Raw genomic sequence first — 56,894 nt, forward strand, 5'->3', positions numbered from 1 at the left:
GATTTTATCCGCCAGAGCCTGCACCAGAAAGCCGAGAATACCCTGGTGTACGCGCTTGAGACCCGCAGTGGGCCGCGTACCTTCGAGAGCCGGGCCCAGGCCCTGGACGGCAAGCCGGCGGTGGTGGTGCTGACCAGGGACATCAGCGCCCGGGTCAGGCATGAAACCGAGCTGCGCATTGCGGCCGTGGCCTTCGAGAGCTTCCAGGGCATGCTGGTGACCGATGCCCGCAACCGTATTCTGAGAGTGAATCGGGCCTTTACCGAAATCACCGGCTACCGTCCCGACGAGGTGATAGGCCGGACGCCCAGCCTCTTCAGCTCCGGCAAGCACGGGCCCGAATTCTACCGGCAGATGTGGCAGAGCATCGAGCAGCTGGGGCACTGGCAGGGGGAGATCCACAACAAGCGCAAGTCCGGCCATCTCTACCCCCAGTGGTTGTCCATCAGTGCGGTAAGGGATGCCGAGGGCAGGGTGAGCCATTACGTGGCCGCCCTCAGCGACATCACCGAGCGCAAGCGGGACGCCGAGAGGATCAATCACCTCGCCTTCTACGATGCCCTGACCGGCCTGCCCAACCGGCGCCTGCTGGCGGAGCGGATCAAGCAGGCCCAGGCGGTGAGCAGCCGTGGCGGCAAGCTCGGTGCCCTCATCTTCATCGATCTGGACAATTTCAAGGACATCAACGATCTCTGGGGACACCAGGTGGGGGATCAGCTGCTGCAGCAGGCGGCGCAACGGCTCAACAAGGTGGTCAGGGAAACGGACACCGTGGCCCGCATCGGGGGCGATGAGTTCGTGGTACTGCTGGGCGATCTGTCCGAAGAGTCGGCGCAGGCCGCGGCCCGGCTGGAGCAAATCGGCCATAAACTGCTGGAAGTGCTGGAGCAGCCCTATGTGCATGAGGTCCATATACTGCGAGGCAGTGCCTGCCTGGGTCTGGTGACCCTGGACGATCACCGCCAGTCCGCCGATGAGTTGCTGCAACAGGCGGAACTGGCCATGTATGAGGCCAAGGCGGACGGCAAGGGCAGGTTGCGCTTCTTCGATCCCGTCATGCAGGAAGCGATTACCCGCCGGCTGAGATTGGAGGAGGAGATTCTCCAGGGGTTGGAGGCGCACCAGTTCTGTGTGTATTTCCAGCCCCAGTTCAACGATCGGCAGGAGATGGTGGGCGCCGAGGCCCTGGTGCGCTGGTGCCATCCGGAGCGGGGGGTGCTGGCCCCGGGCGCTTTTATCGAGGTAGCCGATGCTGCCGGCCTGATGGACCGCATCGATCGCATCGTACTGCTGCGGGCCTGCGAACAGATGGCGCTGTGGGCCCGGCTGCCGGCGCTGAGCGAGATAACGGTATCGGTCAATATCAGCGCCGCCCAGCTGTATCAGGACAGCTTTATCGACGATGTGCTGCAGGTGCTGGCGCAGACCGGGGCCGAGCCAGCCAGACTCAAACTGGAACTGACCGAATCGATGTTGATCACCGACATGCCGAGGGCGACCGCGCGGATGCGGACTCTCAAGCAGCATGGTATCCGTTTTGCCATCGACGATTTCGGCACCGGCTATTCTTCGCTGCATTACCTGCAGCAACTGCCCCTGGACCAGTTGAAGATTGATCAATCCTTCGTCCGGGCCTTGCCCGGCGACGCCAACAGCCTCGGCATTATCCGGGCGATCACCGCCATGGCCGGCAGCCTGGGTCTGGAAGTCATCGCCGAAGGGGTGGAGAACGAAGCCCAGCGTGAGCTGCTGCAGCAGAACGGCTGCCATCTCTATCAGGGTTATCTCTTCGCCCGCCCGACGCCGGCGGGAGAGATAGAGGCGAGGATCGTTGAACGGAACGGTACCATCGCCAACCCAGTGCGAGAGGGATCTTGAGGAAACTGAACCGGGTGGCTGAATCAGTCTTTTAACTAACTGATTTTTTAAATAAAAAAACCGCCTTTCGGCGGTTTTCTAATCGATTGGTGGAGCTGGCGGGAGTTGAACCCGCGTCCGAAAAACCTACGTCGTCGGTACTACATGCTTAGTCAGTCATTAATTTCGCCACCTGCTGCGGACAGACACGCCACAGAATGACTATCCTGAATTGGATTTAACGCTTCAACCGTCAGGCACGGCATCCACGCGATCCTGTGAAGGATGACCTTCCGATTCCCTAAGTCACAGGCAAGCTAGGGTAGAAGGGCTCAGCGCAGGTTATTAAGCTGCGAGTGCGTAGTTTTCGTCGTTTGCGACTATTTTTTTGCGATTTTTTAACGAGGCCTATCGCACCTCGGCATGCACCTTGGAGTTCGAGAATCTCGTCGAATCCTGAATCAGCCCCAAGTTGTGGAACCATGATATTTCAATGGTTGCTAAATAACAAGCCTTAGCGTGCCTTATGTTTCATCATCCGGTCTTTTTCCCGCTGCCAGTCGCGCTCTTTCACGTCCTGGCGCTTGTCGTGGGCCTTCTTGCCCTTTACCAGGCCAATCTCGGCCTTGACCCAGGATTTGGACCAGTACAGGGACAGCGGCACCAGGGTGTAGCCTTCCCGTTCGATAAGACCAGTTAGGCGGTCCAGTTGGCGCCTGTGCAGCAGCAACTTGCGGGTGCGCAAGGGATCACAGACCACATGGGTGGAGGCCATGTTGAGCGGGGTGATGGTGGCGGCAAACAGGAAGGCCTCGCCGTTTCGCATGAACACATAGGCCTCGCCGATGTTGACCTTGCCGGCCCGCAGCGCTTTGACTTCCCATCCTAGCAACTCGACACCGGCTTCGAATTTTTCCTCGATGGAGTATTCGTGCCGTGCCTTGCGGTTAACGGCGATGGTGTTGGAGCCGGGTTTCTTCTTGGCTTTGTTTTTTGTCATAGTGGCGTCATTATACGGCCCCGATGGAGGCTTGGGAATTGGTGGCATGGCAACCGCCTGTTTTTTGCACAAGCACGACGATGAGCAGCGCCCGGATTGATGTTAAAATCAAGGGGTTTTGGTGGTAGGAGAGGTTATGCCCAGTATTACCCGCAGCGCGTTGGTGATGTTCAGCGCGCAACAGATGTACGAGTTGGTGAACGACGTGGATTCATACCCTCAGTTTTTACCGGGTTGCGTGGCCAGCCGAGTCCTGTCCGAGTCGGATAACACCCTGACCGCGGCCCTGGATGTGGCCAAGGCCGGTATTCGCAAGACCTTCACCACGCGTAACCTGCTCAAGCCCAATCAGCGTATCGAGATGGAGCTGGTGGACGGTCCCTTCAAATCGCTGAGCGGGGGCTGGACCTTTACCCCCCTGGACGTGGATGCCTGCAAGGTGGAGCTGAAGCTGCATTTCGAGTTTACCTCCCGGCTGGTTGAGCTGGCCTTCGGCGGGGTCTTCAAGGAGCTCACCAATGCCATGGTGCATGCGTTCAGCGAGCGGGCGAGAGAGGTGTACGGCAGTGAATCTTATTAGAGTGGAGGTGGTGTACGCCCTGCCGTATCAGCAAACGGTACTGAGCATGAGAGTGGCGGCGGCCGACACCGTCCGGCAGGTTATCGAGCAATCTGGCATTCTGCAGCAGTTTCCGGAGATAGACCTCGACAGCAACATGATTGGTGTCTTCGGCCGACAGGTAAAGCTGGAGCAGCAATTGCACGATGGCGACAGAATCGAAATTTATCGTCCCCTGCTGGCGGATCCCAAAGAGATCCGCCGTCGGCGCGCCGAACAGGCCAAGGAAGAGGGGAGAGCCGACAAGGTAACCGGTGGTCGCCCCGATCCCAAGAGAACCAAAAAATAGCGCCTCTGGGAGCCCGTCCCGGCTGGCTCCCGCCATCTCGGCGCAGGCCTTTTCTTACAGTCCGCGGTGAAAGTCTTCGGAAACCGGAAAATCGCCCTGCACCGATACCAAGGCATCGTTGCTGAAATCCAGGGTCAACTGCTTCTGCTCCACATCTCCCCGTCCGGGCTTGAAGTAATAGAGGTAGATCCATTTGTCATGGTTAAAGCCATCCAGGCTCATGGGGTTGCCCAGCAGGAATCGGACCTGCTCCTTGCTCATGCCCTGGCGCAGCTGGGCAACCTGCTTCTCTTCGATGTAGTTGCCCTGAGGGATGTCTACCTTGTAAACCAGACCGCAACCGGTCAGGGGCAGGGCTAAAATTAAGGGTAAAATCAAGGTTTTGAGTTGCATGACAGCGTTATATCCTGTGTGACCTGGCGGGCATCATAGCCGTTGGTGATGGGGTTGTAAAAGCTAGACCCGCAAACCAGCGAATGGTTCAGTGAGCTGAGTCATGGTCATTTTCCCGCAACTGGCCTAATATCTTCACCTGTAACTATACCTATCGGGGCAAGACGATGACAAAACATGTGTTTCATTTGGGAATTACCGATGAAGATCTGCAGGGAGCGCGGCTGGCCATCATACCGGGCGATCCGGAGCGGGTACAGCGTATTGCCGAACAACTGAGCAACCCCCGCCACCTGGCCAGCAAACGGGAATTCACCTCCTGGCTGGGGGAACTGGATGGCAAGCCGGTGGTAGTCTGCTCCACCGGCATCGGCGGGCCTTCCACCTCCATCGCGGTGGAAGAACTGGCACAGTTGGGGGTGTCCAGCTTCCTGCGCATCGGGACCACCGGGGCCATCCAGCCCGGCATCCAGGTCGGTGACATGATAGTAACCATGGGCTCGGTGCGGCTGGACGGCGCCAGCAGCCACTTCGCCCCCATGGAGTTCCCGGCGGTAGCCAATTTCGACTGTACCTGTGCCCTGGTGGACGCGGCCCGTGACATGGGTATCAGCCCCCATGTGGGGATCACCGCCTCGTCGGACACCTTCTATCCCGGCCAGGAGCGTTACGATACCCACTCGGCCCGGGTGCTGCGCCGGTTTCAGGGCAGCATGAAAGAGTGGCAGGCCATGGGCGTGCTCAACTACGAGATGGAATCGGCCACCCTGTTCACCATGTGTGCCAGCCAGGGGTTGCGCGCCGGCTGCGTGGCCGGGGTCATCGTCAACCGTACCCAGCAGGAGATCCCGGACGAAACCACCATGAAGAAGGCCGAGCAGCAGGCCATCGATATCGTCATCGGCGCCGCCCGCCGGCTGGTTTAATGCTTGTTGGCCCGGCGCAGCCGGGCTTATTCTTGATACGCCTCAAGCCTCAAGCCTCAAGCCTCAAGCCTCAAGCCTCAAGCCTCAAGCCTCAAGCCTCACCGCACACCAGCAGTTCCCTGGCATTGGCCAGGGTGTTGGGGGTGATTTTGTTGCCGCCGAGCAGGCGCGCCAGTTCCTGCAGCCGGCTGTGTTCATCCAGCTCCTGCATCCGGGTCTGAGTGTCGTTGTCGGCGCTGCTCTTGCTGACGAAGAAGTGCTGGTGGCCATTGCCGGCCACCTGGGGCAGGTGGGTGATCACCAGCACCTGGGTGGACTCGCCCAACTGGCGCAGCAGCTTGCCCACCACGGCGGCGGTCGGCCCGCTCACCCCCACGTCCACTTCGTCGAAGATCAGGGTGGGGGTTTCCACCTTGCGGGCGGTGATCACCTGGATGGCCAGGCTGATGCGCGATAGTTCACCGCCGGAGGCAACCCGAGCGAGCGGGCTCAGCGGCTGGCCCGGGTTGGTGCTGACCAGAAACTCGACCCGGTCGATGCCGAGGGGGGAACAGCCGCCGTCGTCGGCACTGATCCGGATTTCGAAGCGGCCGTGCTCCATGCTGAGCTGGTGCATCCCCTGGGTGATCAGGGCGTTGAGCGACTCGGCGTAGCGCTGCCGGCTCTGGCTGAGTCGCTCCGCCGCCAGCAGAAATTCGTTTCTGGCCTGCTCGACTTCCTGCTCCAGCTCCTGCAGGCGGGAGTCGTTATCGGCCATTTCCGTCAACCGGGTCCGGAGCTGAAGATGATGGGCCGCCAGCTCCGCCGGCTGGACATGGTGTTTGCGGGCCAGCTCCATCACCTTGCCCAGGCGGGTTTCCACCTCGTGCAGGCGCTCCGGATCCAGCTCCAGCCTGTCGAGGTAGCGGCTCAACTCGCCGTGCCCTTCTTCCAGCTGGATCAGGCTGCTTTCTATCATTTCCCGTACCGGACCGAGGCGGCCGTCCATCTGGCTCAGTTCGCTGACGACCCTGAGGCCCTGGCGCAGCAGCTGCAAGGCATTGGTTTCCTCACCGTCGGCCAGCACATCCAGCGCCTGTTGGCAGTCGTTGAGCAGCTCGGCACCGTTGGCCAGGCGCTTGTGCTCCGCTTCGAGTTCGGGAAATTCGTCCTCCGCCAGGGCCAGTTCGTCCAGCTCCGCCACCTGGTATTCCAGCAACTGGCGCTGGGCCTGCCACTGGGCCTGCTCCTGCTGCAGCTGCCGACGCTCGTTGCCGAGCTGGCGCCAGCGCTGGTAGCCCAGGCTGGTCTGTTGCAGCAGCTGGTGATGGCCGGCGTAGGCGTCGAGCAGGCTGCGCTGGTAGTCGGACTTTTGCAGCTCCTGGTGGGCATGCTGGCCATGGATGTTGATCAGCAGGGCACCCAGGGCCTTCAACTGGGACAGGGGGACCGGGGTACCGTTGATGTAGCCCCGGGAGCGGCCTTCGCGGCTCAGGGTGCGGCGCAGTATGCATTCATCCTGTTCGTCCAGCTCCTGCTCACTCAGCCAGGCTTTTACCCTAGGCAGCTTGTCGATGCGAAAACGGGCGCTGATATCGGCCTTGTCGGCGCCGGGGCGGACCGAGTCGGCATCGGCCCGCTCGCCCAGGGCCAGGGCCAAAGCGTCGATGGCAATGGACTTGCCGGCGCCGGTTTCACCGGTGATGCTGGTCATGCCCGGACGCAGATCCAGCTCGAGGAAGGAGACGATGGCGAAATTGTTGATGGTGAGCTGAAGCAACATGATGGATCCCTGCAACAAAGCGATGCTGTATGGGGATACAGTATACTGTGGTTTTGTACAGTGGCAAGATTCCGGTGATGCCGTGTTGACGCTCTTGCGGACAGAATGTCAGGAGGAAAAGTACACCGCCTCTCGCCTCAGAACAGCTTGCTGCCCCAGCCAAGCTTGCTGCGCAGCACCTCGAAATAATTGTGCCCGCGCGGGTGCAGCAGCTTGAGCCTGTAGGGGCTCTTGTAGAGGTGGATCTCATCGCCGGGCTGCACCGCCAACGAAACGTGTCCGTCGCAGCTCACCAGCATCTGCTCGGTCTTGTTGGTGGGAGCCACCACCAGCTTGACCTGGGCATCGGCGTCGATGACGATGGGCCGGCAACTCAGGGTATGAGGAAACATGGGCACCAGGGTGATGGCGTTGAGGTTGGGGGTCAGGATGGGGCCGCCGGCGGACAGGGAATAGGCGGTGGAGCCGGTGGGGGTGGCGACTATCATGCCGTCGGCCCGCTGGCTGTACATGAAGTGGCCGTTGATATAGACCTCGAACTCGATCATGTGGGCGATCTTGCCCGGGTGCAGGACCGCTTCGTTCATGGCGGTGTTGCTGGCCTTGAGCTGGCCGTGGCGGTGCACCTGGGCTTCCAGCAGGAAGCGGTGCTCTGCCTGGTAGTCTCCGGCCAGCAGCCGCTCGAGCGGCTGTTCGAAGCTGTCGGGCGACAGATCGGTGAGAAAGCCGAGGTTGCCCCGGTTGACCCCGACCACCGCCACATCGAAACGGGCCAGCACCCGGGCCGCGCCCAGCATGTTGCCGTCGCCACCCACGACGATGGCGAGATCGGCCCGTTCACCCAGCTCTACCATTTCCAGCAATTCGGCCTGCTCGAGCCGCAGCTGTTCACCTACACGCCGCTCTATCACCACTTTGAGTCCCAGCCGAGCGAGATAATGATAGAGATCCACCAGTGTCTGGTTGGCGCCCTGATGATCGGGTTTGCCGATAAGCGCGATGGTATTGAAATCGGTTTCCATGGTTGGCTGGCCTGGCTGAGGTGTAATGCGGTGACGCATTCCCTGGCTGAGTGAATAATCCCATTCTAAAGAACCCGGGTTCCCGGCGCCACCGGGTCGATCACATGGCGCCGAAATCCCCCTTGAAATCGTCCCGGCCGCCCCCATATAGGCAGCAAGTTGAGTTAACACAGACGGGAGACAACATGAGCAGCAAACAACATCAGGTTGACGCAGAGCAGGCCGCCGAGCAGGACATGGCGATAGACGCCGAAGCGGGCACCGGAGCCGAGGCCGGGCAACCGGATGCGGCTTATGTCGCCGAGCTGGAGCTGAAGCTGGCCGAGGCCGAGGCCAATGCCCAGAACGAGAAGGACAATGCCCTGCGCGCCCTGGCCGAGATGGAGAACATCCGCCGCCGTTCCGCCCAGGATGTGGAAAAGGCGCAAAAATTCGCGTTGGAGAAGTTTGCCAGCGAGCTGCTGCCGGTGATCGACAGCCTGGAGCGGGCGCTGGAGCACACCGACAAGGAAAACGACGCCTTCAAGGCGGTGTGTGAAGGGGTGGAGCTGACCCTGAAATCCCTGCTCAGCACGGTGGAAAAATTCGGCGTGGTGCAGATTAATCCCCAGGGCGAGCCCTTCGATCCCAACAAGCACCAGGCCATGAGCATGGTCGAGAGCAACGAGGTGGCCCCCAACTCGGTGCTGGCGGTGATGATGAAGGGCTATGAGTTGAACGGCCGGGTGCTGCGTCCCGCCATGGTGATGGTGGCCAAGGGGCCGTCCATCGATACCCAGGCCTGAGTCGCCGGTACCGCCAAAAAAATGTGATGCCTGTCTTGAAAGCCGGTAGCGGCAACCACATATAGGCACTAAAGCAAAACACCAAACGCTTATTACCGCATTGTAGAAATTGAGAGAGGATTTTATGGGTAGAATCATCGGCATCGATCTGGGTACAACTAACTCTTGCGTTGCCATCCTGGATGGGGATACCCCCCGGGTTATTGAAAACGCCGAGGGTGCTCGTACTACTCCTTCCATCATCGCCTATACCGATGACGGCGAGACCCTGGTCGGTCAGCCGGCCAAGCGGCAGGCGGTGACCAACCCCAAAAACACCCTGTTCGCCATCAAGCGTCTGATCGGCCGCCGCTTCGAAGACGAAGAAGTTCAGCGCGACATCAAGATCATGCCCTTCAGCATCGTTCGTGCCGACAACGGCGACGCCTGGGTCGAGGTTAAAGACAAGAAAATGGCACCGCCGCAGATTTCCGCCGAGGTGCTGAAGAAAATGAAGAGAACCGCCGAAGACTACCTCGGCGAGCCGGTGACCGAAGCGGTGATCACCGTACCGGCCTACTTCAACGATGCCCAGCGCCAGGCTACCAAGGACGCCGGTCGCATCGCCGGCCTGGATGTGAAACGCATCATCAACGAGCCGACCGCGGCCGCCTTCGCCTATGGCGTGAACAAGGCCAAGGGTGATCGCAAGGTGGCGGTATACGATCTGGGCGGTGGTACTTTCGACATCTCCATCATCGAAATCGATGACATGGAAGGCGAGAAAACCTTCGAGGTACTGGCCACCAACGGCGATACCCACCTGGGTGGCGAAGACTTCGACAACCGCCTGATCACCTACCTGGTGGAAGAGTTCAAGCGTGAGCAGGGCTTCGATCTGCGCAACGACATGCTGGCGCTGCAGCGCCTCAAGGAAGCGGCGGAAAAGGCCAAGTGCGAGCTGTCTTCCGCCCAGCAGACCGAGGTCAACCTGCCTTACATCACCGCCGACGCCACCGGGCCCAAGCACCTGAACATCAAGGTGACCCGCGCCAAGCTGGAGTCGCTGGTGGAAGACATGGTCAAGAAGTCCCTGGAGCCGGTGCGCATCGCGCTCAAGGATGCCGGCCTGTCCGTGTCCGACATCGATGACGTCATCCTGGTGGGCGGCCAGACCCGGATGCCGCTGGTGCAGAAGGCGGTGAGCGATTTCTTCGGCAAAGAGCCGCGCAAGGACGTGAACCCGGATGAAGCCGTGGCCGTGGGCGCCGCCATCCAGGGCGCCGTGCTGTCCGGCGACAAGAAAGACGTGCTGCTGCTCGACGTGACCCCGCTGTCCCTGGGCATCGAGACCATGGGCGGGGTGATGACCGCGCTGATCGAGAAGAACACCACCATCCCGACCAAGAAGTCCCAGGTGTTCTCCACCGCCGACGACAACCAGTCCGCGGTCACCATCCACGTACTGCAGGGTGAGCGCAAGCGTGCCGGTGACAACAAGTCCCTGGGCCAGTTCAACCTGGAAGGCATCCGCCCGGCACCGCGCGGCCTGCCGCAGATCGAGGTGACCTTCGACATCGACGCCGACGGCATACTGCACGTGTCCGCCAAGGACAAGGACACCGGCAAGGAGCAGAAGATCACCATCCAGGCCTCTTCCGGCCTGAGCGAGGCGGAGATCGAAGCCATGGTGCGGGCGGCCGAGGCCAACGCCGCCGAAGACAAGAAGTTCGAGGAACTGGTCGCCGCCCGCAACCAGGCCGACAGCCTGGCCCACGCCACCCGCAAGCAGCTGGAGGAAGCCGGTGATGCCCTGGCCGCCGCCGACAAGAGTGCCATCGAATCCGCCCTGAGCGCCCTGGAGAGTGCCGTGCGCGGCGAGGACAAGGCCGAGATCGAGGCCAAGCAGCAGGCGCTGCTGGAAGCCTCCCAGAAGCTGATGGAAGCGGCTCAGGCCAAGGCCCAGGCTCAGGCCCACGATGCGGGTGCCGCTCAGGAGGGTGCCGCCAGCAAGGCCGACGACGACGTGGTCGACGCCGAGTTCGAAGAAGTGAAGGACGACAAGAAGTAATAGTCGCACCGGCGCAAACGCCGACAGTGCGGGCGTTGGGCTGCCAACGCCCGCCTTTGTGTAATTAGGACTCAGGTAAGCAAATAGCCTTATGTCGAAACGAGATTATTATGAGGTGCTCGGGGTTGCCAAAGGCGCCGATGAGCGCGAGATCAAGAAAGCCTATAAACGGCTGGCGATGAAATACCATCCGGATCGCAACAAAGAAGATGCCGATGCGGGGGACAAATTCAAGGAAGCCACCGAGGCCTATGAAGTGCTGACCGACGCCCAGAAGCGGGCGGCCTACGATCAGTTTGGCCACGCCGGGGTGGATGGCCAGCAGGGTGGCCACGGCTTTGGCGGAGGCGGTGCCGACTTCAGTGATATTTTCGGTGATGTGTTCGGTGATATCTTCGGTGGCGGTCAGCGCCGTCAGCAGCGGGCGGCCCGTGGGGCGGACCTGCGCTACAACATGGAGCTGACGCTGGAAGAAGCGGTGCGGGGCGTCACCAAAGAGATCAAGGTACCGACCCTGGTCGGTTGCGACGTCTGTGACGGCAGCGGCGCCAAGCCCGGTACCCAGGCCAAGACCTGTCCCACCTGCCACGGTCACGGCCAGGTGCAGATGCGCCAGGGCTTCTTTACCGTGCAGCAGCCCTGCCCGCACTGCCGCGGCAAGGGCAAGATCATCACCGACCCTTGTCACAAGTGTCATGGCGAAGGGCGTTACCAGAAGACCAAGACCCTGTCGGTCAAGATCCCGGCCGGGGTCGATACCGGCGATCGCATCCGCCTGTCCGGCGAGGGCGAGGCGGGAGAGGCGGGGGCACCAGCCGGCGATCTCTATGTTCAGGTGCACGTGCGCGAGCACGACATCTTCGTGCGCGACGGCAACAACCTCTACTGCGAGGTGCCGATAAGCTTCACCTCCGCGGCCCTGGGCGGCGAGGTGGAGGTGCCCACCCTGGACGGGCGGGTCAAGCTGAAGATCCCGGCCGAAACCCAGACCGGGCGCATGTTCCGGCTCAAGGGCAAGGGGGTGCGCTCGGCCCGCAACGGTCTGCTGGGCGATCTGGTGTGTAAGGTCTATATTGAGACACCGGTCAACCTGACCGACGAGCAGAAGGAGCTGCTGCGCCAGCTCGAGGACTCCTGCGGCGGCCTGGCGGCCAAGAAGCACAGGCCCAAGTCCGAAGGCTTTTTCGAGGGCGTAAAGCGGTTTTTCGATGATTTGACCCGCTGAGCCGGCTGTATTAGTCTGAGCCGTCTTGACGAGACGGCCCAGCGGCCGCAGCAAAACAGAGTGTGATACGAGCCCTATGCCGGTTTCGGCAGGGCTCTTGTTATTTTATTGTCTGAAAGGAACCAGGTTTCCACTATGAAGCAAACACCGATGACCATCCGCGGTGCCCAGAGACTGCGTGAAGAACTGGATCACCTGAAGTCTGTGCGTCGTCCGCAAATTATCGAGGCGATTGCCGAAGCGCGCGAGCATGGCGATCTGAAGGAAAATGCAGAATACCATGCCGCCCGGGAGCAGCAGGGGTTCTGCGAAGGGCGCATCCAGGAGATTGAGGCCAAGCTGTCCAATGCCCAGATCATCGACATCACCAAGTTGCCCAACAACGGCAAGGTGATCTTCGGATCTACCGTGACCCTGTTCAAGCTGGACGACGAGAAGGAAATCACCTATCGCATCGTTGGCGACGACGAGTCCGATATCAAGGCCAACATGATCTCGGTGAACTCTCCTATCGCCCGGGCCCTGATCGGCAAGGAAGAAGACGATGTGGTGGTGGTGCGGACGCCCTCCGGTGAGGTGGAGTACGAAGTCATCAAGGTCGAATACCTGTAGCGGCGCACCGCTGTCCCGCCCTGTGTGAGGCGGCCGGCTTAGTCTTCCGGCTGCCTTTTGCTCATCTCCTGCAAAAAACCCCGGAAGACAAAGTCCGACAAGGTCATCCGGTCGGCCACCGGCAATTCGAAGTGCACCGCCGTCAGCCAGAAATGACGTCCTCTGTGCTGGCGGACCAGCCGCAGTTTGATGGGGAGTTGCTGCTCCTGCCCCAGATTCAATAACACTTTCTTGCTCTGTTGGTTTCTGAACAGACAGCGGCGGGAGAGCAGACGCATGCCGTTTATCGACAGATCGCGGATTTCGGCGGCCAGGGGATGGCCGTTGGGTTGAGCGAGTTGCAGCTCCTGCGGGCTGGGCAGACGCCAGGCGCGGGGGTGGAAGCCGTCGGTGATGATGCTCGGCGGGCTCAGCTCCGCCTGCTCTTCGCTGGCCACCTGGTGCTTGAGGGTGACCGGAAAATGCAGCTTGACCTCGCCGAGCGCCAACTGCAGTTCGAGGCGGGAAGCCTGCTCGAGCAGGGGCCTGATATTGGCATCGATGGCGATGGTCAGGCTGAGCAATGATTCCGGCAACTCCTGCTGATACAGCTCATTCAGCAGGGAGAGTTCCTCGTCGGTCAGGTAGGGGTGTGCAGGCATGGCGATCACGCGGCGATGAAATGCTAATAGTATTGCCGTCCCGGCAGCCGGATAACAGCCTGAAAGAAAAATAATTCGGACAGGGGAGGGGGAAAGGGAAGGGGAAGATACGGGCCGGACAAGCCGACCCGTGGGGATCAGGACCTGGGCAGGGAGATTTTTTTCTGCTCGCTGGGACGATACAGGGTCAGGATGTGGCCTATGGTCTGCACCTTGACCGCACCGGTCTCGCGTACGATGGCATCCATGATCAGCGTTTTGACTTCCCTGTCTTCGGCGGCAACCTTGACCTTGATCAGTTCATGGAAATTCAGGGCCAGATCGATCTCGGCCAGTACGCCTTCGGTCAGGCCATGCTGGCCAAGCAATACCACCGGCTTCAGGCTGTGTGCCAGTCCCTTGAGGTATTGTCTTTGCTTATTATTCAGGGTCATTGCAAAATGCTTCGGTTAAATAGGTTGAAAGGGGGGCATTGTACCCCCATCTAGACTTCAATGGTAATAGCAGAGCGATAATTTAATGGGTAAGAAGAAACGCTCGGCCAGCTCGACCCGCTGGCTCAAGGAGCATTTTGACGACAAATATGTGCAACAGGCACAAAAAAAAGGCCTGCGCTCGCGTGCCGTGTTTAAACTAGAAGAATTGCAAGGCCGGGATCGCCTGCTCAGGGCGGGGATGACGGTCGTGGATCTGGGGGCCGCGCCCGGTGGCTGGAGCCAGTATGCGGTAGAGCAGGTCGGTCTGCAGGGCAAGGTGATCGCCTGTGACATCTTGCCGATGGATCCCATCGCCGGCGTCGACTTCCTGCAGGGCGACTTCCGTGAAGAAGCCGTGCTGGGTGCCCTGTTGGGGCGGGTTGGTGATGACAAGGTGGATGTGCTGCTGTCGGACATGGCGCCCAACATGAGCGGTACCCCCGAGGTGGATCAGCCAAGGGCCATGTACCTGGTTGAGCTGGCTCTGGATATGTGCCGTCAGGTGTTGGCGCCAAAGGGAAGTTTTGTGGTGAAGGTCTTTCAGGGGGCCGGCTTCGATGAATTTCTTCAGGAAGTTCGCCGGTCTTTCAGTGTGGTCAAGGTGCGCAAGCCCGATTCATCCCGGGCCCGTTCGCGGGAAGTCTACATTGTGGCTACCGGTTTTAAACTGTAGTACTCTGTCCCAGTCATAAACTGTCAGCCGGTGAGGTTAGTAATTTGAGTGACATGGCGAAGAATTTGATCCTGTGGTTGGTCATAGCCGTGGTGTTGATGTCGGTTTTCCAGAGCTTCAGCCCGAGTGAACCGAGCGGACGCCAGACGGACTATACCACCTTCGTACAGGAAGTTGCCCAAGGGCAGATCCGTGAAGTGCGCATGGATGGTACGACCATCAATGGCGTCAAACGCAGCGGTGACCGTTTTACCACCATACTGCCGGCGGAAGATCCTCAGCTGCTCAACGACCTGCTGAACAACAACGTTCGCGTCGTGGGTGAAAAACCGGAAGAGCCGAGCCTGCTGACCTCCATCTTCATCTCCTGGTTCCCCATGCTGCTGCTGATCGGCGTGTGGATCTTTTTCATGCGTCAGATGCAGGGCGGTGGCGGCAAGGGCGCCATGACCTTCGGCAAGAGCCGGGCCCGGCTGATGAGCGAAGACCAGGTGAAAACCACTTTTGCCGACGTGGCCGGCTGCGACGAAGCCAAGGAAGACGTAAAAGAGCTGGTGGACTACCTGCGCGACCCCAGCCGCTTCCAGAAGCTGGGGGGCCGCATTCCCACCGGCATCCTGCTGGTGGGCCCGCCCGGCACCGGTAAGACGTTGCTGGCCAAGGCCATCGCCGGCGAGGCCAAGGTGCCTTTCTTCACCATCTCCGGCTCCGACTTCGTCGAGATGTTTGTGGGGGTAGGTGCCTCCCGGGTGCGCGACATGTTCGAGCAGGCCAAGAAGTCTGCCCCCTGTATCGTGTTCATCGACGAGATCGACGCTGTGGGTCGCCAGCGGGGTGCCGGCCTCGGCGGTGGTCACGACGAGCGCGAGCAGACCCTGAACCAGATGCTGGTGGAGATGGATGGCTTCGAAGGCAACGAAGGCGTGATCGTCATCGCCGCCACCAACAGGCCCGACGTGCTGGATCCGGCGCTGCTGCGCCCCGGCCGTTTCGACCGCCAGGTGGTGGTGGGCCTGCCCGATGTACGCGGCCGCGAGCAGATCCTCAAGGTGCACATGCGCCGGGTACCGCTGGCCGACGACGTCAACGCCAGCGTGATCGCCCGCGGTACTCCAGGCTTCAGCGGGGCCGATCTGGCCAACCTGGTCAACGAGGCGGCGCTGTTTGCCGCCCGCTCCGCCCGCCGCCTGGTCTCGATGGAAGAGTTCGAGAAGGCCAAGGACAAGATCATGATGGGCGCCGAGCGCCGCTCCATGGTGATGTCCGAGTCCGAGAAGGAAATGACCGCCTATCACGAGGCCGGCCACGCCATCGTCGGTCGCATGGTGCCCGAACACGATCCCGTGTACAAGGTGTCCATCATTCCCCGTGGCCGGGCCCTGGGGGTGACCATGTACCTGCCCGAGCAGGACCGGTTCAGCTACAGCAAACAGCATCTGGAGTCGATGATCTCCAGCCTCTATGGCGGTCGTCTGGCCGAGGAAATCATCTACGGCTTCGACAAGGTGACCACGGGCGCGTCCAACGACATCGAGCGGGCCACCGAAATTGCTCACAAGATGGTGACCCAGTGGGGGCTGTCCGAGAAGATGGGGCCCTTGCTGTACGCGGATGAAGAAGGCGAGGTCTTCCTCGGCCGCACCGCCGCCAAGGTCAAGCACATGTCCGACGAAACCGCCAAGGCCATCGACCTGGAGGTGAAGGAAGTCATAGAGCGCAACTATCATCGCGCCAAGACCATACTGACGGACAACATCGATATCCTGCATGCCATGAAGGATGCATTGATGAAGTACGAGACCATCGATGCCCGCCAGATCGACGATCTCATGGCGCGCCGCGATGTCCGTCCGCCGGCGGACTGGAAGGACGAGCAGGACGACAAGCCCCAGGGGCCTGCGGCCAGCACCGGAGAGAAGAAAGAGGAAAAGACGGATGAGACCAAAGCGGCCTCCCCCGATCTGAATAAACCCGGCGATGCCACCAGTAACTGATGTTTTGTGATAAATTAAGCCCCGGCCATTGCTGGCCGGGGCTTTTTGTTTTTTGGGAATTCTCTGTTTATGCTGCTATCGAGTTCGTCCAGAACCCTGGATCTCTCCACTCCCCAGATCATGGGGATACTGAACCTGACGCCGGATTCTTTTTCCGACGGCGGTCGCTTCCTCGATAGGGAGCAGGCGCTGCGCCACGCCCTGCAGATGGTGGCCGACGGCGCTACCATTATCGATGTGGGCGGAGAATCGACCCGGCCGGGGGCCGATGAGGTGGCGGAGCAGCAGGAGTTGGAGCGGGTGCTGCCGATCATCGAGCGGCTGCGCGCCGAGCTGGATTGCTGGATCTCCGTCGATACCAGCAAGGCGGCGGTGATGGGAGAAGCGGTCGCGGCCGGTGCCGATCTGATCAACGACATCCGTGCCCTGCGTGAGCCTGGGACCCTGGAGGTGGCGGCCGCCAGCGGGGCGGCGGTGTGCCTGATGCACATGCAGGGCCAGCCCAGGACCATGCAACAGGCTCCCGGCTATCGGGATGTGACTGCCGAGGTCGGTGCCTTTCTGCAGGAGCGGGTGCAGGCCTGTGTGGCGGCGGGGATACCGCGTGAGCGGCTTTGTCTGGACCCCGGTTATGGATTTGGCAAGTCGATGGCGCACAACTACGAGCTGCTCGGTCGCCTCGGCCGGCTGCAGCAGCTGGGGCTGCCGCTGCTGGTGGGCATGTCGCGCAAGTCCATGTTGGGACAACTGCTGGGACGCCCGGTCGATGAGCGGCTGGCCGGCAGCCTGGCGGCACACCTCTTCGCCATCGGCCAGGGGGCGCGCATAGTACGGGTACACGATGTCAAAGCGATGGCCGATGCCGTACAAGTATGGCAGCAAGCCGCACAATATCAGGGATAACAACAATGACGAGAAAATATTTTGGTACCGACGGGGTGCGCGGCAAGGTGGGCGACTACCCCATCACGCCCGAGTTCGTGATGAAACTGGGCTGGGCGGCGGGCAAGGTGCTGTCCCAGACCGGCACCCGCAAGGTGTTGATCGGCAAGGATACCCGTATTTCCGGCTACATGCTGGAAGCGGCCCTGGAGGCGGGGTTGTCCGCCGCCGGCCTGCAGGCGGCCCTGCTCGGACCCATGCCGACTCCTGCCATCGCCTACCTGACCCGCACCTTCCGCGCCGAAGCCGGCATCGTCATCAGTGCCTCCCACAATCCCTATTACGATAATGGCATCAAGTTCTTTTCCCACGACGGTACCAAGCTGCCGGACGAGGTCGAGCTGGCCATCGAGGCCTTGTTGGAGCAACCCATGGACTGCGTGTCTTCGGATCAACTGGGTAAGGCCAGCCGCATCAACGATGCCGCCGGCCGCTATATCGAGTTCTGCAAGAGCACCTTTCCCTCGGAAATGCACCTGGACGGCCTGACCATGGTCATCGATTGTGCCCATGGTGCCACCTACCACATAGCACCGGCGGTGTTCGAGGAGCTGGGTGCCAGGGTGATCCGTACCGGCGTCCAGCCTAACGGGCTCAATATCAACGACAAGGTCGGCTCCACCGCGCCCCAGGCGCTGATTGAGGCGGTGCTTGCCCACGAGGCGGATCTGGGCATCGCTTTCGACGGTGACGGCGACCGGCTGGTGATGGTGGATCATACCGGTGCCCTGGTGGACGGCGATGAACTGCTCTATATCATGGCCCGTGACGCCCAGCGGCGGGGAACCCTGCAGGGTGGTGTCGTGGGTACCCTGATGAGCAACATGGCACTGGAGCTGGCCCTGGATAAGCTGGCTATCCCCTTCGTACGTGCCAAGGTCGGCGATCGCTATGTGATGGAGCTGCTCAAGGAGCATGGCTGGAAGCTGGGAGGAGAAAACTCCGGTCATATCATCAGCCTGGATCACAACACCACCGGCGATGGCATAGTGGCTGCGCTGCAGGTGTTGCGTGCCATGGTGGGGGAACGGCGCAGCCTGCATGAGCTCCGCAACGGCCTGACCCTGTTTCCGCAGGTGCTGGTCAATGTGCGGTTCAACGCCGGTACCGATCCCCTGGCCAGTGAAGACGTCCGCCGGCGGGTGGCCGAGGCCGAAGCGGAGCTGGCCGGCGCCGGCCGTGTGCTGTTGCGCAAGTCCGGCACGGAACCACTGATCCGGGTGATGGTGGAAGGGGCGGATAAGGCCCTGGTAGAACGGCTGGCGCACCGCATCGCCGAGGCGGTAGCCTGACCGGCTACGCCGGAGCTGGACGTCATAAGCTGGAAGCCGGAAGCGATCAGTTGCCCGACGTGGTTTGGCGTTTTTGCATGCGGGCCATGAATTGCAGTCGCCCGTACTCATGCCACAAGCAACGCCGGGCTGCTTCCAGCTTTCGGCTTTCAGCTTGGGTAAAACGATTGTGTAATCATCGCTTTGCCGTCTTTTTATGCAGTCGAGCGATTTTTTGAAAATTGCGCTTGTATCCGGCCTGCGGGGTCGTTAGTATTAGCCCCGCTCCGGACAGCAGGGCTGAAAAGGGGCGGCAACGCCAAGCGAAGGTAGGCTCAAATGTACGAAATTCTTTTGGTGGTGTATCTGCTTATCGCACTGGCCCTGATTGGCCTGGTGTTGATACAGCAAGGAAAGGGTGCCGACATGGGCGCATCTTTCGGCGCAGGTGCATCGAATACGGTTTTTGGCTCCAGCGGCTCGGGTAACTTCCTGACCAAGGCAACCACGCTGCTGGCGGCAGGCTTCTTTATCGTGAGTCTGGTGTTGGGCAATCTGTCCACGCACAGTATCAAACAAGGAAGCGAATGGGATGATCTTTCCGTACCTGAAGTGGTGGAGAGTGTTCCCCAGGGTGATGTTCCCGTGACAAGCGGCAGCGACATACCCGAATAAAGGTTTTGCCGAGGTGGTGGAATTGGTAGACACGCTATCTTGAGGGGGTAGTGCCCGTATGGGCGTGCGGGTTCAAGTCCCGCTCTCGGCACCAAGTCATAGTCAGGTTGAGATTGGTTCTCGGTTTGACTATAATCTCGCACGATTTCGGACGCGGGGTGGAGCAGCCTGGTAGCTCGTCGGGCTCATAACCCGAAGGTCGTCGGTTCAAATCCGGCCCCCGCAACCAATTTCACGTTCATCGCCTGCTCGCGGTGAATGGTCGTCGCGAGGCGACAATCAGGGTCCAGGTGAATAGCCCCGATTTGAAGATCGGGGCTTTTTGTTATCTGCACTTTGCCATCGGCATGGTCGATGGGAATTCACTGGGCTGCGAGCCCTTTTTTTGTTTTCGGAGGGGGTGGCTTTGGCTACATTGGAACAACGATTGACCGAGATGCTGACAGAGCCGGTAGAGGCCCTGGGCTTTGAACTGCTGGGGCTCGAATTCGTACGCGCCGGCCGGCATTCGACCTTACGTTTGTACATTGACCATGAAGACGGTATCGACGTGAATGACTGTGCCGAAGTCAGTCGGCAGGTCAGCGCCGTGCTGGATGTGGAAGATCCCATTTCTACCGAATATGATCTGGAAGTCTCATCCCCAGGGCTCGCCCGCCCCCTGTTCAAGCCGGCCCATTACCAGGCCATCATCGGTCAGGAAGCGGAGTTGACCCTGCGTATGGCCGTGAATAATCGCCGCAAGCTGACAGGCAAGGTGCTGGCGGTGGAAGACACCATGATCAGGCTGGAAGTGGAAGGAAAGGAATTTCCTATTGCTTTCGCCAATATCCAAAGAGCAAATCTGGTTCCGAACTTTGACTAACGAGGCTATCGGACATGAATAAAGAAATATTGTTGGTTGTAGATGCCGTTTCCAACGAGAAAGCGGTGCCTCGCGAAAAAATCTTCGAGGCGCTGGAAACGGCCCTGGCCACGGCCACCAAGAAAAAGTACGAAGGCGACATCGAGGTGCGGGTGGCCATCGATCGCAAGAGCGGCGATTTCGACACCTTCCGCCGCTGGCAAGTGGTGGAAAACCAGGAAGCCCTGACCAATCCCTATCGGGAAATTACCCTGGAAGCGGCCCAGATCGACGAGCCGGAGATCCAGGTGGGCGATTATGTGGAAGATCAGATAGACTCCATCACCTTCGATCGCATCACCACCCAGACCGCCAAGCAGGTCATCGTGCAGAAGGTGCGGGAAGCCGAGCGCATGCAGGTGGTGGAGCAGTTCCAGGATCAGGAAGGCGAAATCATCACCGGTGTGGTCAAGAAAGCGACTCGTGACAACGTTATCCTGGATCTGGGCAACAACGCCGAAGCGGTGATCTTCCGGGAAGACCTGCTGCCGCGGGAATCCTTCCGCGCCGGTGATCGGGTGCGCGGTCTGCTGTTTGCCGTCCGGCCCGAGGCCCGCGGCGCCCAGTTGTTTGTCAGCCGGACCCACCCGGACTTCCTGAAGGAACTGTTCCGTATCGAGGTGCCGGAAATCGGCGAGGAAATCATCGAGATCATGGGTGCCGCCCGGGATCCCGGCAGCCGCGCCAAGATTGCGGTGAAGACCAACGACCGGCGCATCGATCCCATTGGTGCCTGCGTCGGCATGCGCGGTGCCCGGGTGCAGGCGGTGTCCGGCGAGCTCGGGGGTGAGCGGGTCGACATCGTGCTGTGGGACGACAACCCGGCCCAGTTCGTGATCAACGCCATGGCACCGGCCGACGTGGCCTCCATCATCGTGGACGAAGACGCCCATTCCATGGACATCGCGGTCGAGTCCGGCAACCTGGCCCAGGCCATCGGCCGTAACGGCCAGAACGTGCGGCTCGCGTCCCAGCTCACCGGCTGGGAGCTGAACGTGATGACGGTCGAGGACCTGCAGCAGAAGCACCAGGTAGAAAGCGACAAGATCATGAATCTCTTCGTCCAGTACCTGGACATCGACGAGGATTTCGCCGCCCTGCTGATGGAGGAAGGCTTCTCCACCCTGGAGGAGATCGCCTATGTCCCGGTTAGCGAGCTGCTGAACGTCGAGGGTCTGGACGAAGAGATGGTGGAGGAGCTGCGCAACCGCGCCAAAGACGCCCTGACCACCCGGGCCCTGGCCCAAGAAGAATCATTCGAAGGGGTGGAGCCGGCAGAGGATCTGCTCGCACTGCCCTCCATGACCCGGGAGCTGGCCTATCAGCTTGCCGCCCGTGGTATTGCGAACCTGGAAGAACTGGCAGAGCAGGGCATCGACGACCTGGAAGGAATTGAAGGTCTGGATGAAGCCCTGGCCGGCGAGCTGATCATGGCCGCCCGCAATATCTGCTGGTTCGGGGACCAGAGCGAAGAATAAGATCAACGGAGGTAAATGAATGGCAGAAGTCTCATTAACGCAACTTGCCAGTGACATCGACACACCGGTTGATCGTCTTGTCCAGCAGTTTCGGGAAGCCGGCATGGAGAAATCCAGCGCCGACATGGTATCCGAAACCGAAAAGGCCGCCCTGCTTGCGTTTTTAAAAAAACAGCACGGCGCTAACGACGATAATGAACCCAAACGGATGACCCTGAAACGCAAGACCAAGAGCACTCTGAGTGTGCAGGGTGCCGGTGGTAAGAACAAAGCGGTACAGGTTGAGGTGCGCAAGAAACGCACTTACGTAAGACGTGATTCGCTGGAAGAGCAGCAGCGTCAACAAGAAGCAGAAGAGCAGGCGCGTCTGGAGGCACAAGCCCAGGCCCGTCGTGAGGCCGAAGAACAAGCCAGACGCGAAGCCGAAGAAAAGGCCAAACGCGAGGCGGAAGAAAAAGCCCGGCGTGAAGCGGAAGAAAAGGCCCGCCAAGCTCAGCTGCAAGCTCAGGACACCACAGAGCAAGGGGCCGCCAAGCCCCAGAGCAAAGAGCAGAAAAAGGCGGACGAAATGGCCAAACGCGAAGCAGAAAATCTGAAACGTCAGCGTGAGGAAGAAGCCTTGCGTAAAGCCGAGCTGGAAGCCCAGCAGAAGGCGGAAGAAGTACGTCGACTGGCGGAAGAAAATGAAAAACGCTGGGCCGAGGAAGCCGCCAAGAAGCAGCAGGAGGAGGGTGACTACCACGTCACCACCAACCGCCATGCTCAGGAAGCGGAAGACGAAGCGGATCAAACCGAAGAGCAGCGTGCCCGCCGCACCGGTGGCAAAAAGCGCAAGGGTGGCAAGTCCAAGGAAGATCGGGAAGATCGCGAAAGCCGGACCGAACGCCTGAAGACCAAGGGTAAGCGTGCCAAGGTGTTGACGCCCAAGTCGATGAAGCATGGTTTCCAGAAACCGGCCCAGCCGGTCAGCCGTGACGTTGAAATCGGCGAGACCATCACGGTGGCGGAACTGGCCAACAAGATGGCGGTCAAGGGTGCCGAAGTCATCAAGGCGATGATGAAGATGGGCGCCATGGTGACCATCAACCAGGTGATCGATCAGGAAACCGCCCAGCTGGTGGCGGAAGAGATGGGTCACAAGGTGGTGCTGCGCCGGGAGAACGAGCTGGAAGAGCGGGTACTGTCGGATCGGGATACCGATGCTGAGAGCAAGCCGCGCGCCCCGGTGGTGACCATCATGGGTCACGTCGACCACGGCAAGACCTCCACCCTGGACTACATCCGTCGGACCAAGGTGGCGGCGGGCGAGGCCGGTGGTATTACCCAGCACATCGGTGCCTACCACGTGGAAACCGACAACGGCATGATCACCTTCCTGGATACCCCGGGTCACGCGGCCTTTACCGCCATGCGTGCCCGTGGTGCCAAGGCCACCGACATCGTGATCCTGGTGGTGGCGGCCGATGACGGCGTCATGCCCCAGACCGTCGAAGCCATCCAGCATGCCAAGGCGGCGGGCGTACCGCTGATCGTGGCGGTGAACAAGATGGACAAACCGGAAGCGGATCCGGACCGGGTCAAGAGCGAGCTGTCCCAGCACGGCGTCATGTCCGAGGAGTGGGGGGGCGAGAACATGTTCGTTCACATCTCCGCCAAGACCGGCATGGGTATCGACGAACTGCTGGAAGCCATACTGTTGCAGGCCGAGGTGCTGGAGCTGACCGCGGTCTACGACGCCATGGCCTCGGGCGTGGTGATCGAATCCCGTCTCGACAAGGGTCGTGGTCCCGTGGCCACGGTGCTGGTTCAGGACGGTACCCTGCACCAGGGCGACATCGTGCTGTGCGGCCTGGAGTATGGCCGGGTTCGGGCGATGAAGGACGAACTGGGCCGCGAGGTCAAGTCCGCCGGTCCTTCCATCCCGGTGGAAATCCTGGGATTGTCCGGGGTGCCGACCGCCGGTGACGAAGCCACGGTGGTGCGCGACGAGAAGAAGGCGCGGGAAGTGGCCCTGTACCGTCAGGGCAAGTTCCGCGAGGTCAAGCTGGCCCGCCAGCAGAAGGCCAAACTGGAGAACATGTTCGCCAACATGAACGAAGGCGAAGTGGCCGAGATCAACCTGGTGCTGAAGGCCGACGTGCAGGGCTCCATCGAGGCGATTTCCGATTCGCTGCAGAAGCTGTCTACCGACGAGGTCAAGGTCAAGATCGTCGGCTCCGGCGTGGGTGGTATCACCGAGACCGACGCCAGCCTGGCGGCGGCCTCCAATGCCATCATCCTGGGCTTCAACGTACGTGCCGACGCGGCTGCACGCAAGGTGATCGAGTCGGAAGAGATCGATCTGCGCTACTACAGTGTGATCTACGAGCTGTTGGATGAGGTGAAGCAGGCCATGACCGGCATGCTGGCTCCGGTGTTCAAGCAGGAGATCATCGGCCTGGCCCAGGTGCGCGACGTCTTCCGTTCGCCCAAGTTCGGTGCCATCGCCGGCTGTATGGTCACCGAGGGCGTGGTCAAGCGCAGCAACCCGATCCGGGTACTGCGCGACAACGTGGTGATCTACGAGGGCGAACTCGAGTCCCTGCGCCGCTTCAAGGACGACGTGGCCGAAGTGCGCAATGGCATGGAGTGCGGTATCGGCGTGAAGAACTACAATGACGTCAGGGTGGGCGACCAGATCGAGGTCTATCAGGTAGTGGAAGTGCAACGTACCCTCTAAGGGCACGGTATCTGCCCCTGAACCACGCACAGTGTTAATCGACGGGGGCCTTGGGCCCCCTTTGTCTTGGAAAGTATTTATGGCCAGAGAATTCAGCCGTACCCGCCGGGTCGGGCAGGAACTGCAAAAAGAAATTGCCGTCATCCTGCAGCGGGAGATCAAGGACGAGCGTTTGGGCATGGTGACCGTTTCCGGGGTGGAAGTGTCCCGGGATCTGAATTATGCCAAGGTATTCGTCACCTTCCTGGAGAACGATCCCGAGCGGATCGAAACAGGCATGGCGGCGCTGAAGGATGCCAGCGGTTATATCCGCAGCCTGGTGGCCAAGGCGGTGCGGCTGCGGGTTACGCCCGAGCTGCGCTTCGTCTACGACCAGAGCCTGGTGGAAGGCATGCGCATCTCCACCCTGGTGTCCAGCACCATTGCCGAAGACAAGCGCCGCAGCGTCGGCCGTGACGATGAACAAGAGGAACAAAACTGAGATGGGGCGTCAGCGTCGTTTTCGTGGCCGTGAAGTCGACGGCATCCTGCTGCTCGACAAGCCGGCGGGCATCACCTCCAACGATGCCCTGCAGCAGGTCAAGCGTATCTACGCCGCCGCCAAGGCGGGGCACACCGGTGCCCTGGACCCCCTGGCCACCGGCATGCTGCCGATCTGCCTGGGGGAGGCGACCAAGTTTTCCCAGTTTCTGCTGGAGGCGGACAAGCGCTACCGGGTGGTGGCCAAGCTGGGCGAGCGTACCGATACCAGTGATGCCGACGGCGAGGTGGTCGAGCGTCGGCCGGTGAATGTCTCCGCCGGCGAGCTTATCGAGGCACTGGATCATTTCCGCGGCGACATCGAGCAGGTGCCCTCCATGTACTCGGCGCTCAAGTACCAGGGCAAGCCCCTGTACCAGTACGCCCGGGAAGGCATAGAAGTGCCGCGAGAGTCCCGCCCCATCACCGTCTACGAGCTCAAGCTGATCCGCTTCGAAGGGGACGAGGTGGAGCTGGAGGTGCACGCGAGCAAGGGCACCTATATCCGCACCATAGTGGACGACCTGGGCGAGCGCCTGGGCTGCGGCGCCCACGTGACCGTGCTGCGGCGGCTGGCGGTGGCCGGCTATCCGGCGGAGCGCATGCTCACCCTGGAACAGTTGCAGTGCATCCTCGACAACTGCAAGGCCAACGACGTCTCGCCCCGGCTGGAGCTGGATCCGCTGCTGCTGCCGATGGACACGGCGGTGCAGGGCCTGCCCGAGATCAACCTGTCCGAGCTGGTGGCGGGCTACCTGCTGCAGGGCCAGGCGGTACAGGTGGCCGGCGCCCCTCAGGAAGGCTTCGTGCGCCTTACCGTCGGGCCCGAGCACCGTTTTGTCGGCGTCGGCGAAATCGACGACGATGGCAAGGTGGCACCACGCCGGCTGGTGCGCTGAGCGTCGGGCCGGCGGCTGCGCATTTTCTGGTTGCCAAGGCGAACTTAACTGGTAGAATGCGCAGCTCCGTTTCCGGCTGAATTAGTGATCGGCTGGGAAAATCATTCATCGTTTTTGGAGTACATCACTATGTCACTAAGTGCTGAAATCAAGGCCCAGATCGTTGCCGACTTTGCCCGCGGCGAAGGCGACACCGGCTCTCCCGAAGTACAGGTCGCCCTGCTGAGCGCCCAGATTGACCACCTGCAAGGTCACTTCAAGCAGCACATCCACGATCACCACAGCCGCCGCGGCCTGCTGCGCATGGTATCCCAGCGTCGTAACCTGCTGGACTACCTGAAGCGCAAGGACGTTGAGCGCTATCGTGCACTGATCGAGAAGCTGGGCCTGCGTCGTTAATCGACCCCTCCGCTTTAAGAAAAAAGGAGCTTCGGCTCCTTTTTTCGTTTCCGGAGCGGGCATACTGTTAACCATAAGTAGACAATTCTTTTCCTTCATGCCGATTTATTCACGCCGTCAGGGGATCTAAAGTAGCGGCATTCCCTTTGTTTCAGGAGTTGCAGCATGATCCCGATGCCGGTGCTATTTGTCTCCCACGGCGCCCCCACCTATGCCCTCGAACCCGGCCTGGCCGGAGCGGGACTGGTGCGACTGGGCGAGCGCCTGCCCAGGCCGCAGGCGGTGCTGGTGGTCTCCCCCCACTGGGTCAGCCGGGAGCCGAGGATCACCGGCGCGGCCCGGCCTGAGACCATCCACGATTTCGGTGGTTTTCCCGACGCACTGTACCGCTTGCAATACCCGGCGCCCGGTGCCCCGGCCCTGGCCGCCGAGTTGGCCGCCTGGCTACGGGAGGCGGGCTACCGGGCGGAGCTGGACAAGGGCCGCGGCCTGGACCATGGCGCCTGGGTACCGCTGCGGTTTCTCTATCCCGAGGCGGACGTGCCGGTGCTGCAGTTGTCGATGCCGGCCTGGCTGGATCCGGCCTCGGCCTGGGCGCTGGGGGAGGCGCTCAGGTCGCTGCGGGCAAAGGGGATACTGATCGTCGCCTCGGGCAGCCTGACCCACAACCTCTACGAATTCCGCCAGGGGGAGACCAAAGCCGCCGCCTATGCCCTGGCGTTCGAGGCCTGGGCCCGGGACGCGGTCCGCCGCCACGACAAGGCGGCGCTGCTCGACTACCTGAATGCGCCTCATGGACGGCGAGCCCATCCCACGCCGGACCACTATCTACCGCTGCTGGTGGCGGCGGGAGCGGCCAGCCCGGACGGCGAGGTCGAGGTACTGGAAGGGGATATGCGCTACGGCATGCTGTCGATGGAGTCTTATCTGTTCGGCTAGCCGGAAACCGGGATTTTTGCCGTCGATTCTGTCCTTTGAACACGGATCCAGTATACTGTGCGGGCAAATTGAGAGCCCAAACAGTTTAAGGAATCGACAACGTGAATCCTATCGTAAAAACCTTCCAATACGGCCAGCATACCGTCACCCTTGAGACCGGTGTGATGGCCCGCCAGGCCACCGGCGCCGTCATGGCCAGCATGGACGATACCGCCGTGCTGGTGACCGTGGTCGGCAAGCGCGAAGCCGACGAAAGCCGCGACTTCTTCCCGCTCACCGTGAACTACCAGGAGCGGACCTACGCCGCCGGCCGTATTCCCGGTGGCTTCTTCAAGCGCGAAGGCCGTCCGACGGAAGGGGAAACACTGACCGCCCGGTTGATCGACCGTCCCATCCGTCCGCTGTTTCCCGATGGTTTCAAGAATGAAGTCCAGGTGATCGCCACCGTCGTTTCCGCCAACCCGGAAATCGCCCCCGACATCATCTCCATGCTCGGCACCTCCGCCGCCCTGGCCGTTTCCGGCATTCCCTTCGCCGGCCCCATCGGTGCCGCCCGTGTGGGTTACATGAACGGCGAATACGTGCTCAACCCCACCGTCGGCGAGCTGAAGAGCAGCCAGCTGGATCTGGTGGTCGCCGGTACCGCCAACGCCGTACTGATGGTGGAATCCGAAGCCTCCATCCTGCCGGAAGAAGTGATGCTGGGTGCCGTCATGTACGGCCACGAGCAGATGCAGACCGCCATCAATGCCATCAACGAGTTTGCCGCCGAAGTGGGCACCCAGCCCTGGGACTGGCAGCCGGCCGCCGAAAACGAGGCGCTCAAGGCCAAGGTGGCCGAGCTGGCCGCCCAGGATCTGGGCGAAGCCTACCGCATCATCGACAAGACCGCCCGCCGCGATGCCATCAGCGACATCAAGGCCCGGGTGCAGGAAACCATCCTGACCGAGAGCCCGGAACAGGGCATCAAGGAAATTCAGGACCAGCTGGGCAAGCTGGAAAAGACCATCGTCCGTGGCCGGGTGGTTCGTGGCGAGCCGCGCATCGACGGCCGCGAGCCCGACATGATCCGCGCCATCAACGTGGCCACCGGCCTGCTGCCCCGTACCCACGGCTCTGCCCTGTTCACCCGCGGTGAAACCCAGGCCCTGGTGGCCGCCACCCTGGGCACCGAGCGGGATGCCCAGCTGATCGACGAGCTGACCGGCGAGCGCGCCAACCGCTTTATGCTGCACTACAACTTCCCGCCCTACTGCGTGGGCGAGACCGGCATGGTCGGCAGCCCCAAGCGCCGGGAGATCGGTCACGGCCGCCTGGCCAAGCGCGGCGTGGCCGCGGTGATGCCGAGCCAGGAGCAGTTCCCCTACACGGTGCGTGTGGTGTCCGAGATCACCGAGTCCAACGGCTCTTCCTCCATGGCTTCCGTCTGCGGCACCTCCCTGGCGCTGATGGACGCGGGCGTGCCGATCAAGGCCTCGGTGGCCGGTATCGCCATGGGCCTGGTGAAAGAAGAAGACGGCTTCGTGGTGCTGTCCGACATCCTGGGTGACGAAGATCACCTGGGCGACATGGACTTCAAGGTGGCCGGTACCAGCGAGGGCGTCACCGCCCTGCAGATGGACATCAAGATCGAAGGCATCACCAAGGAAATCATGGAAGTAGCCCTCAAGCAGGCGCGCAACGCCCGGCTGCACATCCTCAAGGTGATGGACGAGGCCATCAATGCGCCCCGTGCCGAAATCTCCGATTTCGCCCCGCGTATCCACACCATCAAGATCAACCCCGAGAAGATCAAGGACGTGATCGGCAAGGGCGGCTCCACCATCCGCGCCCTGACCGAGGAAACCGGCACCACCATCGAGCTGGATGACGACGGTACCGTCAAGATCGCCGCCGTCGACGGCGAAGCCGCCAAGCTGGCCATCCGCCGCATCGAGCAGCTGACCGCGGAAGTGGAAAGCGGCACCATCTACGAAGGTCAGGTCGTGCGCCTGGCCGACTTCGGTGCCTTCGTCAACATCCTGCCCGGCAAGGACGGCCTGGTGCACATTTCCCAGATCACCGAAGAGCGGGTCAAGAATGTGTCCGATCACCTGAAGGTGGGCGACAAGGTCAAGGTCAAGGTGCTGGAAGTCGACCGCCAGGGCCGTATCCGCCTGTCCATCAAGGAAGCCAACAAGCCGGCCGACGCCGAGGCGCCGGCGGCGGAAGACGCCAAGGTGGAAGCGCCGGCCGAAAACGCCGAATAAGCACCATCGATAATGGTAGAAAAGCCGGGAACCATCCCGGCTTTTTTGTGCCCCTTGCCCGGCTTGCCAATCAGCGGTGGCCGACGCACAATAGCCGCTACCCCTATATATGAGAGAGTCTATCTATGGAGTTGGCTGATTACCGGCGGGAATACCTGCAAGGCGGCTTGCGCCGCAAGGATCTGCCGGCCGATCCCCTGACGCTGTTCGAAACCTGGATGCAGCAGGCCATTGCCGCCGGCCTGGCCGATCCCACCGCCATGGTGGTGGCCACGGTGGACGAGCGGGGGCAACCCTTTCAACGCATCGTGCTGCTCAAGCATGCGGACGAGCGGGGCTTCGTGTTTTACACCAACATGGGCAGCCGCAAGGCCGGCCACCTGGCACAAAACCCGCGCATCAGCCTGTTGTTCCCCTGGCACAGCCTGGAGCGGCAGGTGCATGTTACCGGCCAGGTCGAGAAACTGTCCACGGTGGAGGTGATGAAATACTTCAGCAGCCGGCCCAAAGACAGCCAGATCGGTGCCTGGGTGTCGCAGCAGTCCTCCCGTATTTCCGCCCGCGGCCTGCTGGAAGCCAAATTCCTGGAGATGAAGCAAAAATTCGCCAGTGGCGAGGTGCCCTTGCCGAGCTTCTGGGGAGGCTTTCGGGTTTGCTTCGACAGTGTCGAGTTCTGGCAGGGCGGTGCCAACCGCCTGCACGACCGTTTTCTTTATCAACGCAGTGGTGACGGCTGGACCCTGGACCGCCTCGCCCCCTAGGAGCCCCTATGCTGATATTCAGAACCGAACGTCCTGGTGATGGTGACGATATCGATGAAGTGGTGTGCGCCGCTTTCGACCGGCCGGACGAAGCGGATCTGGTATTGGCGCTGCGCGAGCAGGGCGCCATCAGCGTCAGCCAGGTGGCGGAATACGAAGGTGCCGTCATCGGCCATCTGGCCATGAGCCCGGTGCTGATCGACGGCGAGGATCTGGGCTGGCTGGGGCTGGCGCCGGTCAGCGTCTGGCCAGACTGCCAGCGCCAGGGCGTGGGCTCGGAGATGATCAAGGAGGCGATCAACGCCGCCAACGAACTGGACTGGGCCGGCATAGTGGTGCTGGGGGAGCCGGCCTTCTATGCCCGTTTTGGCTTCAAGCCGGCGCGTGATCTGCAATTGCACAGTATCTATCCGGAGGCGGGCGATGCCTTTATGGCCCTGCCCCTGAAGCAGCCGGTACCCCGTGGTCTGGTCACCTATCACCCCGCCTTCGACGGGCTGTCGTGAGTGGCTGAGGAGGTAGGTGAGAGGCGCAAAACAGGGTAAGCTGTTCACGCCTCACGCCTCACTCTTCTTCCTCCTCTTCGAAGTACCAATAGCCCTGGTTGACCAGCGGCAGCAGCACTTCCAACAGCACCTTGGGCTCTTTCAGGCAAGCCACTTCCGGGCCGCAGATGCGGGCCTGATCGCACAGCAGGGCAATGGCGTCCCCATCGGACTCGGCAAGTCGGTAGCGCTCGCCGTCCAGGTAGAACACCTGCTCACTGCCTTCATGATAGAAGCAGCGCACGCCTCCCAGACGATAAAGGTGGTCGCCGTGATCCAGGCGCAGCACCAGCTCTTCCAGGCTGTAGAGCGGCTCGGCCGGCTCCAGGTCCAGATCGTGTTTGGCTTCCGACATCATCTCGCCAAACCAGTCAGCCAGGCGGACGGGATCCTCCAGCAGCTCCGTCATCAGCGACTTCACCTGGTCCAGCACGGTGGCATCGAGGCGGCCGTGGGCCGGGGTGGGCGCCATGCCCGCATCGTCGAAGCGGCGGGTGGTCGACTCATGGGCCAGCAGGTGATCGGCAAAGCTCGAGATCAGATCCCGAGCGTCGGGGGCGCGAAAGCCCACCGAATAGTTGAGCGCCGGGGTCACCGCATAGCCTTCGTGGGGGCAGCCGGGGGGGATATAGAGGATATCGCCGGGCTCCAGCACCTCGTCGATCTCCGCCTCGAAGGCCTCGCAGTGACGCAGGGCACCGTGGGCGGCAAACTCCTTCAGGCTCTGCTGCCGGCCTACCCGCCAGTGGCGTCGGCCTTCGCCCTGGATAATGAAAACGCCGTACTGATCGATATGGGGCCCGACCCCGCCACCCGGGGTGGAAAAGCTCACCATGACGTCATCGAATCGCCAGCCGGGGATAAAGCGGAACTCCTCGGCGATGTCCTGCACCGCCGGATGCCACTGGTTCACTGCCTGCACCAGCAGGGTCCAGTCTTCCTCGCCCAGGTGGTCATAGCTGTCGAAGGGACCGCTTTCCGCCTGCCAGCGACCGGCTTCCCGCCAGACCCGGCGGGATTCGATGTGCGGCTCCAGGGCCAGACCGGCCAGTTCGTCCGGGCTGAGCGGATCCTCGAAACCGGGCAGGCCGGCCTTGATCAGCAGCGGCCGGCGTTGCCAGTGGTGGGCGAGAAAGTGTTCGATATCCAGTTTGAGTGCGCTGTGCATGGGTGCCTGCCGGAGTGGGAGGATGCTTAAAGAATAGCGGAGTATTATGCCAAGGCCGGGCGGGGAAGGGAATGATGGTGAGGGGTGGGGGGTGAGGGGGGAGGGGTGAGGATTACGCCTCACCCCTGTCACCTAACCCATTACGCTGTTACTTCAGTTCGTCGGTGAGCTGGATGGCGCGGCCGATGTAGTTGGCCGGGGTCAGTTGCTTGAGCTCGGCTTTCACCGACTCCGGCAGCTCCAGGCCGTCGATAAAGGTACGCATGCCTTCGGCGTCCACCCGCTTGCCGCGGGTCAGCTCCTTGAGCTTCTCATAGGGCTTTTCAATGCCGTAGCGGCGCATCACCGTCTGCACCGGCTCGGCCAGCACTTCCCAGTTCTGATCCAGATCGGCGGCCAGCGCCTGCGGGTTGGCTTCGAGCTTGCTGATGCCCTTGAGGGTGGCCTGATAGGCGATGAGGGAATAGCCCACCGCCACGCCCAGGTTGCGCAGCACGGTGCTGTCGGTCAGATCCCGCTGCCAGCGGGAGATGGGCAGCTTGGCGGCCAGGTGGTTGAACACGGCGTTGGCCAGCCCCAGGTTGCCTTCGGAGTTTTCGAAGTCGATGGGGTTGACCTTGTGCGGCATGGTGCTGGAGCCGATTTCACCGGCCACGGTGCGCTGCTTGAAGTACCCCACCGAGATGTAGCCCCAGATATCCCGATCGAAATCGATGAGGATGGTGTTGAAGCGAGCCAGGGCGTCGAACAGCTCGGCAATGTAGTCGTGCGGCTCGATCTGGGTGGTATAGGGGTTCCAGGTCAGGCCCAGGCGACCGACGAAGCGCTCGGCGAAGGCGTGCCAGTCCACCTCCGGATAGGCGGACATATGGGCATTGTAGTTGCCCACGGCACCGTTGATCTTGGCCAGCAGCTCTACCGCCAGGATCTGCTTGAACTGGCGCTCCAGGCGGTAGGCCACGTTGGCCATCTCCTTGCCCAGGGTGGTGGGCGAGGCGGGCTGGCCGTGGGTGCGGCTCAGCATGGGCACGTCGCGGTACTGGCGGGCCAGTTGCTTGACGGCGTCGATAAGCTCGCGGCAGTAGGGGGCGATCACCTCCTCCCGGGCGGCCTTGAGCATCAGGGCGTGGGCATTGTTGTTGATGTCCTCGCTGGTGCAGGCGAAGTGGATGAACTCGCTCACCGCGGCCAGCTCGGGCAGGACCTCGACCTTCTCCTTCAGAAAGTATTCCACCGCCTTCACATCGTGGTTGGTGGTGCGTTCAATGTCCTTGATGCGCTGGCCATCTGCCTCGTTGAATTCGGCGACAATGCGATCGAGCAGGGCGTTGGCCTCGGCGGACAGAGCCGGCACCTCGGTGATTTCAGCATGCTCGGCCAGGGCCTGCAGCCAGCGGACTTCCACCTCTACGCGAAAGCGCAACAGACCGAACTCGGAAAAAATGGCGCGCAGCGCCTCAGTTTTGCTGCCGTAACGGCCATCGACCGGGGAAATGGCCGTTAATGCTGACAATTCCATGAACAAGGACTCCTGAAGGTTGGGGGGTAACTAAAGATAGCTCAATAGCGCAGGGCGGCCTGGGCCTGGGCCACCAGCCGCTTGCGCGAAAACAGGATATGCCGGCGCCGGCCGCCGAGCTGGCGCCACAACACGGCACTGCGGATACCGGCCAACAGCAGGGCACGGATCTGGTGCTGCACCAAGGGCTGCTGCAGGTAGCTGGGATTGCCCGCCACCTGGATACGCGGCCCTATGGGGCTGACGATGTCGCTGTAGATGCTTGCCAGGTTGGCCAGCACCTGCTCGTCGAGCAGCTCGAAGTGGTGCAGCTGGCGCTTGACCTGGTTGATACGCTCGCCCAACATGGCCAGCAGGTCGCGGCGCCTGGCCAGCTTGCGTTCCAGCGCCACCAGACCCACCAGATAGCGGGTGAGCTCGGCGTTTTTCTGGCCGCTGTCGGTATTGAGTTGTTCGATCAGGGTCTGGTAACCCAGGCGCAGCTGGCCGTGGCCGCCGTAGATATCTTGCGAATGCTCGGCGTCGGTGACCAGGATACTGTTGAGGGTGGCCCTGAGGACCTCTTTATCGTCGATGCTGCCCTGGCGAGCGACTTGCTGTACCAGGCTGACCGCCTGGCAGATGCCGGCAAAGGCCAGGGTTTGGTTTTCCAGACTATGACTCACGCTTGCTCCTGACTGAATCGGGTTTCGATAATGCCGCCGCCCAGGCAGACCTCGCCCTGGTAGAAGACGGCGGACTGGCCCGGCGTCACCGCGGCCTGAGGGCTGTCGAAGGTCACCCTGATGGTCTCGGCGTCCACCGGCTCCACCAGACAGGGAATATCGGCCTGGCGGTAGCGGGTTTTCACCGAGCAGCGAAAGGCCTGGATCACCGGCTGGCGGTTTACCCAGTGCAGCTGGCGGGCGATAAGGCCGTGGGAATAGAGGCGGGGATGATCGCCCTGGGCCACCACCAGCACATTGCGCTCCAGATCCTTGTCCACCACATACCAGGGATCGTCGGTGGCGTTTTTTAGGCCGCCGATGCCGAGACCCTTGCGCTGGCCCAGGGTGTGGTACATCAGCCCTTGGTGCTCGCCGATGACTTCGCCGTTCACGGTTTCGATCCTGCCTGGCTGGGCGGGCAGATAGCGGGCCAGGAAGTCGCGGAACTTGCGCTCGCCGATAAAGCAGATGCCGGTGGAATCCTTCTTCTTGGCGGTCACCAGCTCCAGCTGCTCGGCAATGCGGCGTACTTCGGGTTTTTCCAGCTCGCCCACCGGGAACAGGCTCTTGGCCACCTGTTGCGAGCTCAGGGTATAGAGGAAGTAGCTCTGATCCTTGTTGCCGTCGAGGCCGCGCAGCAGCTTGGGCTGGTCGTCGAAGCTGCGGCGCACGTAGTGGCCGGTGGCGATATAGTCGGCGCCCAGATCCTCGGCGGCGAACTCCAGGAAGGCCTTGAACTTGATTTCCTTGTTGCACAGGATGTCCGGATTGGGCGTGCGCCCGGCCTGATATTCGGCCAGGAAGTGCTCGAACACGTTGTCCCAGTATTCGGCGGCGAAGTTGATGGTGTGAAGCTCGATGCCGAGCTTGTCGCACACCGCCTGGGCGTCACGCAGATCCTCGGCGGCGGAGCAGTATTCGTCGGTGTCGTCTTCTTCCCAGTTCTTCATGAACAGGCCTTCCACCTGGTAACCCTGCTGTTGCAGCAGCCAGGCCGACACCGAAGAATCCACGCCGCCGGACATGCCGACAATCACTTTTAGCTGACTGTTATCGCTCATACGCGCCCGTTACCTGTTAGCAAAACGGGCGGCATTTTACCAGACAAATGCCGCCAGGGGGAGGCGTTGTGACGTGAGGGGTGAGGAGGGGGTTATTGGGCCGCGGGCGGCCCGCCCGCATAAAGCCGGCTCGGGCGTTAAGCAAGGGCAGGACCGGTTAGCCGAAGCCGTTTCCTGCTTGGGGGCTTGAGCCCGGCATCTGTTGCCGGGGTTTTTCTGAAGCCCGTGCTTGGTATGCAGAATCGAAGGTTCGCGCTGCGCGCGAAATGAAGGCGGGCCGCCTGTGGCCCAACCAACTCCTCACTCCTCTCGCCTCATGCTCTTCAACGCGTCCAGCGGAAAGCGTGCTCCTGCCAGGTAATCCCGGAACGAGGCGAGAATAAGCGGACTGCGCAGCTGCTCGCCCAGGGCTTCAATTTCGGCCAGGGTCAACCAGTGGCAGCGGATGATGTCACCGTCCGGATCCTGCGGGCGGGTAGTCAGCGGCTCGGAGATCTCCGTACAGAAGGTAAAGCGCACGAAGTGCTTGCCGCTGTCCGGCGCCGTATACTGGTAAATGCCCACCGCCTGCTCGATAGGCAAGGCAAGCCCGGTTTCTTCCAGCAATTCGCGGCGGGCGCCGGCCAGCAGTTCCTCTCCCGGCTCCAGGTGACCGGCGGGCTGGTTGAACATAATGCGCCCCTGCTGCCATTCCTCCACCATCAAAAAACGATCGCCGGCATGGACTATCATCGCCAGGGTCACCGCATGACTCATAGTTGCCTCCATTGTCCGGGTTGCAAATCGCCCAGGTTCAAGTCGCCGATGGCGTAGCGGATCAGCCGCAGGGTCGGAAAGCCGATATGGGCGGTCATCCGTCGCACCTGGCGGTTGCGTCCTTCTATTATCCTGATTTCCAGCCAACTGGTGGGGATGGCCTGGCGCTTGCGGATGGGCGGAACGCGTGGCCACACCGCGGGGTCGGGTATCAAGCGGACTTTGGCCGGCAGGGTAGGGCCGTCGTTAAGCGTTACCCCCTGGCGCAACCGTTCCAGAGCGGCCTCGTCGGGGATGCCTTCCACCTGGACCCAGTAGGTTTTTTCGGTTTTGCGCCCGGGCTGAGTCAGGCGGGCGTTGAGGGCACCGTCGTTGGTCAGCACCAAGAGGCCTTCGCTGTCCCGGTCCAGCCGACCGGCGGCATAGACGCCGGGCACATCGACGAAGTCGGCCAGGGTCTGACGCCCTTCTCCATCGGTAAATTGGCACAGCACCATATAGGGCTTGTTGAACAACAGGGTGGTCGGCGGCCCGGGCGGCGGCTTGCTAGACTTTGGTCGGGGAGTGGGGTGAGGTCTTCTGGTTTTCATGGCAAAAATGCTGGCGAAACAGGGGGTTCAGCATAACAGAATGCCTCCATGGCGGCTAACGGCGAGGCGGTGGAACTGTGATTGGGCCAATATTAATGGGTAATTCTTTAACCTATGATGCCAGTGCGGTGGCGGACGGGGGAGCCGAGGACAGGGGGCGATTGAAAGTGGCCCCAGGGCCCGCCGCAATCCATGCAAGACATATCAACAAGCCAGGAGAAAGCGATGACCTCAAAAGTGACGGTGCCAGCGGAAGGAACAAAAATCACCCTGGATGCGAACGGTAAGCTGATGATTCCGAACGACCCCATCATTCCCTTTATCGAAGGGGACGGCATCGGGGTGGATGTCACCCCGGCGATGCAGCGGGTGGTGGACGCGGCCGTGGCCAAGGCCTATGGCGGCGCGCGTAAGATCAGCTGGATGGAGATCTATACCGGTGAAAAATCCACCCGGGTTTACGGCGAGAACACCTGGCTGCCGGAAGAAACCCTCGAGGTTATCCGTGACTATCATGTGGCCATCAAGGGCCCGCTGACCACTCCCGTCGGTGGTGGCATCCGCTCGCTCAACGTGGCCCTGCGCCAGGAGCTGGATCTTTACGTCTGCCTGCGCCCGGTGCGTTATTACCAGGGTACCCCCAGCCCGCTGAAGCAGCCCGAACTCACCGACATGGTGATCTTCCGCGAGAACAGCGAAGACATCTACGCCGGCATCGAATGGAAGGCCGGCAGCCCCGAGGCCCGAAAGGTCATCGATTTCCTGCGGGAAGAGATGGGAGTGCAGAAAATCCGCTTCCCCGAGGATTGCGGCATCGGCATCAAACCCACTTCCCGCGAGGGTACCCGCCGCCTGGTGCGGGCCGCGCTGCAGTATGCGGTGGATAACAACCGCGACTCGGTCACCCTGGTGCACAAAGGCAATATCATGAAGTTTACCGAAGGCGCCTTCAAGGATTGGGGCTATGAGCTGGCCCGGGAGGAATTCGGGGCCGAGCTTATCGACGGCGGCCCCTGGTGTGCCTTCAAGAACCCGAACAACGGCCGGGAGATCCTCGTCAAGGACGTGATCGCCGACGCCTTCCTGCAGCAGATCCTGTTGCGTCCGGCCGAGTACGACGTGATCGCCTGCATGAACCTCAATGGTGACTATATCTCCGACGCCCTGGCAGCCCAGGTGGGCGGCATCGGCATCGCCCCCGGTGCCAATATCGGCGACGGCGTTGCTCTGTTCGAAGCCACCCACGGTACCGCGCCCAAATACGCGGGGCAGGACAAGGTCAACCCGGGATCGCTTATCCTCTCCGCCGAGATGATGCTGCGCCACCTGGGCTGGACCGAAGCGGCGGACCTCATCATCAAGGGCATGGAAGGGGCCATCGCCAACAAAACGGTGACCTACGACTTCGAGCGGCTGATGGAAGGTGCCACCCTGCGCAAGTGCTCGGAATTCGCCGAGGACATGGTCGCCAATATGTGAAGAGGGGGGGGCACCTCCAAAGCCGAGGTGTTGCCCTAATTGGAGTGCGGGTCTTGTCCCCGAATGGGACGGCCCGCATGGGTGTCATGTCCTGGTGTGGGTGTGGCATTGGGTCTGTAGGGTCGAATTTATTCGACCAAACCCGGCGCCGACGGTGGGGTGGTCCACTGAAGTGGACCCTACGGTTTAGCGGTTCCCGCTTCGCGGGAAAGCAGGCGAGCCGCCTGCGCTCCAGGGCGCGGCGCTTGCCTCTAAGCGGAAGCGAGGGCTATACCATTGCCTCACGCCTTGATAATACGCGGCAGGCGGTCGTCCTTGCGCAGGGTCAGCACTTCGCAGCCGTCCTCGGTCACCAGAATGGTGTGCTCGTACTGGGCCGACAGGCTGCGGTCCTTGGTCACCACCGTCCAGCCGTCGCCCAGCATCTTGCTGTGGCGTTTGCCCACGTTGATCATCGGCTCTATGGTCAGGCACATGCCGGCCTGCAGTACTTCGCCGGTGCCCGGTTTGCCGTAGTGCAGTACCTGGGGCTCTTCGTGGAACTCGCTTCCGATGCCGTGACCGCAGTATTCCCGCACCACCGAATAGTTGTGGGCTTCCGCATGTTGCTGGATGGCGGCGCCGATGTCGCCCAGGCGCACCCCGTGCTTCACCATCTTTATGCCGATTTCCATGCATTCCTGGGTCACCCGGCACAGCCGCTCGGCCATGATGCTGGGCTTGCCCACCAGGAACATCTTGGAGGTGTCGCCATGGTAGCCGTCCTTGATCACCGTGATGTCGATATTGATGATGTCGCCGTCTTTCAGTTTCTTGTCGGACGGAATGCCGTGGCAAATCACGTGGTTAACCGAGGTGCAGATGGACTTGGGAAAGCCGTGGTAGTTAAGCGGCGCCGGGATGGCCTGCTGTTCGTTGACGATATAGTCATGGCAGATCTGGTTCAGCTCGTCGGTGGTCACGCCAGCCCTGACGTGAGGTTCGATCATTTCCAGCACCTCGGCGGCCAGGCGGCCGGCCACGCGCATCTTTTCTATTTGTTCCGGGGTTTTTATGACTATGCTCATATATGTCTCTGTGGTTTTGGCGCCCGGTTCTGTCGCGTCTGTTTCTCTCGGGGCGGCTGTCGGCCCAAGCCGATAAAGGGGAAAAAGTGTAACCCCAAGTGTGCTTAACTTCCAGTGGTGCTCTCGCCATGAATCGCGGCTCGTGCTGGCGCGCGGTCGGCTTTCATGGTATAAAGCGCGCCGTAACAGCCAGGCCTGCGGCTCGGCTGGTTACAACTACATTCACTTTTTAACACACACACACATCGGCACATGCTCCAGGGTGCCTTAGGGTCGGAGCCATGGGATGTGTGGAGGCCTAACCCAATACATTTATTTAGAGGAAATCATGGCACAAGTATCTATGCGCGACATGCTGAAAGCCGGCGTTCACTTCGGTCACCAGACCCGTTTCTGGAACCCCAAGATGAAGCCCTTCATTTTCGGCGCCAGCAACCGGGTTCACATCATCAACCTGGAAAAAACAGTACCCATGTTCAACGACGCCCTGAACTACCTGGGCAACGTTGCTTCCAAGAAAGGTAAAATCCTGTTTGTTGGTACCAAGCGCGCAGCCTCTGAAGCCGTTAAAGAAGCCGCTACCAAGTGTGATCAGTTCTATGTCAACCACCGCTGGCTGGGTGGCATGCTGACCAACTGGAAAACCGTACGTCAATCCATCAGCCGCCTGAAAGAGCTGGAAACCCAATCTCAAGACGGTACCTTCGACAAGCTGACCAAGAAAGAGGCGCTGATGCGCACTCGCGAAATGGAGAAGCTGGAGAAGTCCCTGGGCGGTATCAAGGACATGGGCGGTCTGCCCGACGTACTGTTCGTCATCGACGCCGATCACGAACACATCGCCATCAAGGAAGCCAACAACCTGGGCATTCCTGTGGTTGCGGTAGTGGACACCAACTCTAACCCGGACGGCATCGATTACATCGTTCCCGGTAACGATGACGCCATCCGCGCCGTTCAGCTGTACCTGAACGCCGCTGCTGACGCCGTGACCACCGCCCGTGCGCAAGACTTGGCCGTGCAAGCCGAAGACAACTACGTCGTTGAAGAATAATAAAGTCTGAGCGAAGCGCTTAAGCCTTTATTAACCATACGCAAGTAATGGGTTAACAGGGGCCTCGTGCCCCTGTTTTCTTGTAGACCAAGACCGAGGATATTAGAGATGGCAAATATTTCCGCCGCCCTGGTAAAAGAACTGCGCGAGCGCACTGGCGCCGGCATGATGGATTGTAAAAAAGCCCTGATCGAAGCCAATGGCGACATTGAGAAGGCCATTGAGGACATGCGTAAGTCCGGCCAGGCCAAAGCCGCCAAGAAAGCCGGCCGCATCGCCGCCGAAGGCATCATCCTGGTGCGCCAGCAAGGCAATGTTGCCGTGATGATCGAGCTGAACAGCGAAACCGACTTCGTTGCCAAGGACGCCGGCTTCCGCGCCTTCGGCGAGAAAGTGGCCGACATCGCCCTGGCCAACAAGATCAGCGACCTGGATGCCCTGAAGGCCGCCGAGTTCGAGAACGGCGAGAGCGTGGAAACCACCCTCACCAACCTGATCGCCAAGATCGGCGAGAACATGAGCCTGCGCCGCATCGTGCTGGTGGAAGGCGACAACCTGACCACCTACCTGCACGGCTCCCGCATCGGCGTTATCGCCAACCTGAAAGGCGGTGACGAAGAAGTGGCCAAAGACGTGGCCATGCACGTGGCTGCCTGCAGCCCGCAGTTCGTCAAGCCCGAAGACGTGTCCGAAGAAGTGGTGGCCAAGGAGCGCGAAATCCAGGTGGACATCGCCGTCAACTCCGGCAAGCCGAAAGACATCGCCGAGAAGATGGTTGAAGGCCGCATGAAGAAGTTCACCGGCGAAATCTCCCTGACCGGTCAGCCCTTCGTCAAGGATCCGTCCGTCTCCGTTGGCGACGTGCTGAAGCAGAAAGGCGCCGACGCCCTGGGCTTCGTCCGCTTCGAAGTGGGTGAAGGCATCGAGCGTAAAGAAGAAGACTTCGCCGCCGAAGTTCAGGCGCAAATCGCTGCCGCCAAGGGTTAATTCCCGCCATTTTAGTGCTATCCAGACCGCGACACCCGTCGCGGTCTTTCTATGACCAGGAATAGAAAAGCATGAGTACCAATCCTAAACCCGCATACAGACGCATTCTTCTTAAACTGAGCGGCGAGGCGCTGCAAGGGGAAGAAGGCTTTGGTATCGACCCCGCCGTACTGGAGCGTATGGCGCAGGAAATCAAGGAACTGGTTGAATTGGGCGTTCAGGTCGGCCTGGTGATCGGCGGCGGCAACCTGTTTCGTGGTGCGGGCCTGGCCAAGGCGGGAATGAACCGCGTGGTGGGCGACCACATGGGTATGTTGGCGACCGTGATGAACGGCCTGGCCATGCGTGATGCCCTGCACCGTGCTTATGTGAATGCTCGCCTGATGTCCGCCATTACCCTGGAAGGCATGTGCGACAGCTACAACTGGGCGGAAGCCATCAGCCTGCTGCGCAAGGGGCGGGTGGTGATCTTCTCCGCCGGTACCGGCAACCCCTTCTTCACCACCGATTCTGCCGCCTGCCTGCGTGGCATCGAGATCGAAGCCGACGTCGTCTTGAAGGCCACCAAGGTGGACGGCGTGTTCAGCGAAGATCCCATGAAGAACCCCGAGGCGGAGCTGTTCCACCATCTCGACTATGGCGACGTGCTGGAGCGGGAGCTCAAGGTGATGGATTTGGCCGCCTTTACCCTGGCACGGGATCACAACCTGCCGATACGGGTGTTTAATATGAATAAGCCGGGCGCGCTGCGACGTGCCGTGATGGGGGAAACCGAAGGGACCCTTATCTGCCGCAAGTAACTCTGTGGAGTGAGGTGTCAGGCGGGAGGCGGGAGGCGATGCCCCTCACGCCCACGTCTGACACTTCACCCAGGACCAAAGAGGATAACGACAGTGATTAACGACATTAAGAACGACGCCAAGGTGCGGATGGAAAAAAGCGTGGAAGCGCTGAAAACCCAGATGAACAAGGTGCGTACCGGCCGGGCCCATCCCAGCCTGCTCGACACCATCTACGTGGACTACTACGGCAGCTCCACCCCGCTCAAGCAGGTGGGCAACATCACCACCGAAGACTCCCGTACCCTGGCGGTGACGGTGTTCGACCGCTCCATGATCCAGGCGGTGGAAAAGGCCATCATGAGTTCCGACCTGGGCCTGAACCCCTCCAGCGCCGGCACCACCATCCGTATTCCGCTGCCGCCGCTGAACGAAGAGCGCCGCAAGGATCTGATCAAGGTGGTCCGCCATGAAGCCGAACAGGGCCGGGTGGCTATCCGCAACATCCGTCGCGATGCCAACGGTGATTTGAAAGCCCTGTTGAAAGACAAGGAAATTTCCGAGGACGACGACCGTCGCGCCCAGGACGACATCCAGAAACTGACCGATCTCTACATCAAGCAGGTGGACGAAGCGCTCGCCGCCAAAGAGAAAGAGTTAATGGAAATCTGATACTTACATCAGGTATAGTAGCCGACGCCGTGTAGCTGCCTGCACGGCGTTTGTCTTTGCGCAGGAGTGATTCGATGCCAACAACGGCAGCATTCAACGAGCTATCCCAGCTACCCCGACACGTCGCCATCATCATGGACGGCAACGGTCGTTGGGCCGAGCAGCGCGGCAAGTTTCGGGTGAGTGGTCACAAGGCCGGGGTGAAGGCGGTGCGCGAAGCGGTCACCTTCGCCTACAAGCTCGGCCTCGACGCCCTTACCCTGTTCGCCTTTTCCAGCGAGAACTGGCGCCGTCCCGAAGAGGAAATCAGCGCCCTGATGGGCCTCTTTATTGCCGTATTGGGCTCGGAGGTGCGCAAACTGCACCGCAACAATATCCGCTTGCGGATCATCGGCGAGCGCGGCGCCTTCAGCGACCATCTGCAACGCAAGATCGCCGACGCCGAGGCCTTGACCGCCGCCAATACCGGCCTGACTCTCAATATCGCCGCCAACTATGGTGGCCGCTGGGACATCACCCAGGCGGCCCGCCGGCTGGGCGAGCTGGTAGCGGCCGGTGAGCTGGCCCCTGCCGATATAACCGAACAACATCTGGATGTGCATATGCAGTTGGCCGATCTGGCACCGGTGGATCTGCTGATCCGCACCGGCGGCGAACAGCGCATCAGCAACTTTCTGCTTTGGCAGCTGGCCTACGCCGAGCTCTATTTCACCCCCGTGCTCTGGCCCGACTTCGCCGAAGATACCTTCAGCGAGGCGGTGGCCGCCTTCGTGGAGCGGGAGCGCCGCTTCGGCTGCACCGGTGCGCAGATCCGCGCCCTGGTGACGGAACGTGAGGGGTGAAACGTGAGGTATTAGGCATGAGGCGAATTCCACCTGACCTCAGGCTTCACCCCTCAGCCCTCACGTCGTGCAGGGGAGATTGAAATCGACCCTGCGGGGCCAGGCACTATGGATATATAAAAGAGGTCAGGAGCAAGGAGTGGGGCGTGGGGAGAGGTTCTTCTCACCGCTGACCTCTCACGCCTCAACTCGGTGCTCCCCTCACTTCAATAAGAGAGGATATTGCTTGCTGAAGCTTAGAATCATAACGGCCCTGTGCCTGATCCCCTTGGTGCTGGCCGCCATTTTCCTGTTGCCGCTGCCGTTTTTCGCCCTGTTCGCCACCGGCGTTTTCCTGCTGGCCGGCCGGGAGTGGGGGCGTTTTATCGATGCCCGCAAGGCCAATGTGGTGATGGTGTCTTTGGCCCTGGTGTTGATCGCCCTGATGGCGTCGGTGCCCATCGAACAGATCTGGGCCGCCGGGTTGCACCCCTGGGTGACGGCGGTGCTCCACGGCGGTGCCCTGTGGTGGCTGCTGGCGCTGGGACTGGTGTTGGCCTATCCCCGCTCCGCCACCCTGTGGCGGGAGCACCTCTGGCTGAAGTCCCTGTTCGCCCTGATGAGCCTGATCCCTTTCTTCTGGGCCCTGCTGGTGCTGCGCAGTTACCAGTACGAGCATAATCCTTTCTTCGGCGCCTGGCTGTTGCTGTTCGTGATGTCCCTGGTATGGGCGGCGGACACCGGCGCCTATTTCGTGGGCAAGGCCATAGGCCGCCACAAGCTCTGTCCTCGGGTCAGTCCGGGCAAAACCATCGAAGGCATGCTGGGCGGAGTGGTTGCGGCCAGCTTGCTGGCGCTGGGGGTGACCCAGGCGCTTGGCCTGCCGTGGCGTGAAAGCGGCGTCTTGCTGCTGGCCTCGGTGGTGGCGGTGTTTGCCTCCGTGCTGGGCGATCTGGTTGAGAGCATGTTCAAGCGGGAAGCGGGCATCAAGGATTCCGGTCAGATACTGCCGGGACATGGCGGCATCATGGACCGGATCGACAGCCTGACCGCCGCCTTGCCGGTCTTTATTGTGATGGTGCAGCTGCTGGGCTGGGGGAATTGATGGAAATGTTGACCCTGCTCGGCGCCACCGGCTCCATCGGCCAGAGCACCTTGGCCGTGGTGCGCCGCCATCCGGAGCGTTTTTCCGTATTCGCGCTCACCGCCGGCCGGCAGGTGGAGAAGATGCTGGCCGACTGCCTGGAGTTCGCTCCCCGCTATGCGGTGATGGCCGATGAAGGGGCCGCTCGCGAGCTGCGTCGCCGGCTGGCGGAGCTGGGGTCTTCCACCCGGGTGTTGGGCGGGATGGCGGCCCTGTGCGAGGTGGCGGCGGAGCCGGAGGTGAGCTGCGTGATGGCGGCCATCGTCGGTGCCGCCGGCCTGCTGCCGACCCTGGCGGCGGTGCGGGCGGGCAAGCGGGTGCTGCTGGCCAACAAAGAGGCGCTGGTGATGAGCGGCGAGCTGTTTATCGAGGCGGTGCATCGGCACGGTGCCCGGCTGCTACCGGTCGACAGCGAACACAATGCCATCTTTCAGTGCCTGCCGCCCGAGCTGCAGCAGACACCGGGACGGGGCAGCCTGGTGGAGGCCGGCATCGGCAAGATACTGCTGACCGGCTCCGGCGGACCTTTCCGCTATACCCCGGTGGCGGAGCTGGTGGCGGTGACTCCGGCCCAGGCGGTGGCGCACCCCAACTGGTCCATGGGGCCCAAGATTTCGGTGGACTCGGCCACCATGATGAACAAGGGGCTGGAATACATAGAGGCACGCTGGCTGTTCAATGCCCCGCCCGAGCAGTTGGAGGTGCTGGTGCACCCCCAGTCGGTGATCCACTCCATGGTACAGTACTCGGATGGCTCCGTCTTGGCCCAGTTGGGCCAGCCGGATATGATGACCCCCATCGCCCACGCCCTGGCCTGGCCGGAACGCATCAGCTCGGGGGTGGCGCCGCTGGACTTCTGCCGTCTGGGGGAACTGACCTTTATGGCGCCGGACATGGCCCGCTATCCCTGCCTGCGGCTCGCCATCGACGCCTGTGCGGCGGGGCAGGGCGCCACCACGGCGCTCAATGCCGCCAACGAGGTGGCGGTGTCCGCCTTCCTGGCCGGCGGGCTGGACTATCCGGGAATAGCGGCGGTGAATGAGACGGTGGTGCAAAATCTGGGTCTAACCAGGGTAAGCAGCCTGGAAGATATCCTCGAGCTGGATGGCCAGGCCCGTCGTAATGCAACAGAGATAATCAGGAGACGATGATGACAGGCGTATTGTGGAACCTGGGCGCCTTTATCGTCGCCCTCGGCATCCTGGTGGCGGTGCATGAGTTCGGCCACTTCTGGGTGGCACGACGCAACGGGGTGAAGGTAGAGCGCTTTTCCATCGGCTTCGGCAAGCCGATCTGGCGTCGCCTGGGCAAAGACGGCACCGAATATGTGGTGGCCATGATCCCCTTGGGCGGCTATGTGAAGATGCTGGACGGCCGGGTGGACGAGATCTCTCCGGAGCAGCGTCATCAGGCGTTCGACAGCAAGTCGGTGTGGGCGCGAATGGCGATAGTGGTGGCCGGCCCGATGGCCAATTTCCTGTTTGCGGTGTTCGCCTTCTGGCTGATGTTCATGATAGGGGTGCCGGCGGTGAAGCCGGTGCTGAACGAGGTCACGCCCGGCTCACCGGCGGCCCAGGGGGGACTGGCCCCGGGCATGGAGATAGTTGCCATCGACGGACGTAGCGTGCGTACCTGGGAGGACGTAAACTTCGCCCTGATCGGCCGCTTGGGTGATGTACAGACCCGTTTCGAGGTGCAGGACGGCTACGGCCAGCGCCGGGAATACCGGATCCCCCTCGAACAGTGGCAGTTCAACCCGGACGAAACCTCGCCCATCAATGCCCTGGGGCTGGTGCCGGTGGGACCGGAGCTGACCCTGACCGTGGCCGAGGTGGTGAGCGGCGGGCCGGCGGCCCAGGCCGGGGTTCAAGCCGGCGATACCCTGCTGGCGGTGGACGGTGCACCCCTGGGCCACTGGAGCCAGGTGGTCGAACTGATCCAGGCCTCTCCCGAGCTGCCGATGGAACTCCTGGTACAGCGCGCGGGTCAGAATGTGGCGCTGACCCTGACGCCGGAGCGGCGGGAAGACCGGGAGCGGGTGATCGGTTACGCCGGCCTGGCACCTGAGGTGTTGCCGGTGGCGGAGCAGTACCGGTTCGAGCTCAGCTATGGTCCCCTGGCCGCCATCGGGGCCGGCATCAAGCGCACCTGGGAGTTGACGGTGCTCACCTTTCAGATGATCGGCAAGCTACTTACGGGTATTGTATCGGTCGACAACCTGAGTGGACCCATTTCCATCGCCAAGGGGGCGGGGGTCAGCGCCGAGTTCGGGCTGGTGTATTTTCTCGGCTTTCTGGCACTGGTCAGTGTGAATCTCGGCATCATCAACCTGTTGCCCTTGCCGGTGCTGGACGGCGGCCACCTGCTGTTTTATCTGGTGGAAGCGGTCACCGGACGGCCGGTGCCGGAAAAAATACAAGAAATCGGCTTTAAGATTGGGGCGGCCCTGTTGCTGATGCTGATGGGGCTGGCGCTGTTTAATGATTTTGCTCGCCTCTAAGGCGAACGACACAAGGATAACGTCTAATAATGGCAGTTAAAAAAACGCTTGTCGCCTCCTGCCTGTTGGGCGCCAGCATGCTGGCCCAGGCACAGAGCGACACGACCCCCTTTGTTGTTCAGGATATTCGGGTCAACGGTCTGCAACGGGTTACCCTGGGGGCCGCCCTGCTCAGCCTGCCGGTACGGGTCGGCGAGGAAGTGGATGCCGCCCGCCTGTCCGAGGCGATCAAGAGCCTTTATGCCTCGGGCAACTTCGAAGACGTGCAGCTGTTGCGTGACGGCAACGTCCTGGTGGTTCAGGTAACCGAGCGCCCCACCATCTCCGGGATCAGCTTCAGCGGCAACAAGGAAATCAAAGACGAGCAGTTGCGTGAGAGCCTGGAAGGCGCCGGGGTGCGGGTGGGCGAACCGCTGGATCGCACTACCCTGAGCTCGCTCGAGCAAGGGCTGGAAGACTTCTATTACGGGGTGGGTAAGTACTCCGCCGAGGTCAAGGCGGTGCTGACGCCGCTGCCCCGCAACCGGGTGGATCTGAAGTTTGAATTTGTGGAAGGCCCGGCCGCCGAGATCAAGCAGATCAATATCGTCGGCAACAAGGCGTTCAGCGAAGAGCAACTGCTGGCCCAGCTGGAATTGTCCGACAGCGTGCCCTGGTGGAACTTCATGGCCGATCAGCGCTACCAGAAGCAGAAATTGGCCGGCGATATCGAGACCCTGCGCTCCTACTACCGGGACAGGGGCTACCTCAAGGCGGAAGTGACCTCCACCCAGGTGTCCATGTCGCCGGACCGGGAAGGGGTCTACATCACCCTGAACGTGGAGGAAGGCGAGCAGTACCGGGTTTCAAGCGTGAGCCTGCGGGGGGATCTGATCGACCGCCGTAGCGAGCTGGAGGCCATGGTGCCGATGCAGGCGGGGGATCTCTACTCCGCCGCCGACGTGACGCACCTGGAAGAGGTCTTGTCCAAGTTTCTGGGCCGCTTCGGCTACGCCTACCCGACCATCAATACCTTCCCGCAGATCGACGAGGCGACCAAGCAGGTCGAGCTGATCGTCAACATCGAACCGGGCAACCGGGTCTATGTCCGCCGAATCAACTTCGGTGGCAACATCATTACCAAGGATGAGGTGCTGCGCCGGGAGATGCGCCAGGTGGAAGGGACCTGGCTGTCGAGCGAGAACGTCGAGCAGTCCCGTACCCGCCTGAACCGGCTGGGCTATTTCTCCGATGTGCAGGTCGAGACCCGCCGGGTACCGGGGGAAGACGACCTGGTCGACCTGGAGGTCACCGTCAAGGAGCAGCCCGCCGGCTCCATCAACTTCGGTATCGGCTACGGCACCGACTCGGGCTTCAGCATCCAGGCCGGCCTGCAGCAGGACAACTTCCTCGGCACCGGCAACCGGGTGGGGATCAACTCCCAGATGAACGACTATTCCAAGGACGTGTCCCTGGAGTACACGGACCCCTATTTCACCGTGGACGGGGTCAGCCTGGGCGGTCGCCTCTACTATCGCGAGTTCGAGGCGAGGGACGCCAACCTGGCGGACTACGACAGCACCACCTACGGTGCCCGCATCCTCAGCGGTTTCCCGATCAATGAAACCAACAGCCTGAACTTCAGCACCGGCTTCGAGCACAACTCCCTGGGCAAACCGGAAGACAGCTATCTGCAGCTGGACGACTTCTGGGTCCTGCACGGAGAAAACGTCGGCAGCGAAAACGAGATCAGTTTCAATACCTTCGACATCAGTGCCGGCTGGACCCGCAATACCCTGAACCGGGGCTTCTTCCCCACGGCCGGCAGCCGTCAGAGCCTGAATGCCAAGGTAACGGTGCCCGGCTCGGATCTGCAGTACTACAAGCTGAGCTTCGACGACGCCCATTATTTCCCGCTGGACCGGGCCCACAACTGGGTGTTGCACGGCAAATTCCGTGCCGCCTACGGCAATGGTTATGGTGACGCCAGCAATGGCAGCCAGCGGCTGCCCTTCTTCGAGAACTACTACGGTGGCGGCTTCAGCACCCTGCGTGGTTTCAAGAGCAACTCGGTGGGCCCGCGGGCCATTTATCCCGAAGGCAGCGGCCTGCGCGGCTCCGACAGCTCCATCGGCGGTAACGCCCTGCTGGCGGGCTCGGCCGAGCTGATTGTGCCGACGCCCTTCGCCGGTGAAGAGGCCCAGGGGTCGCTGCGAACCAGCCTGTTCGTGGACGTCGGCACCGTCTGGGATACCGAATACACGGCCTATGATCTGGACTGTGTCAGCAGCTGTGAGCTGATCTACGATTTCGGTGATCTGTCCAACTTCCGGGCGTCTGCGGGGGTCAGCATGCAGTGGTTGTCGCCCCTGGGTCCCCTGGTGTTCTCCCTGGCCACGCCGATCAAGGATGTCGAGGGTGACAGAACCGAAGTGTTTAACTTTAATATCGGCCGGACCTTCTAACGTTGTGAGGCGTGAGGCGTGAGGCGTGAAGAGTGAAGGATTAGTAGCACCTCACACCTCACATTTACTTAAACAGGAGTGTTATCTTGAAACGAATGATGAAGATGTTGGGCGTGATGGCGCTGGTGTTGACCGCCGGCGTGGCCCAGGCCCAAAGCGTGAAGATTGCGGTGGTGGACACCGCCGAAGTGTTCCAGAAAATGCCGCAGCGCCAGGTGGTGGCCAACCAGTTGCAGAAAGAGTTTGAAAGCCGGGTCAAGGAAGTGCAGAAACTGGAAGCCGACGGCCGCAGCTTCGTGGAAAAACAGCAGAAAGACATGGCCTTTATGAACGATCAGCAAAAGGCCGAGGCCCAGAAGAAACTGAACGAGATGCAGGGGGCTTATGTGCAGAAGCGTCGTTCCCTGGAGGAAGATCAGGCTCGCCGCGAGCATGAAGAGCGTCAGAAAATGCTGGCTCGCATCAAGGCGGCGATAGACGAGATCACCAAGGCCCAGGGACTGGAGCTGGTGATCGAGCGCAGCGCCGCCATCTATGTGTCTCCTTCCCTCGACATCACCGAGCAGGTGATCAGCCGAGCAAGCAAGTAAGAGAGCGGTCAATGAACGTAACGCTGCAAGAGCTGGCCGGCCACCTGGGCGCCGAGCTGAAGGGGGAGCCTGGGCTGGAAATCAGCCGGGTCAATACCCTGGACAAGGCCGGCCCGGGTGAGGTGGCCTTTTTGTCGGACAGCAAGTACCGACACCTGTTGGCCGACACCAAGGCAAGCGCCGTTATTCTGAAAGCCGAAGACCGCGATGCCTGCCCGGTGGCGAGCCTGGTGATGGCCGACCCTTACCTCGGCTTCGCCCTGGCGGCCCAGCGGCTCGACACCACGCCGGCACCGGCGGTGGATATCCACCCCAGCGCCGTCATCGCGGAGGATGCCGTGCTGGGCGAGGGCGTGGCCATCGGCGCCAACGCGGTAATCGAGTCGGGCGTGGTGCTGGACGCGGGCGTCATCGTCGGTCCCGGCTGCTTTGTCGGCAAAAATACCCGGCTGGGGGCCCGAACCCGGCTGTGGGCCAACGTTACCCTCTACCACAACGTGGTATTGGGCTGCGACTGCCTGGTGCAGTCGGGGGCGGTGATCGGCGCCGATGGCTTCGGCTATGCCAACAACAAGGGCGAATGGGTCAAGATCCCCCAGCTCGGCGGCGTGGTGATCGGCAACCGGGTGGAGATCGGCGCCTGCACCACCATAGACCGCGGAGCCCTGGGCGATACCCGCATCGCCGACAACGTCATCATCGACAACCAGTGCCAGATCGCCCATAACGTGGAGATCGGCTATGGCACCGCCATGGCCGGTGGTACCATCATGGCCGGTAGTCTGAAAGTCGGTAAATATTGTATCATTGGCGGTGCGTCGGTTTTCAACGGTCATATGGAGATCTGTGATGGGGTGACCATCACCGGCATGGCCATGGTGATGCGGCCCATTACCGAACCCGGGGTCTATTCTTCCGGGATACCGTTGCAGACCAACAAAGAGTGGCGAAAAACGGCGGCGCGGGTGATGCGTATCGACGACATGCACAAGCGGCTCAGCCGGCTTGAAAAAGAACTAAATAACAGTTCCGAAGAGTAGGTCACTGGAGGCAGCGGCCGGGCACCGCCAAGCAGACCCTCCGCGCCAGGGATGGCGCGGCGGAGCCCCAGGAATGGGTTTACGGCGTGTCTGCGTGCGGTACCCGGTCGCGCCGGCTGCACCAGGATCGACTGTTTGGACAAAAAACTAAGCGATTGGTAGGGTTACATTTTGAATAACGAACTGAATCAGTTGGATATCCAGGAAATCCTGGAACTGTTGCCGCACCGTTACCCCTTTCTGATGGTGGATCGGGTGGCTCATTATGAAATTAGCCCCGAGCGCAAGACCCTGAGAGGCATCAAGAACGTCTCCTTCAACGAGCCGATGTTTACCGGCCACTTCCCCCAGAAGCCGGTGTTTCCCGGCGTGCTGATCCTGGAAGCCATGGCCCAGGCCACCGGCATACTGGCCTTCAAGATGGTCGGCAAGCCCAAACCGAACGAGCTGTACTACTTCGCCTCCATCGACAACGCCCGCTTCAAGCGTCCGGTGGTGCCGGGAGATCAGCTGATCCTGGATGTAGAATACCTGAAGGAGCGCCGCGGTATCGCCAAGTTTACCGGTGTGGCCACCGTGAACGGCGAACTGGTGTGCTCCGCCGAACTGATGTGTGCCAAACGCGAGGGTTGAGTGTGACGGAGTTTAGTGCAGTGATCCATGAAACCGCCATCGTCCATCCGGATGCCAGGATAGGCCAGGGTGTGGAGATAGGCCCCTGGACCCTGATCGGTCCCGAGGTGGAGATCGGCGACGGCTGCTGGATTGGTCCCCATGTGGTGATCAAGGGGCCGACCCGTATCGGTCAACGCAACCGCATCTTCCAGTTCGCCTCTATCGGCGAAGACTGCCAGGACAAGAAATACGCCGGTGAGCGTACCTTCCTGGAGATCGGTGACGACAACGTGATCCGTGAATCCTGCACTTTCCACCGGGGCACCACCCAGGATGAGAGCCTGACCCGGGTCGGCAGCCGCAACCTGTTCATGGTGAACGTGCACGTGGCCCACGACTGCCGTATCGGCGATGACTGCATCTTCGCCAACAACGCCACCCTGGCTGGACACGTGCACATCGGTGACCACGTCATCTTCGGCGGCCACGCCGCCATCCACCAGTTTGGCCGGGTCGGCAGCCACGCCTTTATCGCCGGTTGCGCTGCCCTGAACAAGGACGTGCCGCCTTACGTGATGGCCGCCGGCCTCTATGCCAAGCCCTTCGGCATCAACTCCGAAGGCCTGCGCCGCCGGGGCTTTTCCGCCGAGGCCGTTTCCGCCATCAAACAGGCCTACAAGGAAATTTTCCGCAGTGGCAAGACGGTGGCGGAAGTGATACCGGCGCTCGAGGCGCTGAACGAGAAACAGCCCGAGGTGGGCATCATGATCGATTTCCTCAAGCAAAATGAACGCGGGATCATTCGTGCCTGAGTCGCAACGCCCCTTACGTATCGGAATCGTCGCCGGGGAAGTCTCCGGCGATACTTTAGGCGCCGGTCTTATCCGCGAACTCCGTGCCCGCCATCCGGATGCCGTTATCGAAGGCATCGCCGGCCCGCAGATGGTCGCGGCCGGCTGTACCGCCCTGTTCGACATGGATGAACTGGCGGTGATGGGGGTGGTGGAGGTGCTGGGCCGGTTGCCGCGCATCCTGCAAATTCGCCGCCAGATAGTGCGCCACTTTAGCGACAATCCGCCGGATGTGTTCGTGGGCATCGACGCCCCCGATTTCAACATCGGGGTGGAGCTGAAACTGCGCAAGGCCGGTATCGCCACCGTGCACTACGTCAGCCCCTCGGTCTGGGCCTGGCGGCAGAACCGCATCCACAAGATAAAAGCCGCCACCGATCTGGTGCTGGCCTTCTTGCCGTTCGAGAAGGCCTTCTACGATCGCTTCGACGCCCCCTGCCGTTTTATCGGCCATACCCTGGCGGATCAGATGCCGCTCTCTCCCGATACCCGGGGGGCGCGGGAACGGCTGGGACTGGATCCGGAAGGCACCTATCTCGCCCTGCTGCCCGGCAGCCGCCATGCGGAAGTCACCTTGCTGAGCCCGGTCTACCTGGAGGCCTGCAAGCAGCTCAAGGTTCGCCACCCGGAGCTGAAGTTCGTGGTGCCCCTGGTCAACGCCAAGCGGCGGGACGAGTTCCTGGCCATCAAGCGGGAGGTGGCACCGACCCTGGAGATGACCCTGGTGGAAGGCCGGGGGCGGGAGGTGATGACCGCGGCCGATGTGATCCTGCTGGCGTCGGGCACCGCCACCCTGGAGGCCATGCTGGCCAAGAAACCCATGGTGGTGGGTTACCGGCTGAAGGACTTCAGCTACTGGCTGGCCCAGCGGCTGGTCAAGACCGAACACATATCCCTGCCCAACCTGCTGGCCGACCAGACCCTGGTGGCGGAACTGATCCAGCACGAGTGCACCCCCGGCCATATCGTGGACGAAGTGGGCAAACTGCTGGAGCACGACAACAGCGAACTGCTCGCCCATTTCACCCGGCTGCACCGGCAGATCCGCTGCAACGCCGACGAGCAGGCGGCCCTGGCGGTGCTGGAGCTGGCCCGGCAGCCATGACCGACATCATCTATCCCGAGAACCTCCTGGTCGCCGGTGTGGACGAAGTCGGGCGGGGGCCCCTGGTGGGCGACGTGGTCACCGCCGCCGTCATCCTGGATCCCGCGCGGCCCATACCGGGCCTGGCCGACTCCAAGAAACTGTCTGAAAAAAAACGCGAGCAACTGGCGCCGCTGATCCGCGAACGGGCCCTGGCCTGGGCCATCGGCCGCTGCTCGCCGGCGGAGATAGACGAGCTCAACATACTGCACGCCACCCTGCTGGCGATGACCCGGGCGGTGGCGGGGCTGAGCCTGCAGCCCGGCTTCGTCTTCGTGGATGGCAACCGCTGTCCCCGGCTGCCCATGGCCGCCCAGGCGGTGGTGAAGGGGGACGACCGGGTGGCCGAGATCGCCGCCGCCTCCATCCTGGCCAAGGTGGCCCGGGATCAGGAAATGATCGAACTCGACGCCCGCCATCCCCAGTACGGTTTCGCCCGCCACAAGGGCTACCCCACCAAGGATCACCTGGCGGCCCTGGCTCGTTTCGGCGCCTTGCCCGAGCACAGGCGCAGCTTCAGGCCGGTGGCTCTGATACTGGCGGAGGCCTGATGCCGGTTCCCTTTATTCATCTGCGCGTCCATTCGGATTTTTCCATGGTGGACGGCCTGGCCAAGATAGGCCCCATCAACAAGCGGGTGCGGGAGCTGGGCTACCCGGCCCTGGCCCTGACCGACCAGATGAACCTGTGCGGCCTGGTGCGTTTCTATGGCGATGCCCACGGCAAGGGACTCAAGCCCATCGTCGGCACCGACATCTGGGTGCGGAGCGAGGAGCTGGGGGAGCAGCTGTTCCGCCTGACCCTGCTGGCCATGGACAACACCGGCTACCAGAACATCACCCTGCTGATCTCCAGGGCCTACGAGCGCGGCCATGTGCAGCACCGGCCGGTGATCGACAAGGCCTGGCTGGCCGAGCACAGCGAAGGGGTTATCGTTCTTTCCGGCGGGCGCGAGGGAGACGTCGGTCTCTATCTGCTCAAGGGCAACGACGAGCTGGCGACCCAGTGCCTGGCCTTCTACCAACAGCACTTTCCCGACCGCTATTACCTGGAGCTGCTGCGTACCGAGCGGCCCGACGAAGAGAGCTATCTGCACATGGCGGTGGCACTGGCGGCCAGGGAAGGGCTGCCGGTGGTGGCCACCAACGAGGTGGTGTTCCTCGACAAGGACGACTTCGATGCCCACGAGATCCGGGTGGCCATCCACGACGGCTACACCCTGGACGACAAGCGCCGGCCGCGCCGCTACAGCGCCGAGCAGTACCTGAAGAGCCCGGCGGAGATGGCCGAGCTGTTCGCCGACATCCCCGAGGCGCTGGAAAACAGCGTGGAGATCGCCAAGCGCTGCAACGTGACGGTGCGCCTGGGCGAATATTTCCTGCCGGACTTTCCCACCGGCGACATGAGCATCGAGGACTACCTGGTCAAATGCTCGCAAGAGGGGCTGGAGGAGCGGCTGGCGTTCCTGTTTCCGGACCCACAGGTGCGTGCCGAGAAGCGCGGTGAGTACGACGAGCGGCTCAAGATCGAGCTCGAAGTGATCAACCAGATGGGTTTTCCCGGCTATTTCCTGATCGTGATGGAGTTTATCCAGTGGTCCAAGGATAACGGCATTCCGGTGGGGCCGGGTAGGGGCTCGGGGGCCGGCTCCCTGGTGGCCTATGCGCTCAAGATCACCGACCTGGATCCCCTCGAATTCGACCTGCTGTTCGAACGCTTCCTCAACCCGGAACGGGTGTCGATGCCCGACTTCGACATCGATTTCTGCATGGACCGGCGTGACGAGGTGATCGACCACGTGGCCGAGCTCTACGGCCGGGAGGCGGTGAGCCAGATCATCACCTTCGGCACCATGGCCGCCAAGGCGGTGGTGCGCGACGTGGGCAGGGTGCTGGGCCATCCCTATGGCTTCGTCGACCGTATCTCCAAGCTGATCCCGCCGGATCCGGGCATGACCCTGGCCAAGGCGTTCGAGGTCGAGCCCAAGCTGCCCGAACTCTACGACCAGGACGAAGAGGTCAGGGCGCTGATCGACATGGCGCGCATCCTGGAAGGGGTGACCCGCAACGCCGGCAAGCACGCCGGCGGCGTGGTCATCGCGCCCACCAAAATCACCGACTTCTCGCCGCTCTACTGCGACGAGCACGGCCGCAACCCGGTGACCCAGTTCGACAAGAACGACGTGGAGTACGCCGGCCTGGTGAAGTTCGACTTCCTCGGCCTGCGCACCCTGACCATCATCGACTGGGCGCTGGGCATGATCAATCCCAGGCTGGCGAAGGAAGGCAAGCCGCCGGTGGACATCGCCGCCATTCCCATCGACGATCAGGCCTCGTTCAAGCTGCTCAAGCGCTTCGAGACCACGGCGGTGTTCCAGCTCGAATCCCGCGGCATGAAGGACTTGATCAAACGGCTGCAGCCGGACTGCTTCGAGGACATGATAGCCCTGGTGGCCCTGTTCCGCCCCGGCCCGCTGCAGTCGGGTATGGTGGACAACTTCATCGACCGCAAGCACGGGCGGGAAGCCATCTCCTACCCGGACGAGCAATGGCAGCACGAGTCGCTCAAGCCGATCCTCGAGCCCACCTACGGCATCATCCTCTATCAGGAGCAGGTGATGCAGATAGCCCAGGTGCTGGCCGGCTACTCCCTGGGGGGTGCCGACCTGTTGCGCCGGGCCATGGGCAAGAAGAAGCCGGAAGAGATGGCCAAGCAGCGTGCCGGTTTCGAAGAAGGCGCTCGGGCCAACGGCATCGACGGCGAGCTGGCGATCAAGATCTTCGATCTGGTGGAGAAATTCGCCGGTTACGGCTTCAACAAGTCGCACTCCGCCGCCTACGCCCTGGTCTCCTATCAGACCCTGTGGCTGAAGACCCATTACCCGGCCGAGTTCATGGCGGCGGTGATGACCGCCGACATGGACAACACCGACAAGGTGGTGACCTTGGTAGACGAATGCCAGCGCATGGGGCTGACCCTGTTGCCGCCGGACGTCAACTCCGGTCGCTACCGCTTTACCGTCAACGAGGACGGCCATATCGTCTACGGCATCGGTGCCATCAAGGGAGTGGGCGAGGCGCCCATCGAGGCCATTCTCGAGGCGCGGGAGCAGGGCGGCCCCTTCCGGGATCTGTTCGACTTCTGCAACCGGGTCGACCTGAAGAAGCTCAACAAACGGGTGATGGAAAAACTGATCCTCTCCGGCGCCATGGACCGGCTGGGCCCGCACCGGGCATCAATGATGGCGACCCTGGAGGAGGCGATGAAGGCCGCCGACCAGCA

At 61.6% G+C, this 56,894-nt stretch carries 52 protein-coding genes, 2 tRNA genes, 1 other RNA gene and 1 pseudogene (2 of these 56 only partly in view); 42 read left to right on the top strand and 14 right to left on the bottom strand.

Annotation, left to right across the window (positions count from 1 at the left end):
• On the top strand, positions 1 to 1,878 hold the 3' portion of the coding sequence (locus ACT7DK_RS06060; RefSeq protein WP_445397319.1) for an EAL domain-containing protein. It extends 771 nt beyond the left edge of the window; only the last 1,878 of its 2,649 coding nucleotides appear in the window; its start codon lies off the left edge, out of view; its stop codon occupies positions 1,876 to 1,878.
• An 87-nt stretch (positions 1,879 to 1,965) separates the two neighbouring features.
• On the opposite strand, the gene ssrA is transcribed toward ACT7DK_RS06060, so the two are convergent.
• Together ssrA and smpB are read right to left on the bottom strand one after the other, a co-directional pair.
• Positions 1,966 to 2,326, bottom strand: a transfer-messenger RNA (tmRNA) gene (gene ssrA, locus ACT7DK_RS06065).
• A 45-nt stretch (positions 2,327 to 2,371) separates the two neighbouring features.
• On the bottom strand, positions 2,372 to 2,857 hold the full coding sequence (smpB, locus tag ACT7DK_RS06070) for an SsrA-binding protein SmpB (protein ID WP_445397321.1): 486 nt from the start codon (positions 2,855 to 2,857) through the stop codon (positions 2,372 to 2,374).
• Positions 2,858 to 2,993: 136 nt separating this feature from the next.
• Between smpB and ACT7DK_RS06075 the strand changes: the two genes are divergently transcribed.
• Positions 2,994 to 3,437 (top strand): SRPBCC family protein, encoded by a 444-nt coding sequence (locus ACT7DK_RS06075; RefSeq protein ID WP_445397323.1) that lies wholly within the window; start codon positions 2,994 to 2,996, stop codon positions 3,435 to 3,437.
• Positions 3,388 to 3,765 (top strand): RnfH family protein, encoded by a 378-nt coding sequence (locus ACT7DK_RS06080; protein WP_445397325.1) that lies wholly within the window; start codon positions 3,388 to 3,390, stop codon positions 3,763 to 3,765. The genes ACT7DK_RS06075 and ACT7DK_RS06080 overlap by 50 nt, the downstream gene beginning before the upstream one ends.
• Positions 3,766 to 3,819: 54 nt before the next feature.
• Here the strand turns inward: ACT7DK_RS06080 and ACT7DK_RS06085 are convergent, their stop codons facing one another.
• The gene (locus ACT7DK_RS06085) at positions 3,820 to 4,158 is read right to left on the bottom strand and encodes an outer membrane protein assembly factor BamE (protein ID WP_445397327.1); all 339 of its coding nucleotides are present in this window, start codon (positions 4,156 to 4,158) and stop codon (positions 3,820 to 3,822) included.
• A 167-nt stretch (positions 4,159 to 4,325) separates the two neighbouring features.
• Here ACT7DK_RS06085 and udp point away from each other — a divergent pair, with 167 nt between their 5' ends.
• On the top strand, positions 4,326 to 5,084 hold the full coding sequence (udp, locus tag ACT7DK_RS06090) for a uridine phosphorylase (protein WP_094037989.1): 759 nt from the start codon (positions 4,326 to 4,328) through the stop codon (positions 5,082 to 5,084).
• A gap of 91 nt (positions 5,085 to 5,175) precedes the next feature.
• Here udp and recN read toward each other — a convergent pair whose 3' ends face one another.
• Positions 5,176 to 6,846, bottom strand: a complete 1,671-nt coding sequence (gene recN, locus ACT7DK_RS06095) for a DNA repair protein RecN (RefSeq protein ID WP_445397329.1) — start codon at positions 6,844 to 6,846, stop codon at positions 5,176 to 5,178.
• Positions 6,847 to 6,983: 137 nt separating this feature from the next.
• Entirely contained in the window at positions 6,984 to 7,868 is an 885-nt protein-coding gene (gene nadK, locus ACT7DK_RS06100) for an NAD(+) kinase (protein WP_445397331.1), read from the bottom strand.
• Between the two features lie 185 nt (positions 7,869 to 8,053).
• Here nadK and grpE point away from each other — a divergent pair, with 185 nt between their 5' ends.
• The 4 genes from grpE to greA all read left to right on the top strand — a co-directional run bounded on the left by grpE (position 8,054) and on the right by greA (position 12,540).
• Positions 8,054 to 8,653: a nucleotide exchange factor GrpE gene (gene grpE, locus ACT7DK_RS06105; protein WP_445397333.1), complete on the top strand. Its 600-nt coding sequence runs from the start codon at positions 8,054 to 8,056 to the stop codon at positions 8,651 to 8,653.
• A gap of 124 nt (positions 8,654 to 8,777) precedes the next feature.
• Positions 8,778 to 10,703: a molecular chaperone DnaK gene (gene dnaK, locus ACT7DK_RS06110; protein ID WP_445397335.1), complete on the top strand. Its 1,926-nt coding sequence runs from the start codon at positions 8,778 to 8,780 to the stop codon at positions 10,701 to 10,703.
• Positions 10,704 to 10,794: 91 nt separating this feature from the next.
• Positions 10,795 to 11,928, top strand: coding sequence for a molecular chaperone DnaJ (gene dnaJ / locus ACT7DK_RS06115; RefSeq protein WP_445397337.1), 1,134 nt, complete (start codon positions 10,795 to 10,797; stop codon positions 11,926 to 11,928).
• Positions 11,929 to 12,063: 135 nt separating this feature from the next.
• The gene (greA, locus tag ACT7DK_RS06120; protein ID WP_445397339.1) at positions 12,064 to 12,540 is read left to right on the top strand and encodes a transcription elongation factor GreA; all 477 of its coding nucleotides are present in this window, start codon (positions 12,064 to 12,066) and stop codon (positions 12,538 to 12,540) included.
• Between the two features lie 38 nt (positions 12,541 to 12,578).
• Here the strand turns inward: greA and ACT7DK_RS06125 are convergent, their stop codons facing one another.
• Entirely contained in the window at positions 12,579 to 13,181 is a 603-nt protein-coding gene (locus tag ACT7DK_RS06125; protein ID WP_445397341.1) for a PilZ domain-containing protein, read from the bottom strand.
• 137 nt (positions 13,182 to 13,318) lie between these two features.
• On the bottom strand, positions 13,319 to 13,615 hold the full coding sequence (gene yhbY / locus ACT7DK_RS06130; protein ID WP_445397343.1) for a ribosome assembly RNA-binding protein YhbY: 297 nt from the start codon (positions 13,613 to 13,615) through the stop codon (positions 13,319 to 13,321).
• An 85-nt stretch (positions 13,616 to 13,700) separates the two neighbouring features.
• Between yhbY and rlmE the strand changes: the two genes are divergently transcribed.
• From rlmE to ACT7DK_RS06215, 17 genes are all read left to right on the top strand, one after another.
• On the top strand, positions 13,701 to 14,330 hold the full coding sequence (rlmE, locus tag ACT7DK_RS06135) for a 23S rRNA (uridine(2552)-2'-O)-methyltransferase RlmE (RefSeq protein ID WP_445397345.1): 630 nt from the start codon (positions 13,701 to 13,703) through the stop codon (positions 14,328 to 14,330).
• 44 nt (positions 14,331 to 14,374) lie between these two features.
• Positions 14,375 to 16,324: an ATP-dependent zinc metalloprotease FtsH gene (gene ftsH, locus ACT7DK_RS06140; RefSeq protein WP_445397347.1), complete on the top strand. Its 1,950-nt coding sequence runs from the start codon at positions 14,375 to 14,377 to the stop codon at positions 16,322 to 16,324.
• Positions 16,325 to 16,393: 69 nt separating this feature from the next.
• A complete protein-coding gene (gene folP / locus ACT7DK_RS06145; protein ID WP_445397349.1) occupies positions 16,394 to 17,227 on the top strand; it encodes a dihydropteroate synthase in 834 nt (277 codons plus the stop codon).
• Positions 17,228 to 17,232: 5 nt separating this feature from the next.
• Complete coding sequence (glmM, locus tag ACT7DK_RS06150; RefSeq protein WP_445397351.1) at positions 17,233 to 18,558, top strand: phosphoglucosamine mutase; 1,326 nt, start codon at positions 17,233 to 17,235, stop codon at positions 18,556 to 18,558.
• Between the two features lie 318 nt (positions 18,559 to 18,876).
• Complete coding sequence (gene secG / locus ACT7DK_RS06155; protein ID WP_445397353.1) at positions 18,877 to 19,212, top strand: preprotein translocase subunit SecG; 336 nt, start codon at positions 18,877 to 18,879, stop codon at positions 19,210 to 19,212.
• A gap of 7 nt (positions 19,213 to 19,219) precedes the next feature.
• A tRNA-Leu gene (locus ACT7DK_RS06160) sits at positions 19,220 to 19,306 on the top strand.
• Positions 19,307 to 19,364: 58 nt separating this feature from the next.
• Positions 19,365 to 19,441: transfer RNA gene (locus tag ACT7DK_RS06165), tRNA-Met, on the top strand.
• 177 nt (positions 19,442 to 19,618) lie between these two features.
• A complete protein-coding gene (rimP, locus tag ACT7DK_RS06170) occupies positions 19,619 to 20,077 on the top strand; it encodes a ribosome maturation factor RimP (protein WP_445397355.1) in 459 nt (152 codons plus the stop codon).
• Positions 20,078 to 20,091: 14 nt separating this feature from the next.
• A complete protein-coding gene (gene nusA / locus ACT7DK_RS06175; protein WP_445397357.1) occupies positions 20,092 to 21,594 on the top strand; it encodes a transcription termination factor NusA in 1,503 nt (500 codons plus the stop codon).
• 19 nt (positions 21,595 to 21,613) lie between these two features.
• Positions 21,614 to 24,313: a translation initiation factor IF-2 gene (gene infB / locus ACT7DK_RS06180; RefSeq protein WP_445397359.1), complete on the top strand. Its 2,700-nt coding sequence runs from the start codon at positions 21,614 to 21,616 to the stop codon at positions 24,311 to 24,313.
• A 79-nt stretch (positions 24,314 to 24,392) separates the two neighbouring features.
• Positions 24,393 to 24,794, top strand: coding sequence for a 30S ribosome-binding factor RbfA (rbfA, locus tag ACT7DK_RS06185; RefSeq protein ID WP_445397361.1), 402 nt, complete (start codon positions 24,393 to 24,395; stop codon positions 24,792 to 24,794).
• A gap of 1 nt (position 24,795) precedes the next feature.
• Positions 24,796 to 25,731: a tRNA pseudouridine(55) synthase TruB gene (gene truB / locus ACT7DK_RS06190; RefSeq protein WP_445397363.1), complete on the top strand. Its 936-nt coding sequence runs from the start codon at positions 24,796 to 24,798 to the stop codon at positions 25,729 to 25,731.
• Between the two features lie 129 nt (positions 25,732 to 25,860).
• Positions 25,861 to 26,130 carry a 30S ribosomal protein S15 gene (rpsO, locus tag ACT7DK_RS06195; protein ID WP_094038008.1) on the top strand — a complete coding sequence of 90 codons (270 nt, stop codon included), beginning with the start codon at positions 25,861 to 25,863 and terminating at the stop codon, positions 26,128 to 26,130.
• A gap of 165 nt (positions 26,131 to 26,295) precedes the next feature.
• Positions 26,296 to 27,069 carry a dioxygenase family protein gene (locus ACT7DK_RS06200; RefSeq protein ID WP_445397366.1) on the top strand — a complete coding sequence of 258 codons (774 nt, stop codon included), beginning with the start codon at positions 26,296 to 26,298 and terminating at the stop codon, positions 27,067 to 27,069.
• Between the two features lie 101 nt (positions 27,070 to 27,170).
• A complete protein-coding gene (gene pnp / locus ACT7DK_RS06205) occupies positions 27,171 to 29,318 on the top strand; it encodes a polyribonucleotide nucleotidyltransferase (RefSeq protein ID WP_445397368.1) in 2,148 nt (715 codons plus the stop codon).
• Positions 29,319 to 29,443: 125 nt separating this feature from the next.
• A complete protein-coding gene (gene pdxH, locus ACT7DK_RS06210) occupies positions 29,444 to 30,079 on the top strand; it encodes a pyridoxamine 5'-phosphate oxidase (protein WP_445397370.1) in 636 nt (211 codons plus the stop codon).
• An 8-nt stretch (positions 30,080 to 30,087) separates the two neighbouring features.
• Complete coding sequence (locus tag ACT7DK_RS06215) at positions 30,088 to 30,585, top strand: GNAT family N-acetyltransferase (RefSeq protein ID WP_445397372.1); 498 nt, start codon at positions 30,088 to 30,090, stop codon at positions 30,583 to 30,585.
• 58 nt (positions 30,586 to 30,643) lie between these two features.
• On the opposite strand, the gene ACT7DK_RS06220 is transcribed toward ACT7DK_RS06215, so the two are convergent.
• From ACT7DK_RS06220 to rluE, 6 genes and pseudogenes are all read right to left on the bottom strand, one after another.
• Positions 30,644 to 31,792 (bottom strand): JmjC domain-containing protein, encoded by a 1,149-nt coding sequence (locus tag ACT7DK_RS06220; protein WP_445397374.1) that lies wholly within the window; start codon positions 31,790 to 31,792, stop codon positions 30,644 to 30,646.
• A gap of 148 nt (positions 31,793 to 31,940) precedes the next feature.
• The gene (purB, locus tag ACT7DK_RS06225) at positions 31,941 to 33,311 is read right to left on the bottom strand and encodes an adenylosuccinate lyase (RefSeq protein ID WP_445397376.1); all 1,371 of its coding nucleotides are present in this window, start codon (positions 33,309 to 33,311) and stop codon (positions 31,941 to 31,943) included.
• 41 nt (positions 33,312 to 33,352) lie between these two features.
• Positions 33,353 to 33,976 (bottom strand): high frequency lysogenization protein HflD, encoded by a 624-nt coding sequence (hflD, locus tag ACT7DK_RS06230; RefSeq protein ID WP_445397378.1) that lies wholly within the window; start codon positions 33,974 to 33,976, stop codon positions 33,353 to 33,355.
• The gene (gene mnmA, locus ACT7DK_RS06235; RefSeq protein WP_445397380.1) at positions 33,973 to 35,079 is read right to left on the bottom strand and encodes a tRNA 2-thiouridine(34) synthase MnmA; all 1,107 of its coding nucleotides are present in this window, start codon (positions 35,077 to 35,079) and stop codon (positions 33,973 to 33,975) included. Before mnmA ends, hflD begins: the two co-directional genes overlap by 4 nt.
• A 300-nt stretch (positions 35,080 to 35,379) precedes the next feature.
• Positions 35,380 to 35,835, bottom strand: a complete 456-nt coding sequence (locus tag ACT7DK_RS06240) for an NUDIX hydrolase (RefSeq protein ID WP_445397382.1) — start codon at positions 35,833 to 35,835, stop codon at positions 35,380 to 35,382.
• A pseudogene (gene rluE / locus ACT7DK_RS06245) lies at positions 35,835 to 36,425 on the bottom strand (23S rRNA pseudouridine(2457) synthase RluE); the annotation flags it as partial. The pseudogene rluE and the gene ACT7DK_RS06240, both read right to left, overlap by 1 nt.
• 225 nt (positions 36,426 to 36,650) lie before the next feature.
• On the opposite strand from rluE, the gene icd reads away from it, so the two are divergent.
• Positions 36,651 to 37,904, top strand: a complete 1,254-nt coding sequence (icd, locus tag ACT7DK_RS06250; protein WP_445397384.1) for an NADP-dependent isocitrate dehydrogenase — start codon at positions 36,651 to 36,653, stop codon at positions 37,902 to 37,904.
• Positions 37,905 to 38,185: 281 nt separating this feature from the next.
• Here icd and map read toward each other — a convergent pair whose 3' ends face one another.
• Positions 38,186 to 38,971 (bottom strand): type I methionyl aminopeptidase, encoded by a 786-nt coding sequence (gene map / locus ACT7DK_RS06255; protein ID WP_445397386.1) that lies wholly within the window; start codon positions 38,969 to 38,971, stop codon positions 38,186 to 38,188.
• Positions 38,972 to 39,299: 328 nt separating this feature from the next.
• On the opposite strand from map, the gene rpsB reads away from it, so the two are divergent.
• The 16 genes from rpsB to dnaE form a co-directional block, all read left to right on the top strand.
• Positions 39,300 to 40,025 (top strand): 30S ribosomal protein S2, encoded by a 726-nt coding sequence (rpsB, locus tag ACT7DK_RS06260; RefSeq protein WP_445397388.1) that lies wholly within the window; start codon positions 39,300 to 39,302, stop codon positions 40,023 to 40,025.
• Between the two features lie 108 nt (positions 40,026 to 40,133).
• A complete protein-coding gene (tsf, locus tag ACT7DK_RS06265) occupies positions 40,134 to 41,012 on the top strand; it encodes a translation elongation factor Ts (RefSeq protein ID WP_445397390.1) in 879 nt (292 codons plus the stop codon).
• 71 nt (positions 41,013 to 41,083) lie between these two features.
• Complete coding sequence (gene pyrH, locus ACT7DK_RS06270; RefSeq protein ID WP_445397392.1) at positions 41,084 to 41,812, top strand: UMP kinase; 729 nt, start codon at positions 41,084 to 41,086, stop codon at positions 41,810 to 41,812.
• A gap of 93 nt (positions 41,813 to 41,905) precedes the next feature.
• On the top strand, positions 41,906 to 42,463 hold the full coding sequence (gene frr / locus ACT7DK_RS06275) for a ribosome recycling factor (RefSeq protein ID WP_445397394.1): 558 nt from the start codon (positions 41,906 to 41,908) through the stop codon (positions 42,461 to 42,463).
• Positions 42,464 to 42,537: 74 nt separating this feature from the next.
• Complete coding sequence (gene uppS / locus ACT7DK_RS06280; protein ID WP_445397396.1) at positions 42,538 to 43,305, top strand: polyprenyl diphosphate synthase; 768 nt, start codon at positions 42,538 to 42,540, stop codon at positions 43,303 to 43,305.
• A gap of 226 nt (positions 43,306 to 43,531) precedes the next feature.
• Positions 43,532 to 44,389, top strand: a complete 858-nt coding sequence (locus tag ACT7DK_RS06285) for a phosphatidate cytidylyltransferase (RefSeq protein ID WP_445397398.1) — start codon at positions 43,532 to 43,534, stop codon at positions 44,387 to 44,389.
• Positions 44,389 to 45,579 (top strand): 1-deoxy-D-xylulose-5-phosphate reductoisomerase, encoded by a 1,191-nt coding sequence (ispC, locus tag ACT7DK_RS06290; RefSeq protein ID WP_445397400.1) that lies wholly within the window; start codon positions 44,389 to 44,391, stop codon positions 45,577 to 45,579. Before ACT7DK_RS06285 ends, ispC begins: the two co-directional genes overlap by 1 nt.
• Positions 45,579 to 46,928, top strand: coding sequence for a sigma E protease regulator RseP (gene rseP, locus ACT7DK_RS06295; RefSeq protein ID WP_445397401.1), 1,350 nt, complete (start codon positions 45,579 to 45,581; stop codon positions 46,926 to 46,928). The genes ispC and rseP overlap by 1 nt, the downstream gene beginning before the upstream one ends.
• Positions 46,929 to 46,957: 29 nt before the next feature.
• Complete coding sequence (gene bamA / locus ACT7DK_RS06300) at positions 46,958 to 49,372, top strand: outer membrane protein assembly factor BamA (protein ID WP_445397403.1); 2,415 nt, start codon at positions 46,958 to 46,960, stop codon at positions 49,370 to 49,372.
• Between the two features lie 95 nt (positions 49,373 to 49,467).
• Complete coding sequence (locus tag ACT7DK_RS06305; protein ID WP_445402291.1) at positions 49,468 to 49,962, top strand: OmpH family outer membrane protein; 495 nt, start codon at positions 49,468 to 49,470, stop codon at positions 49,960 to 49,962.
• Positions 49,963 to 49,973: 11 nt separating this feature from the next.
• The gene (lpxD, locus tag ACT7DK_RS06310; RefSeq protein WP_445397405.1) at positions 49,974 to 51,002 is read left to right on the top strand and encodes a UDP-3-O-(3-hydroxymyristoyl)glucosamine N-acyltransferase; all 1,029 of its coding nucleotides are present in this window, start codon (positions 49,974 to 49,976) and stop codon (positions 51,000 to 51,002) included.
• 171 nt (positions 51,003 to 51,173) lie between these two features.
• On the top strand, positions 51,174 to 51,635 hold the full coding sequence (gene fabZ, locus ACT7DK_RS06315) for a 3-hydroxyacyl-ACP dehydratase FabZ (protein ID WP_094040470.1): 462 nt from the start codon (positions 51,174 to 51,176) through the stop codon (positions 51,633 to 51,635).
• A gap of 20 nt (positions 51,636 to 51,655) precedes the next feature.
• Positions 51,656 to 52,429 (top strand): acyl-ACP--UDP-N-acetylglucosamine O-acyltransferase, encoded by a 774-nt coding sequence (gene lpxA / locus ACT7DK_RS06320; protein WP_445397407.1) that lies wholly within the window; start codon positions 51,656 to 51,658, stop codon positions 52,427 to 52,429.
• Positions 52,404 to 53,573, top strand: coding sequence for a lipid-A-disaccharide synthase (gene lpxB, locus ACT7DK_RS06325; RefSeq protein ID WP_445397409.1), 1,170 nt, complete (start codon positions 52,404 to 52,406; stop codon positions 53,571 to 53,573). The genes lpxA and lpxB overlap by 26 nt, the downstream gene beginning before the upstream one ends.
• Complete coding sequence (rnhB, locus tag ACT7DK_RS06330) at positions 53,570 to 54,163, top strand: ribonuclease HII (protein ID WP_445397411.1); 594 nt, start codon at positions 53,570 to 53,572, stop codon at positions 54,161 to 54,163. Before lpxB ends, rnhB begins: the two co-directional genes overlap by 4 nt.
• A protein-coding gene (gene dnaE, locus ACT7DK_RS06335; protein ID WP_445397413.1) for a DNA polymerase III subunit alpha crosses the window boundary here: on the top strand, positions 54,163 to 56,894 show its 5' portion. It continues 742 nt past the right edge of the window; only the first 2,732 of its 3,474 coding nucleotides appear in the window; it begins with the start codon at positions 54,163 to 54,165; the stop codon falls past the right edge of the window. The genes rnhB and dnaE overlap by 1 nt, the downstream gene beginning before the upstream one ends.

It is taken from the genome of Zobellella sp. An-6 (genome assembly GCF_052487945.1).

Coding starts and splice junctions, on each gene's coding strand:
- smpB (WP_445397321.1), bottom strand. CDS start 2,857: ATGACAAAAAACAAAGCCAAGAAGAAACCCGGCTCCAACACCATCGCC.
- ACT7DK_RS06075 (WP_445397323.1), top strand. CDS start 2,994: ATGCCCAGTATTACCCGCAGCGCGTTGGTGATGTTCAGCGCGCAACAG.
- ACT7DK_RS06080 (WP_445397325.1), top strand. CDS start 3,388: ATGCGTTCAGCGAGCGGGCGAGAGAGGTGTACGGCAGTGAATCTTATT.
- ACT7DK_RS06085 (WP_445397327.1), bottom strand. CDS start 4,158: ATGCAACTCAAAACCTTGATTTTACCCTTAATTTTAGCCCTGCCCCTG.
- udp (WP_094037989.1), top strand. CDS start 4,326: ATGACAAAACATGTGTTTCATTTGGGAATTACCGATGAAGATCTGCAG.
- recN (WP_445397329.1), bottom strand. CDS start 6,846: ATGTTGCTTCAGCTCACCATCAACAATTTCGCCATCGTCTCCTTCCTC.
- nadK (WP_445397331.1), bottom strand. CDS start 7,868: ATGGAAACCGATTTCAATACCATCGCGCTTATCGGCAAACCCGATCAT.
- grpE (WP_445397333.1), top strand. CDS start 8,054: ATGAGCAGCAAACAACATCAGGTTGACGCAGAGCAGGCCGCCGAGCAG.
- dnaK (WP_445397335.1), top strand. CDS start 8,778: ATGGGTAGAATCATCGGCATCGATCTGGGTACAACTAACTCTTGCGTT.
- dnaJ (WP_445397337.1), top strand. CDS start 10,795: ATGTCGAAACGAGATTATTATGAGGTGCTCGGGGTTGCCAAAGGCGCC.
- greA (WP_445397339.1), top strand. CDS start 12,064: ATGAAGCAAACACCGATGACCATCCGCGGTGCCCAGAGACTGCGTGAA.
- ACT7DK_RS06125 (WP_445397341.1), bottom strand. CDS start 13,181: ATGCCTGCACACCCCTACCTGACCGACGAGGAACTCTCCCTGCTGAAT.
- yhbY (WP_445397343.1), bottom strand. CDS start 13,615: ATGACCCTGAATAATAAGCAAAGACAATACCTCAAGGGACTGGCACAC.
- rlmE (WP_445397345.1), top strand. CDS start 13,701: ATGGGTAAGAAGAAACGCTCGGCCAGCTCGACCCGCTGGCTCAAGGAG.
- folP (WP_445397349.1), top strand. CDS start 16,394: ATGCTGCTATCGAGTTCGTCCAGAACCCTGGATCTCTCCACTCCCCAG.
- glmM (WP_445397351.1), top strand. CDS start 17,233: ATGACGAGAAAATATTTTGGTACCGACGGGGTGCGCGGCAAGGTGGGC.
- secG (WP_445397353.1), top strand. CDS start 18,877: ATGTACGAAATTCTTTTGGTGGTGTATCTGCTTATCGCACTGGCCCTG.
- nusA (WP_445397357.1), top strand. CDS start 20,092: ATGAATAAAGAAATATTGTTGGTTGTAGATGCCGTTTCCAACGAGAAA.
- infB (WP_445397359.1), top strand. CDS start 21,614: ATGGCAGAAGTCTCATTAACGCAACTTGCCAGTGACATCGACACACCG.
- rbfA (WP_445397361.1), top strand. CDS start 24,393: ATGGCCAGAGAATTCAGCCGTACCCGCCGGGTCGGGCAGGAACTGCAA.
- truB (WP_445397363.1), top strand. CDS start 24,796: ATGGGGCGTCAGCGTCGTTTTCGTGGCCGTGAAGTCGACGGCATCCTG.
- rpsO (WP_094038008.1), top strand. CDS start 25,861: ATGTCACTAAGTGCTGAAATCAAGGCCCAGATCGTTGCCGACTTTGCC.
- ACT7DK_RS06200 (WP_445397366.1), top strand. CDS start 26,296: ATGATCCCGATGCCGGTGCTATTTGTCTCCCACGGCGCCCCCACCTAT.
- pdxH (WP_445397370.1), top strand. CDS start 29,444: ATGGAGTTGGCTGATTACCGGCGGGAATACCTGCAAGGCGGCTTGCGC.
- ACT7DK_RS06215 (WP_445397372.1), top strand. CDS start 30,088: ATGCTGATATTCAGAACCGAACGTCCTGGTGATGGTGACGATATCGAT.
- ACT7DK_RS06220 (WP_445397374.1), bottom strand. CDS start 31,792: ATGCACAGCGCACTCAAACTGGATATCGAACACTTTCTCGCCCACCAC.
- purB (WP_445397376.1), bottom strand. CDS start 33,311: ATGGAATTGTCAGCATTAACGGCCATTTCCCCGGTCGATGGCCGTTAC.
- mnmA (WP_445397380.1), bottom strand. CDS start 35,079: ATGAGCGATAACAGTCAGCTAAAAGTGATTGTCGGCATGTCCGGCGGC.
- ACT7DK_RS06240 (WP_445397382.1), bottom strand. CDS start 35,835: ATGAGTCATGCGGTGACCCTGGCGATGATAGTCCATGCCGGCGATCGT.
- icd (WP_445397384.1), top strand. CDS start 36,651: ATGACCTCAAAAGTGACGGTGCCAGCGGAAGGAACAAAAATCACCCTG.
- map (WP_445397386.1), bottom strand. CDS start 38,971: ATGAGCATAGTCATAAAAACCCCGGAACAAATAGAAAAGATGCGCGTG.
- rpsB (WP_445397388.1), top strand. CDS start 39,300: ATGGCACAAGTATCTATGCGCGACATGCTGAAAGCCGGCGTTCACTTC.
- tsf (WP_445397390.1), top strand. CDS start 40,134: ATGGCAAATATTTCCGCCGCCCTGGTAAAAGAACTGCGCGAGCGCACT.
- pyrH (WP_445397392.1), top strand. CDS start 41,084: ATGAGTACCAATCCTAAACCCGCATACAGACGCATTCTTCTTAAACTG.
- uppS (WP_445397396.1), top strand. CDS start 42,538: ATGCCAACAACGGCAGCATTCAACGAGCTATCCCAGCTACCCCGACAC.
- ispC (WP_445397400.1), top strand. CDS start 44,389: ATGGAAATGTTGACCCTGCTCGGCGCCACCGGCTCCATCGGCCAGAGC.
- rseP (WP_445397401.1), top strand. CDS start 45,579: ATGACAGGCGTATTGTGGAACCTGGGCGCCTTTATCGTCGCCCTCGGC.
- bamA (WP_445397403.1), top strand. CDS start 46,958: ATGGCAGTTAAAAAAACGCTTGTCGCCTCCTGCCTGTTGGGCGCCAGC.
- ACT7DK_RS06305 (WP_445402291.1), top strand. CDS start 49,468: ATGATGAAGATGTTGGGCGTGATGGCGCTGGTGTTGACCGCCGGCGTG.
- lpxD (WP_445397405.1), top strand. CDS start 49,974: ATGAACGTAACGCTGCAAGAGCTGGCCGGCCACCTGGGCGCCGAGCTG.
- lpxB (WP_445397409.1), top strand. CDS start 52,404: ATGAACGCGGGATCATTCGTGCCTGAGTCGCAACGCCCCTTACGTATC.
- rnhB (WP_445397411.1), top strand. CDS start 53,570: ATGACCGACATCATCTATCCCGAGAACCTCCTGGTCGCCGGTGTGGAC.